The sequence below is a fragment of the Paenibacillus phytorum genome (assembly GCF_013141715.1).
In the GTDB taxonomy this organism is placed as follows: Bacteria; Bacillota; Bacilli; order Paenibacillales; family NBRC-103111; genus Paenibacillus_E; species Paenibacillus_E phytorum.
This window is the reverse complement of record NZ_WHOA01000220.1, coordinates 57672-106990: the sequence shown is the minus strand read 5'-3', so window position 1 is coordinate 106990 and position 49319 is coordinate 57672. Positions and strand designations below refer to the sequence as shown.

Below are 49319 nucleotides of genomic sequence, written 5' to 3'. Positions count from 1 at the left end.
TAGTACAACATAACTTGCCTTAAAAAGCCCGCCAATGGCGGGCTTTAACAGCTTTAACAACTTTATAAAACCACATGCTTCATCTTCATCAGCTCTGCGACCTTCTGGAACATAGAAGCATTATGACCAATGGACATCGCGCAGTGATGCGTCGGCGCCTCGGCAAACCAGCGCGTCATGTACGCATCTGGATGATCGCGGAACTTCACCGGCGTCTGCGTGTTGCCGATCTTCATGATCGGCCCGTTCGTTGACTCGCCCTCGCTGGATATCAGCTTCAGCCGTCCATCGCCAGTCTGAGTCACGTTCAGCGTCGTGATGGCCCCCGACTTCACCTTCGCCTCGACGGATACGCCAGTGCCTTGCTTCCCGTGATAAAGCCCCATGCCGCGCAGAATCGGCTTTCCTTCGGAAATCGCGATATGGAACGGTCCGTCATGACCCAGCAAGATCGTCTCATCGATATAATCCACGACTACGATTTCCGAGAAGCTGCCGCCGACGCCAAGGATGCCGCTGATTTTCATAGCCACAGCCGTCTTGAGGTCCCCTTCGCCGGAGCACGGGATACCACGTGCGGTGAGCAGCGAATGGCCGACGATGAAGCCGCCCTGCAGCTTCTCATATTCGCCGTCAGGTGCACCGTGGTAGTAGTAGGACAAGGCGTCCAGATCGTACGCTCTGACGAGCTTCTCCTGCGCTGCCGCCACTTTGCACGACCACTCCAGCTGCTCATCCGTAGGCTTCTTCGCGATCGGATCAGATGGCGAGTCGCCGCTGATCTGGAACATCTCGTGAACCTCAGCAAGCTTCACTTTCACCTCCTGCGGTGTCACTTCCCGCAGCATGCGATCCAAATCACACATTTCAAGCACTTCCACGTGCAGCCCTGTCTGCGCCGAAATCATCGTAAAATCGCTGTACATATCAAGCATCCCGCTGTACGTATTACCAAGAAAGCCGAAACGGCTATGCTGAAGCGTCCGAGATACGCCGGATGCCTTCACCCATTCCTCGATCTCCCTCCATGCTCGAACAGCTTCTGGGCGCTTATGTGTCACTTCATTCGTTAACGAAATCACTGGTGTATAATTGAGTCCCAGTACCCCATTTACGACACGGAATGGGATTCCCGCTCTGTTAAACACATTGGCGAACTCAGGCAAAGGACAAGCCCCGCAATGAGCCAACCACTCCCCTGTCGTGGATTGATCATAGTTAAGCCGTAGGGTCGGCTGCAAGTTCAGAAACACGGCCGGCACTTTGCAAATTTGGTGAATAGGCAGTACAGTCGAGCTAGTCGAGTATGTCGCTGCGTGACAGAATACGAGATCCACATCGCGTTCATTCAGCCATTCCCCCGCTTTCCGTCCTTCATTTTCCGTATCTACCAACCCATAATAATAGACGTCAGCCCATCTCGAGATTCGCTCCTTAATAAATCGACCATATTCATCAAGTCGTTCCTTTAGGCCAGGGAACTGCTCCCAATAGGCACGGAGCCCCACAGAGTAAAGCCCGATACGCGGTTTTTTGCTTGCTTTAATAGCTGGGTATACAGACATCCCTACCACTCCATTCGTTTTTAAGATAAAAATAATACCTTTATGAACTCATTGTAATGGCTTAAAATATAGATAACATCCAATAATCTTGGTTAAAAATAATAGAATCTTGTGCAGGTGATTCAGCATGACAACCCATAAAGAAAATTTCACTACAGCTTGGTCTGAAGACTCGATACGATTCATATCCAGCCCCTCTGTATTCGCCAAATCCACCCTCTATCACGTGCAAGAAATTGGCCATTTCCGTACGTTACCTGGTTATTTTACAGAACGCGAACAGCTAGACTCCTACCTTATCGTCTATACAATCAAAGGCAAAGGCCGCTTGAAATATCAAGGAAAGAGCTATATCCTTCAGCCTCAGCAGGTATTCTTTATTCATTGTGAAGATTATCATTACTATGAAACAGATCCACTCCAGCCTTGGGAAATTCTATGGGTGCATCTGCATGGCAGCTCGACATCTGGTTACTATGAACAGTTTGCTGCTAATAATGAGCCTGTCCAACAACTGAGCCCTGAATCCCCCCTCCCTGCTGTACTGCGACAAATCTTACATATCCAGCAGCAAAAAACAGCTCGCACGGAACTCATTTCATCCAAGCTTCTCGTAGAACTCCTGACTGAGCTCCTATTGTCATCACAAAATTTAATATTGTCAGATGCAGATAAACCCAGCTATATTGAAGACATTTGTCAAATGTTGGAACGCAGATTCAACGAATCGATTTCGCTTGATCAGCTTGCCCATGATCATGCCGTCAGCAAGTACCATTTGGCCAAACAGTTTAAACGTTACACAGGCTATTCGCCTCATGAATTTCTCATTTCAATCCGTATGACACACGCCAAGGAACGTTTGAAATACTCTGATATGCCCGTATCCGAAATAGCCGCCAGTGTCGGTATTGACAATGTCAGTCATTTCATCAATTTGTTCAAAGACCGCACTGGAGATACGCCTCTAGCTTATCGGAAGAAATGGCAGCGCCCCAGATGATGGGGCTATTTCAATTCACTAACTAACCAACCTAATTAGGCAGCCTCGCATTCTCCTAAACAACAAAAAAACCGCCCCCATCGATTGCGATGAGAACGGGCATCCCTGACAAGTCCTTTATTTCATTTGCTGCAATAAATTCACGCGGTAAGCTTCGCTTTCCAAGCCTTGAATTTCTTTGTACTCTTCCTCCGTCAGCCTTCTTGGTTGACCAACGGACTTCGTGATAAGGTAAATCTTCGCGCTCTCTTCCATAACTTCCGTGCGGTAGTAGGCTTCACGCAAATTTTTACCAGTCGTGACGAGTCCATGATTGTTTAGCAAAATGGAGCTATAACGATCAGCCTTCTCTGCCACTAGGTTGGCTAGTTTATCCGTTGTTGGAACGACATAGGGAACGAAAGCTACGTCGCCGACAAGCGCGGCTTGGTCTGGAAACAGCATCGGAAGCTCATCATCAACGAGTGTTAATGCGATACAGTAAGCCGGATGCGTATGCACAATCGCCTTCATGATGGGATTCACGCGATAGCAAAATAAATGCATGAGCACCTCGGAAGAAGGATGGTAGGTCGAATCCAGAATGTTCCCTGTTGGGATATCGACCGGCACCCACTGCTCAGGCTCAATATCTTCTAGTGCGAAACCGCTTGGAGAAAGGTACATCGTATCTTCAAATCTTGCGCTTATATTCCCTCCGGGACCTACGACAAGGCCTTTGGCTACACTTTTACGCGCATACTTCGTCAATTCTTCTCTTGTTTGCTGCTCGGACATCTTACCTTCAACTCCTTACTGATTTCCCCATAGATACAGAACCAATAGAGAGGTATGATTTCCCTTTCATATAAGCGACAGCAAGCCCTGCCTTAGCAAAACGAATCAGCTTCTCATGAACATCTTGCGGTATGTCTGTTGTACCTGCATCTTGTACATCTTTGCCGTAAATACCGAAGGCGGAATGCCTTTCTGTGACGGGTATGACTTTAGAGTTATCGATAATCCAAACTACTCACTAATGACACCTTTTTTCAAAATAATATTGGCGTATAAAGCTTTTTCACTCGTTGCCACGATCGCATAAGCTTTCTTCGCTCGCTCATAAAAAGCGAATCGCTCCACATGCTCAATTTGTGGCAGCATATGGGTACGTATGATATTTTCGTAAGTTGCCCAAATGGGTGTTTCCACTTTATCCCCTGGAACTTTGGCCATTAGCGCTACAGGTTGTTCGCTGTAAGTATCCAGTGGGAATAACGATAAAACCGCTTCCAACAATTCCGGCACACCATGGCCATCGCTGCGCAGCAAACGATTCGTATGACTGGCAGCAGGGAAATTGCCATCTGCTAGAATAATTTCATCCCCATGCCCCATTTCCATCAGCACCTTCAAAAGCTCCGGCGACAGGATGGAAGGAATACCTTTAAGCATATTCAAGACCTCCTCAAAAAATGAGTGTTATCGATAACTCAAAATTATCAATTTTAAGCCTTGCTGTCAATCCTTAATTTCTATACAATAGACGAATAGGATGAAATGAAAAGGTGACTCAACGTGATTACAATTTATGATATCGCTGAAAAAGCCGGTGTTTCGGCCATGACCGTTTCACGGGTTATCAATAATACAGGTCGTATCAGCGAAGCAACGCGCAAACGGATAAGGAAAGTAATGGAAGATCTCCACTATATTCCGAACTCGATGGCACGCAGTCTGGTACTTCAGAAGACGAAAATTCTTTCCCTGCTCATTACAGATATTACGAACCCGTTCTATACTACGCTTGCACGCGGCGCAGAGGATGCAGCTAAACGAGCTGGGTATCGGCTGCTTTTTGCAAATAGTGATGAAGATTATGCAAAAGAGAAAGACTACGTTGATATGATTCTTTCAACCCGTGTGGATGGCGTTCTATTCGCCCCAACGGGAGATCAATCTGCCCGGAATCTTGCGCAGCTCCAAAAGCATAATATCCCCTTCGTTGTTTTAGATCGTGAAATTCCGGGAATTGAAGCGGATGTGGTACTCGGGGACAGCAAGGAAGGCGCGAGGAAGCTTGTTGAGCATTTAATTGGTCTGGGGCATCGCCGAATCGCTTTGATTAACGGTTCACAGGATGTCTCTACAGCCCGCTTGCGTTATACAGGGTATTCCGAGGCGCATTTGCTTAGCGGATTATCCGTAAATGACTCGCTCGTCGCACATCTAAACTATCGTGATTTCCACGATGAATCCGCGTTAGACGCACTTCTCAATCTAGAAGATCCACCGACAGCTATCTTCGCGGCTAATAACATGCTCGCCGTCGGCGTCATTCAATCATTGAGACAGCGCGGCTTGCAGGTGCCAGATGATTTATCTGTCGTCTGTTTTGACGATTTCGGCCCAGCAGGTGCGATTAACCCATTTCTAACACTGGCTTCACAGCCTGCCTATCAATTCGGCTTATTAGGCATGCAGCTGTTGATCGAACGCATCGAAGGTGAAGCCGTTCATGAGAATCGGAAGATCATTCTGCCTTCGGAGATGATTATCCGAGCTTCTACGCAGGCGTTGAAGTGATGGTTGATTTTGGCTACTGATACAGGGAGATGACAATTCTATCCTTAGTCATCTGAGTCTCAACGCGCACAGTTTAAGACTGATGCAAAAGGAAAATAAGTAAGCCATTGACGCTTTTAGGAGATTATAATGAATCCAAACGTAGAGCAAGCCTTACAAACCACGCTAAAAAACTGGAATGCCATGTCAGCATCACGTGGTGATGAGCAGGAAGCTGTCGCCGATCAGTTCCAATCATCTTTTTATTTATTTATCGATGCAGTCCGTGAATGGATTTATAAGTCAGAACCGCGACCTCAAACCATTGATGAGTTATTAGACATGGACATGATGCAGGAAATCCTCGATGTACTTCCAGCACCGCTTCACTTGAACTTCGAGACAGAAGTTGAGCTTATCATGGATAATGTGGTTAGAATCGACGATGATAAATATGATTAAGATTTCCCGCAATTACGAATCATCGCTGCACTAACAAGTCTAATCTCCAGTTGGCACATCACGTCCATATAGCAAAAAAAGCCCAATGTCGCATTGGGCTTTTTTCATCGTTTATGAGCTTCATATCACACAATCCGTAATTAAACCGTTTTATCCACAAACGGAATCTGGTTCTGCTCAGCAAATTTTTTCAATCTAGCAGCCATGGCAGATACGTCGAATCGATTCAGAGATTTGTTGTAAACCCAACGAGGTGACTTCCCATTCAAGTCAATAACCACCTGACCGGGGGAGTATACGATTTCTTTAATTTTATCGGCATTAAGTATAAGCTCTCTGGCAAAACCTCTCTTCGAGATGCTCGTCTTACTAACCTTTAAATACGGACGGCGAATAAAATAAACGAACAGTCCAACCGCCATGTAACTAAGCGTCGTATACCAATACATCTTGTCCCCGTCTGTTTTGGTCAAAGTAACCAATAATAAGATGGAAATTAGAACAAAGAATAACGCTAACATAATGCTTCTACCCTTGAATACTTCCGATCGATCCGGATCCGAAGAAATCGGAGCAATGCCCTGTTTGGAGCGATTCTTGTTTACTGTTTTCGTATTTTTGCTTACCATTCTTTCCCACTTACGTGACATTCATTTCACTCCTTGGTTTATTCGTACTTACATAAGTACATCTCTCTTCATTTCAATAATCGATTCAAAATGCCTTCATACCATCTCCATGGCAAAAGACTTCTCGCCAACAGGCCCGACATCACACCACGTCCCATTGGATAACGGAGCTTTGGCCGCGGGTTGTCTACAATTCGCGCAATTTTGTCTGCTACTACCTGCGGATCCGGTGCTGTCGCTGAGGCTTTCCTAGAGTAGTCAAGCATTTTGCTAAGCCGTTTCCAATAAGGAGACGCTTCTGTGGTATGGATCGCCTCGAAACCTTTACGCCAAATCTCTGTCTTATAGGCACCTGGTTCTACAAGCATGACGCGCACACCCAGTGGCATCATCTCCAAACGAAGCGATTCACTGAAGCCCTCAATGGCAAACTTCGAAGTGCTATATGGGGCATAACCAGGAAATGCGGATAACCCGCTCACACTGCTTACATTAACAATACAACCAGATTGTTGTGCCCGCATGTGCGGCAGGACGGCCCTCGTTGCCGCAATGACGCCGAATACGTTCGTTTCCAGTTGAGATCTCCACGCTTCCATCGGTACATCTTCCACATACCCCCCGACAGCAAAGCCAGCATTGTTAAGAAGAACATCGATTCTGCCATACTTGTCCATAATATCAGAAACGACTTGCTCAATCGAGTCATGAATCGTTACGTCTAGAGCCATGGTTTCGATGGCATTTGTTACGCCAGCTTGTTCGGCATGCGCGAGCAATGCTTCGCTTTTACCAAGGTCGCGCATAGTTGCGATAACGTGGTACCCTTTTTGGGCCAGTGCTATTGACGTTAATAAGCCAAATCCACTAGATGCGCCAGTCACTAATGCTGTCGGCGTTGTGAAACTCATCCAGGCTGCCCCCTATTATCCAACTCACATTCCTTCATAATCCCATACAGAAGGCATAATGTCGATATGTAAAAGAGGACAATTGATTCGAGCGGGAGCTAACCTCCTAGTGTTTGCCCATTTATGGCTGAATTTATCCAATCACATGTAAAAAAACCTGAGGCTTTGCCTCAGGTCGAGTCTTACCAAATTAGTCTTTACACGCAGAGGTGGAATGAATCGTTGGTTTTCTTCCAACCATCCGAAAACCACGTGAGGCGGAACGTCGATACGCTATTTTGCTTGAATGTGGCTATATTACTAGCGTAGCGGAACGACGATGCGTTATTTTGCTTTGAGAGCTATATTTCAGCCCAAAACTGCGAATTAACGCATCGACGTTCCCCTCAACGCTCAAAAAGGCAGCTTTTTCGATAAATAGCGCATCGCAGTTCCTCTTGATGGGAGTGTTTGGCAGCTACATTCGTTAGCACACTTTACCACATCCTTTCATGAACTGATTGTGTAATTCCAAGGCTTTTCCAGTGTTTTTTGCACATCCAAATAAATACAAAAAACCTGTATCCTGCTGCCCCCCTCCTAGGAGAACAATCACAGATACAGGCTTTCAAACTTTCGTTTATACTTTCGCCTTCTCGAGCAGCTTATCAGCTGGCTCTACATGCTCGGGAACCTCTTTCCCCTCGGAGACGAGTTCCCGCGCTGAGTTTTTAAACTCGTGCAGTGTGCGTCCCACCGCGCGTCCAAGCTCTGGAAGCTTAGATGGACCAAATAAAACTAAGACAACAACTAAGATTAACATGAGACCAGGAAAGCCAATATTTTGCAGCATAGGATCAACAACTCCGTTTCATTAGTTTTGATTATGATGCTTCGGATATACCGCTACAGCTTCGATCTCTATAAGCCAATCAGAGCTAACGAGTCCCGCCACACCAACCGTGGAGCGAGCTGGTTTAACCGGATTCGCTTCATTGCCAAAAAATTGCGCATAAGCATCAAACCAGCCCTGATAGTCAAATTTGCCTTCTTTGGCCGCATCTGCTGTAAGATATACACGGAGATAAGCAACGTCAGCAAGGGTTAAGCCCTTGTCCTACAATTGCTTCTCGATTTCTTTCAAAATGCCGATGCCTTGCGTTTTGGTATCTCCATAGCGCTCATAAACCGTCTTCCCCTCTTTATTAAGAACAGGCGGTACTGTTCCGCTTGTGAATAAGTAGGAAGAGCCTGCAGGTACAGACACTCCGGCAGAGATAGAGGACGCTGGATTTCCATAGAATTCAACTTCATTAATTGGCTCTGATGGGTATTTACTAGATTTTTCCGTTCCGGCTGCATAGGCGCTGACACATATGAGGCATGAACCTAATGTGACGGCTGCAATAGTTTTCATTTTCTTCGTTATCATCATCGTTCATCGCTCCTCATCGTCTACTCTTTCATTACACGCTCATGAATTTCGGTAACCACTTTCCTCGCAGATTCAATCGCCCCTGCTTGCCAAGCGGTAATATAGCTGATATGTTCCCCAGCCAAATAAATGCGACCATCAGGCTTACACAGGGTAGGGTAATACGTTTTGCGATCGTCCGCCGTGTAAGAAGCCCATCCGCCAAGATTATATTTAATCTTCTTCCAATCGATGGAGAACGAGGCCTCAAACTCCTTATGGTACTGGGGATGAATTTTTGCTCCTTGGCTTAATGCGTGATCCTCCCTCTGGGCAAGCGTCATTTTGCCAATCTTGTCAGCGTTACCCCCGAAGGCATAATAACCTAAGAGGAGTCCCTTTTTGGCAAAATAATCAGTTGGCGGGTAATAAATACTGGAAATGTCCATATTCGTTAGTGAGCTTCCGCCATAAATGTACTCATCTTCCTCCCAGAACCGACGTTTGAATTGGAGGCCAATTTTACCGGCAGATGCATAGCTAATTTTAGAAATTGCGGTAGACATTTCGGCAGAGAAATCAGCCTTGATATCCTTAAGGACAGGTAATGGAATCGTACATATGCAGAAGTCTCCGGCAGCTTCCTTGCTGGCGCCACTGTTCAAGTCCTTATACAGGATACGAACACCATCGGAGGATTGCTTAATTTCCTGTACCTCTGCGTGAAATTCGATTCGGTCCCCCACTCGCTTCTCAAACGCTTTAGCAATCTGATCCATCCCGCCTACCGGATGAAACATCATCATTTGCTGATCATAACTATATTCACTGCTAAAAAATTGCCCAAAACCGGAATTTATGATCGCTTTTAAACTGAACGGATCTCTGCGCACGCCCGCGTCGAATTTACCACCTGGTTCCTCGTTATACCCTGCTCTCTCCGAACCTTTATAGAACAGATCTGCGTTCAAATCCCCTTCGGTCTTCAGATAAGTAACAAGCTTAGCTTTTTCTTCTGTTGTTAAAGGTAGATCCAATGCCTTCTGATTTACCGCTTTAGCTAGCATTTCAGCAACATAGCCCCTAACATCAGCTTTCGCTTGGCGCTTTGGAATTTTCACACCCGACAACTCGCCCACATTTTCGTTATAATAGTAGCCGCTCTCGTTCACATTGTTGAACGGCTCGATGGCGACACCAAATTTACGGGCATAATCCAACGTCACATGAAACTGGGGAATCCGCATCGGTCCCGCGTTGAAATACATCCCATTATCAAAGCGCGCAATCTGCTTGCTGCCTCCTAATTCCGTAACAGTTGTACCTCTTCGAACCGTCCATGCTCTACCTCCTGAACGAGCTCTCGCTTCTAAAATTGTGCACTGATATCCCGCCATTCCCAGCTCGTAGGCAGCCGTCATACCAGCTATCCCTGCGCCTAGAATGATCACCTTTTTCCCGTTACGGTTCGTTGAAGTGAGATCCCTACCTGAAGGCGGCGTGTAATCTGCCGCTTTCATCGTTTCTGGGGATAAGAGCCCCAGAGTCCCCATAACACTAAAGAGTGCGGCTGACCCTCCTATTTTGCCGACTGTAGTCAAAAATTGTCTACGTGTAATTTGATCTTCTTTGATCGGTGTCTTCTCCATGCTCCCATCTCCTCGTTCATGTTTGGATAAACCGCACCTTAAACGTACCAGTAGGACATGTATTCGTCACTATTATGTGTAAGATTACATTACATAAATATTACTTATACCGGGATAAAAATAGGTTATTTGATCAGATATGGGCATGATGATAGAGTTAACTTGTAAGTAATGTCATGTAAACGTTAATTTATCTAACATTATTGGGAGGTTGGATGATGTCGATGACGAAGAAGAAAGTAATTCAAATTGGTGTGGTAAGCGAATTAACCGGGTTATCGGAAAGGCAGATTCGCTATTACGAAGATCGCAAGCTGATTTTCCCAGAAAGAAGTAAAGGAGGCGTTCGAAAATATTCGTTCGAGGATATTCAGACCATCATGGAGATCCACACGAAGCTGATGGACGGCTTCCACACCGTTGAACTTAAGCGTATGCTTGCGGGATCTTAGGAAATGACAACCATACATAGCTCTGGAGGTGCCTTCCATGCCAATAAAAGAAATGATGTCTCTCGTTGAACATCTGTCCGAACTGCGAACACGCATTATTCGAGTTCTAATCGTAATTGTCCTTACAATGATAGCCGGCTTTCTCGCTGCCAAGAAACTCCTCCTCTACCTTAAGCAAACATCCCCGGCATCCGACATGACATGGCACGTATTTTCCCCCATGGATAGTATTCGCCTCTATATGATGATTGCGTTCGTGATATCCCTTACGGTTACTTTGCCTTTTATCCTCTATCAGATCTGGGGATTCGTTAAACAAGGTCTGACGAAGGAGGAGCAGTCAGCTACACTGCGTTATATCCCTTATACTGTCCTGTGTTTCATCATCGGTTTAATTTTTGCCTACTTCGTTGTTTTCCCTATGTGTATGGCGTTCACTACCCAAATTTCCGATAACCTTGGATTAACCCCGACGTACGGCGTTGCTCAATATTTTAGTTTCATGCTGAACATTGTGCTCCCTTTGTCGATTGCCTTCGAACTCCCCATCGTCGTCATGTTTCTAACTAGACTAAAAATGCTAAATCCAAAGCTCCTGAACAAATTTCGCAGATATGCCTACATCGTGCTAGTCATCGCAGCTAGCCTTATTTCACCGCCAGATCTCATCTCACATCTCATGGTGGCCATCCCTTTATTTGCCTTATATGAAATCAGTGTCGTGCTATCACGCTTCGTCTTAAATGGACAAATGAAAGAGCTAAGCAAACTGAATGTTGAGTACGGAGCCTCTTAAAATAGGGCTTCCCTATCATTGCCTATGGTCCGCTTTTGGGATATATTTACGACATAAATCGCTTCCCAACAAAGGAGAACTATGCGGATTGAACAACTTCTCTATATCATTGAAATCAATCAAACCGGTTCGATTTCCCTAGCAGCCGAAAAGCTTCACGTCTCCCAACCGAATATCAGCCAGGCCATTGTGAGTCTGGAAGAAGAGCTTGGGGTGAAGCTATTTAAGCGTTCGCGCTTCGGAGCCGTTCCTACGGAAGATGGGAAATTAATTATAAGTAAGGCAGAAGAGATTATTATCAAAGTAGAGGAACTCCGAGAGACGGCAGATTTTCAGTCCAATCAGCTCTCCGGGTTCCTTTCCATTGCTTCCGTGCCTAGCCTATGCTTGAGTGTATTACCCTCAACCTTGGCGATTTTCAAAGCAAAACATGCTGGCGTAGAGCTTGAAATGTTGGAACTTGACTATCCGCAAATTAAACAAGAAGTCCAAAGCGGTAAAGTAGATATTGGTCTAATAGCTGTATCCCGGAATTATGAAGAACCGAATAAACAATTGATCACAGAGACGTTAATGGATAGCAGAGTGATGGCATGTGTGGGGAAAAACTCCCCACTGGCTCATCGAAAAAGCATCTCCTTAGAAGAACTTGTACATCAACCGATCCTTCTGAATTCCGATTATCTTATTAGTAAATTAAAAAAGTATGGAGAGCCGAATATTTTATTTAAGCTAGGGAATTCAGAGGCTGCCAAACGAGTGATTGCGGAAGGTATTGCCATTGGATTTTATACGGAAATTGGCTTAAAGTTCGACCCTTATGTCCAAACAGGCAGCATTGTTGCATTGGAAATCACCAGAGAGGATATGGATATTTCCTTCTGCTCCTTACGTCTAAAGAATCGCCATCAGTCCCTGCCCTGCAAAGAGTTTACGAAAGAACTGAAAACAATTATTGCAACAATTTGATATCGCGACTAACGCTTGCAGCTGCATTAGAAGCATGTTTATTTATTCGGCGTTTGCCGACAATCATCACATAAACGATGGATACAGCGACAAGCACTATGTTACCTACAATTAATGGAGCCGACAATCGGCTGAGGAGTAAATAGCCTTGAAAGGTCAGTAAACCAACGGCTACGATGACAATGGTGTAAAGCAGGCTTGGCTTCATAGTGAAAGGTGCTTTGCGATAAAGCTCAGGGTACTTGCGTGGAAGCTGAATGGCAGAAAGTACGGGGAAAATACTGGAAAGAAGTAAGATGCCAACCCCTAACTGGGAAATCGTAGTCAAAGATACTCCTGTCACAATGGGGATGACCCCAAGCAGATAGTAAAACGTGAGCAGCCAATGCGGTGTACCATACCTTCGATTAACTGCGCCGAACGATGCTGGGAGCCAACCATCGCGACATGCCACCAGCAACCCCCTCGTCACCCAGGAAAACGTCACATTGAGTGTAGAAGCCAGTGCAAACATGGCCCCGCCTATGATAAAAAATAGGAACAATGGATTGGGCAATATCGTTCTCGCCACATCTGAAAGCGACTCTCCTGCAACTTCGGAAATCGGCAGAACTCCGGTTGCCACGATGCCAATGCCTATATAAAGCAAGGCAACTATACCACTACTGATGAAAATGGTAAGCGGAATATCCCTTTGCGGCCGCTTCATTTCGCCTCCGAGCTCAACTACGGCATAAGCGCCTCCAGACGCAAAGGATGTGATTCCAACCGCCGTAAGAAAGCTCCCTATGCCCTGTGGAAAAATCTCTGCGGGATGAAACACCGAATAGTCGACCTCCGAAATTCCCCACACGATGAAAACAAGAAGTGACAACAACTTAATCGCTACGAGCACCTTTCCTAATGATGACATGAACATGATGCCAAACAGATTAATGAGATAGAAGAAAGTCAGCACAATGAAGGCCACAAGCATGATCGGCGTACCAGGCATGATTCCCTGTAAATATTGAGCGAATGAAATGGCATAAACAGCGATGGTCAAATGACCGAATGTAAAAAGGATTAAATAGACAAATCCTGCATTCGGAGAGAGTAAACGACTCGTGTAGGTATACATGCCTCCCGTCGTAGGAAGAACTGAGCCTAATACGGCAAGAGGAATCGTGATGATAAGCATAAAAACAGAGGAGAGCACGAAAGCAAGCGGTACTCCAGTCCCCGTTAAGGAAATGGCGATGCCAGTGATTGACATGATTCCCGCCCCAATAATTTGTCCGAGAGCAATACCAATCGAATCTCGTAAGCCTAACACCTTCTTCAATTTCCCATCTTCATTCACCATATTCAGCAGCCCTCCCTCTAAACTCCACTCATAAATATATACACTCATCTTCTTCATAAGCCAAGTATTCCCTGCTTCTTCATGAAAATAGAGGTAATAAATATTTATTGTAAATAGTCATAATCGATCATTTTCTCGCATAGGATATATAGTTGCTTATTACTGAAAGCCGAATGAAAGTTTACTGAAATCCAATTTACACATTTGAAGGGATGCTGATTTCGTATTATTACATTAGAACAAATTCAATTTATCGAGACTCGCTGTATCAATCCGCAAGATGCCATCATCGTTCGTTTACTTACAGAGGGTATTGCCTCTCACGAAATTGTTTATTTGAAAAAGAACTCATTAGATGCCAAAAATCAAATGCTTACAGTCACTGACTCCATGGGAGCAAAGAGGCAAGTACAAATTACGCGAAAATGTGCTGAACTGTATCATAGTGCTCTGGGACAAACGAAATACATAGTCAACTACGGAGACCTTCCCAATAAACAACTGATAACCGATCTACGAGATAGCGATTATCTCATCAAGGTGAGCATGCGTGATTTTATTGCAAATCGCAGTATGATCACAGAGATGGATTCCGTTATTTTGCGAACGATATATATGAGACTTCGGCGATTAGCTGACTTTTTCTCAACACCGGAACTCACGTATTTAACGACTGGAAAACTTGAACTTAAACAATTAGCACATGCCTAATGGATGGATGTAGAGGCCTTTAAGGCCTCTTTTTATGGAAACTAAAGTTGAATTGAAAAGAGGCTGTCCCTCCGGTAATCAAATCCTACCGTTGGTGACAACCTCTTTTTATGTATTACTCCAGCAACTCGTCAAAGATCCCCCTGAACTGATCCGCTACTGAGGAAGAACCTTCTTCCAGCTCTTCTATATTGAAAAAGTAGCGATGATGGGACTCATCCGTATCCAACATATCCGATAGAAATCCGCTGAAACCACGCGTTTTGCGATCAAACTCTAGAAGGATCTCAACGCCGTCTTCATTCGGATAGAAGATGAGTTCAAGTTCATCCACCGAACTGCGGTACTCGCCATTTTGATAGGGGACAAATTCAAACTTTTGAATAAACGGTAAATGATAATCTCGTTGTAAATAATACTCATTCTCCGCTTGATGCAAATGAAATCCGAGTTCTTCCAGAGCTTCAAAAACAACCGCTGTATGTGGATGTGCCTGAACTTCAATATCATCACGATCCGAAGGATCGACCGCATTATCAATGTCTAAACCTGTGCGCACCCAGATCGGGCTGACACCGATTGAGATTGGCGTTTCATGCGGCAAAACAAATTGAAAAGGAATTTCAATCGTTTCATCTGGTGCAATCACGAGATTTTCACCAAGCAGCATGTTGGCAATAACGACGGTTTCCTTTTGCATGCGAGTTTCAGTTCGCCCATCGCGATTAGCATCTGTCTCCACAGGCTTTTTATATTCCGTCATGATTTGAAAATAGATTTTATCTACTTTCTGCTCCACTTTTCCGCCTTTGGCAATAACGACGCCCTCAACCAGCTCTCCCGGAATAAAATCCTCCGTATGAAACTGTGTGTCTATCTTGATGTTCCCAATCCCTACGCTTGCTAACATTTTCTTGAAAAATGACATTTCTACTTCCTCCAATTGCTTTATTGTTAATTTTCTACCTCAAATGCTCAGTATCTTCATACGCGATAGGTCAATCGTCGTTTCAGAAATTCCTGTTGAATCCAATCAACAATGATTTGTCTCCCCTTATTCTCACTACTAGTTCCATTAATAATAAGATCGGCATACCATTTTGTTGGTTCCACGTACTTATCATGACTGTGTCTAACAAGGTCTAGGTATTCAGCAACGATTTCGGTAACGTTATTTCCATCCTTCGAATCTCGCGCAATCCTTCTAACTAATCTCTCATCAGATTCACAGTCTATATAAAACTTGTATTCTAAACGCACTCTTAAAACTTCAAAGTGAAATATCAGAAATCCCTCAACGATTAAAAGATCTAATTCATCATTACAGATAGCTGTATCAATATCACTTATTAATCTTTCAATATCAACAGACTCCGGTTGATTAAAATCATCGTATTCTTTATTTGAGAAAGGCGCTCTGGTAATGGGCCTCATTTTCTTAAAGTATCTATCACTATGTATAATTCGGACTTTGTAATGATTAAAATGTTCAAACAAGTAATGACTCCAAGTCGTTTTTCCACTTCCAGAGCCTCCAGAAATGCCTAATACAAGAGGTTTTTTCATGCTTGTTGTCCTTCTCTGTTTTTCTTAATTGATAATATGCACCCGAGCACCCCCGAAAGGGCTATCCCAAAAACAAAGCTGTTTACATTGAAAAAAATAGTGTTCGTATACTGATTGAACCATCCCCACCCATAAATAATTGACTTCGGATTGTTGGGTCCTCCATTCAGTATGTCAAGATGCCATTTGACTTCGTTGATCTCTCCTACAACACAAAATATTAGTAGTAAGCTTATAAAAAAGATGATCAAACCTTTTTTTATTTTAGATACTTTCTTAACATGATAAAAAAGCTTCGAAGTCAAAACTAGTAACGCTGCATATATGGGAATTGCAACAAACATTACGATGATCGCGGGATTACCATTCCCTGAGATTGCGCCATTTGGCCTTGGTTTAAATGTCATCAGATCTATCAAATAAAAACCTGAAGCACTAATGATCAATAAAGTAAGTAACCAAAAATAAAAAGATCTATGTCTCATCTTACCTCTTGTAGATATCTCAGAATCTCTTGATTATCTTTCATAATAATCCTTTTCGCCGCATATTTACTTTACACGATTATCGACCATATCTCTACGAGTTTGTGCAATTTTAATGTTTGCAAAAAAACAAAAGCTACCCCGCGTAGATCAAACTACGGGATAGCTTATTTCTTATCTACTCAACTTTGTATTTTACGCTAAAGATCGAATCAAAATATCTCTGACTGTTTCCCGCGTCATCATTTTGTATTGCCCCACTTTGTCTTTCATGAATGATTTATGGACTAATTCCTCTATCCTAGAATCATCGATCCCATAATCCCCTAACCGATTCGGCGCACCAAGGGAATTCCAGAAGCTTCGCAGCGCGTCAATCCCTTCGAGTGCAATTTCATGATCCGTTTTATCCGAAGGATCGATACCAAAAACAGCTATCGCCAGTTTCTTCATCCGCGAAGGATCTTCCTCCGCACAATGCTTCATCCAGTTCGGAAATACAATCCCAAGCCCTCCGCCATGCGGAATATCATAAACGGCGGATAGGCCATGTTCGATCTGATGCGATGCCCAATCTCCACCATCTGTGCCGCTGGACAGCAGCCCGTTAAAGGCAGTCGTCCCCGCATACATGATCGTTGCTCTATGCTCATAGCTGTTCAGATCGGCAAGCAGCTTTGGTGCGGCTTCTATGACTGTCAAGAGGACTGACTCCATGAAACGATCAATCATAGGTGTGTTTTCCGTCCGATGGAAGTACTGCTCCAGCACATGCGACATCATATCCACGATGCCATAAATGGTCTGATCCATAGGCACAGAATATGTATACGTCGGATCTAAAATAGAAAAAGCCGGATAAGCGAAAGAACTGCTCCAACCACGCTTTTCATTTTTCTCCCAATGAGTGATGACGGAAATATTATTCATCTCAGAACCTGTAGCCGCAAGTGTTAATACCGTTCCGAAAGGAAGTGCTTTGTGAGGCACAGCTTTCCGAGTAACGATGTCCCAAACATCCCCGTCATAATAAACGCCCACGGAAATCGCTTTGACACAATCAATCACACTGCCCCCGCCAACGGCCAGAATGAGCTCGATTTGTTTATCGCGGCAAATATCTATGCCCTTCCGTACTGTATTGAGTCGTGGATTAGGCTCCACTCCGGACATTTCAAACACTTCCGCTTGCATATGTGTAAGCTGTTCCATAACAGCATCGTATACACCATTTTTCTTAATGCTTCCGCCGCCGTACACGAGCAATACTCGTTTGCCATTAGTACCAAGCTCCTGCTGCAGCTGCTCAATTTGATCTTGCCCAAACCATAATCTTGTTGGATTAAACTGTAAAAATGATTGCATGTCTTTTTCTCCTTCGGTGACTGATATCTACAGCAGTATATCACATGTAAGTTTCAATATCGAAAACGCGCCTATTTACATAGAATAAATTGAGGTGACGATCCTATGCCCAATTACCGAATTATTGTTGATCTTTCTGACTTTCAATTATATCTTTTGGATGTAAACATCGTTGTACGTGGATTCCCAGTTGGTATTGGTAAAATACTAACTAACACACCTACGGGTGAATTTTTCATTATCAATAAACAACCCAATCCTGGCGGCCCTTTCGGCGTCTTGTGGATGGGTTTAAGCAAACCTCATTATGGTATCCACGGCACGAATGATCCTTCTTCCGTAGGCAAGAGGACATCGCACGGCTGTATCCGCATGTATAACGATGATGTGCTTGAGTTATCCGCACTTGTGCCCATCCACACTAGAGTTACCATTCGACCTTAGCCAAAAGACCGTACACCGCACACAGGATCATGTGAGGTATACGGTTCTCGCGGCTTAAATCCGATGCACAGGTAATGAGAACGAGATGCTGCAGCCTTTGCCGAGGCGGCTTTCCGCCCAAATCTGGCCTCCGTGATACTGCACGATCTCCTTAGCAATCGCGAGTCCAAGGCCACTGCCGCCAGACGTGCTGCGTGATTTGGACACTTTGTAGAACCTTTCAAAAATATGTGGAAGATCCTCTTCGCTAATCCCCACGCCGATATCGGTAACCCGAATCACTAACTCGCTCGGCTCATCCTTGATTGCCACGTGAACATCAATGAATCCGCCTCTAGTAGAAAATTTAATTGCATTGTACAAAATATTCGCATACACCTGTTCAATACGATCTGTATCTACTGTTAAAAGCAATTCTTCTCCTTCCGAATGTGCCATGTTGAGCGTATAGGTAATTCCAGCATTCGCTGCATCCAGCTCATACTTCGCAAAAAGCTGGCGAACCATCGTTCCGCACGAAGTTGGGGCTAGTTGAAAATGGAACTGCTTAGTCTCAAGTCGACTTAACTGATAGAGATCCGTAATGAGTCGTTGAATGCCGACAATCCGCATGTGAACGACCGAAAGGTACTTTCTCTGTTCCTCAGGCTCTTGAATAACTCCATCCAGAATAGCCTCTACATAACCCTGAATGGACGTGAGTGGCGTGCCCAAATCATGGGAAATATTAGACAATAGGTCTCGACGCGACGTCTCCATCAAGATCAATTCGTTCGTCCGTTCTTTGACTTTGGACTCCAAATCATTATAGAGTCTCGCATTCTCGATCGAAATTGCCGCCTGAGCAGACAACAGCTTGATAATATCAAGACGGTCTGATGTAAAGGCATTGCGAATCAAATTATTTTCAAGATAAAAGACGCCGACTAGATTGCCCTGATGGAGGATCGGCTCACAGAATATCGATTTACTCTCCGTTGCCCGAATGTACGGATCATGTGTAAAGAATCCCTTATTCTCGGCATCATCGAGAACTACACCTTCCTTGGTTCGAGCAACGAATTGAATCACAGCCGTCGGGAGATCTTCTCTTGTTTCTAGCAGAACAGAGCTTACTGTACAGGAATCCTTGCCGTCGATGGCAAGCATCTCAGCCTCCACGAATAAGCTGTCACGTTCCTTCAAGACCAGGATGCTTCTCTCCGCGCCAGACGAATAGGTTACAATTTCCATTAGCCGCTTGATCAATTGCTCCAAGTTAACTTCACTTGACAACGATCTAGACGTGTTCATAATCGTCATAAAATCAAGCGCCTGCAGGGAATAGTCACTTATTTTGGTTGTGCTCCAATCCTTCGACTCCTTAAGTGATGTTAAGTAGCCCGGATAACGCATCATTAACTCCTCAGCCTTGGCCTTCGCACCCCAGCTTAGATAACCGTAATACGCATCGACGAAATAGGTTTTAGCAACCTTTTCACGCCCAGCTTCCTTATACATCTTCCCTGCTAGCTCACAGGCAATCGCCTCATGCTGGATGAAACCTTGCTCCCTAGCTTGCCGGATTGACGTTTCGTATTCTTGCTCCGCTTTCTGAAAATGGCCTGTTACACGGTTCCACTCCGCATGCATTAATAGACTTATATGCAAAAAGTTTTCTGGACAATGGGCAGCCCATTTATCCATCTTGCGAAGCATCTTTCTCATCTGTTTGGCCATCATCTTCTGCTCTAACATTGCAGCCTCTCTATATTTAGCAGCTATCGATAAGGCATAGTAGAAATAGTTCTCAGGAATATGAAACAGCCCGAAAGAAACAGACTGCATAGGTTCTGCATCTTTACCAAACTTTAGAGCTTCCTCATATTGACCAAACAAATAATATAGCATCATTTTTTTTACCGTATACTCATGAATAATGACTTGGTTCGGGTGAATCTCCAGCTTACGGACAAACTGTTCTTCCTCTTCCTCATCCTTACCGATAATCAGGGGATTCTCAGACTTCCCCTCCAAATTATGAATGACCTTACGGAGCATTTCTAACATGAGAAGGGTGTCATGATGATTGGTCTGTTCCAATATCCGATAGTTCTTAGCTAGATCTTCTTGTACTTCCGAAAGTACAACACCTTGAAAATCCTTCACCAAAACCTGATAAGTAAGGGCATAACCTACAAAAACCAAGTCACCATCTTCGATCCCGCTTCGGAAAGACTCCTTCAAATGCTCCAAACACACCTGCAAAGGCTTTACCCAAGGAGTGACGAACAAACCGAATGAGAAATGGCTTTTACTGCGGAATTGATGGGATTGAAATCTAGCATTCATGCGATCGCCAAGCTGCCCATATTGGTAGCCAAGCTGATAATCACCGAAGCCCGAGCCCAGAATCAAACCATAGGATCCGTACACATAGGCCATTACCGAGGAGTTACCATATTTCAACGCATGCTTCGTCATGATAAACATGAACAAAACAAATAAATTCGTATTCACGAAGTACGCGGAGACAGCAATACTCATCATTAAATTCATTAATTTAGTTATGTATTCATCTTCCATTATCGGTAAATCGTACAGCTGAAGCGTATTCTTCCGTCCAATCATTGCTTTCAGCTTCATGTATTCATAAAAAATGTTTACGCCCGTCGGTTCTTTAGAAACACGGATGCCTTGCTCAGCTAGGGCTTTCAATCCGACTTCCACACTTTTATGCTGCTTTCCAACGTTCGTGTACAGAATCACTTGTAAGTTATACACTTCCAACTTAAGTTCGTTCGTACGGGCATCTACAAGCAGTTCTTCGTACGATATTTCAGCTTCATCCGCCTGACCATTCAGATAGAGCACTTCTGACTTCTCCAGTCGAATGGAAAAGCTTAGGTCTTTTAACTCCACACCCTCTACCAGCTTCAACAAAGCTAATGCTTTATTGTAATACTGAAGTGCTGAACGATAGGCATTCGAAGATTTAGCTTTGCGGCCTGCACTGAGATTAAATTCTAGAAGCTGGATAAGCTCCTGCCGCTCCGTTAACAAGTTAGAGCCCATATTCATATGGTTGACGATATCGAATAACCGTGGCTGAGCCTGATCATCGGGTAAATGCTCCAGAAGCTGATGCGCGATGTTCAAATGCATTTCTGGCAGATCTGATTCTTCAATGGATCCATAAACGGCTTCTTGAATAGAATCATGCACAAACATAAAACGTATGTCTCGTGCAGTTGAATTCCCTTGCATCTCGATAAAAAATTTATAATCCGTGCCAACAGGAATCATCAAACCGTTTTGGATCGCAATTTCCAACTCATGCAGAACATCAGTAAAGGACATCTTAGCAATGATACCAAGTGCCTCCAGGTCATAAGAGGCTCCTAAACAAGCAGCTAGCCGCAATAAGTATTGTGTTTTTGGCGGCATACGCTGCAGTTTCTCAGCTAGGAGGAACATAAGATTATCGGTAATTCTAAGCTTCTGAATTTCATCAATATCCCATATCCAACGATTAACTTCATAATTAAAGGTGAGTAAATTTTGCTCGTGTAAGGCAGTTAAAAATTGTTTGACGAAAAAAGGATTTCCTCCAGTTTTTTGAAGAACGAGTTGAGCCAACTCAACGACCTGCTGCTGCTCGGTTTTCAACGACTCCGCAATCAACTGCTGGACATCTGCAATTTCCATAGGCTGCAAAATAATCCGTTCAGTAACAAGGCGCTCTGGGAGCTTGTCTAGCAATTGAACACGGGTAGATGATAACCAATTAGTGTCATACTCGCTTCGATAGGAGCCTATGAATAGGAAATACTTCATTTGGGAATCGTTCAAAAGCAGATCAAGAAACTGCAAGGAGGCCGCATCTGCCCACTGCAAATCATCCAGAAATAACACGATAGGCCGGTCTTTCACACAGAAGATTAATAGAAATTGCTGCAACAAGAAGTGTAATCGATTCTGTGTTTCTTGCGGAGGAAGCTGCTTCGCAATGGGCTGCTCACCGATTAGGAGCTCAAGGTCCGGAATGAGATCCGTCAATACTTTTCCGCTCGTTCCCAGTATTTTCAGCAAACGTCCGCGATACTCTTCGATTTGATGATCTTTCTCCGTTAGAAGCTGACGGACTAACTGACGAAGTGCCCTAGACAACGCATGGTACGAGATATGCTGTTTGTTTGGCTCGAATCTGCCGGATAAGAACCAGCCATTGTCCTTCATGATCGTCTTCATCGTCTCGGCGATGAGAAACGATTTGCCATAACCAGATTCCCCGGTTACCCAAACCGCCTCCAGCGATCCATGCACAGCACGTCCATAAACATGCAGCAGATTTTCGATTTCCTGAGCACGTCCGTACAACCCTTGAGGTATCTGGAACATGTCCGTCATGTCATAGAGCCCAACAGTAAATTCCGTCATTTCTTCTCCAGAATTGCTCAGCATCAAGATGTGCTCGAGATCCTGAATAATGCCATAGGCGCTCTGATATCGATCTTCCGCATTTTTAGCAAGAAGCTTCATAACAATATCCGATAGAGGCTTCGGTATGCCCATCCGTAAGCTTTCAGGAGGAGTCGGCGTCACGGCAAAATGACAGTGAATCAGCTCCACCGGATCTTCCGTTTGAAACGGAAGACGCCCGGTGAGCATTTCATAGAATGTGACCCCTAAGGAATAGTAGTCCGTTCGGTAATCGATAATACGATTCATTCGACCTGTCTGCTCAGGCGACATATAGCTTAGCGTTCCTTCTAGCATCATGGGGTCTAGCATTTCTTGGCGCTCTCTCGTAAACGAGGAAATGCTGAAATCAGCCAGCTTCATGATCTGCTTTTCAGGATTAATAATTATGTTGCTAGGTTTAATATCTTTATGTATGACGTACCGCTGATGAATATCCCCAACAATTTTGACTAATTGAATAGCAGCTGTGAGAAAGGCTTGTATGGACTGACGAAACATAGGGAAATAAGCCGATAAGGTCTCACCGTCAAAGTCTTCCAAGATGAGCGCTAAGCTGTTTTGATGCTTGGGAAGCGCCAATGGCTTAACAATGCCGGGAAAGTCCAGCATTTTGCCTATCTCATACTCTCGTTTCAATCTAGCGATATCTGCTGATACAGGAAAGTCAGAACGCAGGGTTTTGATAATTACTTTTTCCATAGTTGGCTTATGAACAGCACGATAGAGTACAGTCCGTTCGCCTTGATAGATTTGTCTGATCAACTCGTATTCCGGCAAAATTAGCATAAAATCCTCCTAGTAAAACTTGCTGCTAGGTATTCCTAAAAAAGTTTCCCATCCCAAGGAAGCCCCTTTTCAAACCGTTGTTTATCATGATGATGAAAAGGTTTCAATAAATCGATATGCCCCAGCTCAAAGGTGTACATCTCCCATATTTCGCAAGGCTCTTCCGTCGAACCATCTTGTTTCAGTATGGCATTAACTGCGCGTCGTGCCGCTTCATTAGCGCCTTCCATCGTCGCAAGGTTTGTATTCGTACGTACGTAATCAGCAGCAAGGAACAGATTCGGAATTGCGGTATACGCTTCTGGACGGTCATCCCAAGTGCCCACGCGATTAATAAGCAGCGGCTCCATATTCGTGCACGCCTGATCTGGATTCTCAAATTGAATATCCGTATCCAAGAACCAAGAATGCAGAACATCGTCTTCTAGGATAACGGCTCCATCTACGTTCAAGCTTAACTTCATCTGTGCCCATACTTCTGCTTTAATCTCTTCAGCCGTGCAAAGTGTAGCCGATTTACCGAATAATACCCCTGGTGTGTCCCAATCCGAAATATCGACAGATAGAACGCCCTTGACTGTACCATCACCATACTGGCTAAGGTCGATATCAGGCCAAAATTGCTTCTGGGATACTGAAGTCAGCGACCAAGGTGCATCTAAGTATATAACATGTCCATGTGTGATAGGCAGTTCTTCCTTCAAATAATACTGAATGCCATTCATCCATGCGACGGAATCAACTAGCTTCTGCACACCAACAAGTGATGGGTCGGCTTGTACCATAGCTTCGGTAATGAATTTACCCATCACTTCAACCGGGAATGCAGCTATGTAATAATCAGCTTCTACATCGAAGGTTTTACCGTTCTCCGTCACCTTCGCACCGCGAATAACGCCATCTACGCAATCGATGCTTTCAACTTTCGCCTCTAAATGGTAATCAACTCCCTGATCTCGCAAAAAGGTTAGCCAAGGGTTCACCCATTTGTCATTCGTAGGACCGTTCAAGAGACGAACGAAGCTTGTCCCTGGTGTTGTAATATCCAGAGTCATTTGAACAGCTACAGGGCCGACTGTTTGTGTGTTAGCAATTTTGGATTGACAAGCAACGAGGGTTTTGGTGAATCCAGCGAATATTTTTTGAAATGCAGGGGATTGTTGATCCGCCTCAATGAAATTCCACCAATCGATGAGGTTATATTCCTCGCGAATGCGTTCATCACAGCTCGTCATTACTTGCCATAGCTTGCGTCCGTATTGCTCTAGATCATCCATACTTAGACCTAAGCCATTATCGAATAAATCTCTGATGACAACCATAAAATTGTCTAAACTGAATTCAATTTTGGCCAGCAGCGGCAATAGCGGTGCTGTATAGGTGGCAATATCTAACCGTGTCACTTCTGTTAAGTTATCATATACGGTTCCATTCTCATAGGGAATTCGTTTCAAAGTATCTATGACATGTCTGTAAAAGCGAGGGAATAACCGGAAGCCATGCTCACCCGGAAGATCTTTCCTCCCGCCAGTTCCGCTGCCTACGAATGGCATACTTCTCGCTTTCCCGCCTGGAATACTTTTAAATTCGTAGACTGACACCTCGTAGCCTCTTACAACCAATTCATGCGCGGCACTCATCCCGGCAACACCGCCGCCCAAAATAACGACTTTTTTCAACACAGTTCCCCCTCATATTGGATCAAATTGTAAAAAAATCTGTAAAACTATCATATCATCTAGGTCATTTGAATCATAGACTTTTAGTTTCCCGGAGATAGAAAAAAAAGCCTAGATCAGCTGAATCTTATCAGCTAGATATGGCTTCATAGAAAATTGGGCTTCTTTATATTGGCGCGCAGCAAATTCTATACCTTTCAACTCAATTTTCTCAAGCTTGTTCCAAAACCGATGAAAAAGGTGTACAGTAAAATTAATGAAATTACTGCTATCTGCCTCAGGATCCAAACTCAACTTTGAGATTTCCTCGACTTCTTCGATAAGCTTTACAACAAGCTATTCAACTGCTCATGTTGAAGCTCATAATACGCTTGACTCAAATAGGAATGACGAACACGATACCGATTAATAATCATTATTCCCCCTCAAAATACCTAAATTCCTATATCCCGCCGAATCATATATAATAAAGGCAACTCCTAATGATGCCATCAAGAGAGAGGATGGATATTCCATGCATAAAAAAATTGGTACACGATATGTGCTAGATACACAAATCGTCGCATTACCTCATGGCACTCTGCATTACGGTGATGATTTATTTCTAACTCGAAAGGTTCTCCTTTATCAAATAGAGCTTCAACCTGGACAGATCGGCGAAGATTACATTCGAACCCTTCATCATAAAGCAGCTTTCATACATGACGGTTTTCAACATATCCTGGATACATCTGTTGAGGAAGATTCGGTTACGATCATTCTGCAAGCAAAACCAGGCTCATTATTCTCCAACCATGTTAACAAGAAAGAAATGTCTTTCCATACCATAATTGCAATGATTGCTGATCTAGGAGTTTCCTTGCTTGACGCGATGGAAGAACGTATTACAGGATTTACAGTAGGTGCTGAAAACCTATGGTTAGATGATCACGGCAAACTTTCCGTCATAAACTATTGGGACAAAGGCGATCCTCAGGCACAAGGGGCAATCGGGCTTTGTCGGTTGATGATTCAGCTATTTACTGGCGCGGAGACGATTACCGGTGCTTTTGAAGTGATGCATACACATCTGGAGCGCACGACTATTCCATCTGCGTCATATGAGCAGAAATTGGCTTTAATTAAGCTGATTAAGCTTGTCTGCCAAGGTCACGCATCTCTTTCTTCGCTGATTTTTGGATTGCGGAGTTTGCCATCTTCCGGTCAAAAGCAGGATGAAGGACCTATCCACAAACAAATTCATTATCAAAACCCAAGTAAAATTCAAAACCGCAGGGTAGATAAGGATGAGGATGAGGTAGATGAAGTTGCACCCGCAGCTGAAAAGCGATCACAATCACTGAGCGCTTTAAGTAAGGCAGGGATAGGAGCAATTGCTATTTTGGTCGTCGTCTTGGTCGCGGTTTGGGCGCTTTGGCCATCTTCCAAAGTGGAGCCAGTTGTTGTGGTACCTATACCCACCGCAACACCTCTAGCGCCGACAAATACACCTACCCCATCTACAACGAAGCCTCTCGGTGATTCGAACAAACAAACCGAGGAAGTGGCAATACCGAACCTGGTAGGTCTATCTCAAGCTGATGCCGAGGCGCAGGCTTTGGCTGCCGGTCTGCATTACAATTTTTTGATTGAAGCAAATGATAAGCCAAATGGAACCGTCATTAAACAAGACCCAAAGTCAGGCACAAAAGGCTTACAGGGCGACAATGTTACGTTTTGGGTTAGTAAAGGGAGTCAGTGACAAGCAAACCAACCCTTTTCCATCGAATGTTGCAAAAAATACAACAAATTAGCTTGAAAATGTCCTTTTAGGACTAATACTGACTAAATTATTGTACGAAATGCAACATATTCCACTTTTATGATAAAAAGCAAGGAAATTGTTGTACACAGTACAACTCGCAAAAAATGAAATTAATTATATTATCCAATGCGCTCGAATACTGGGAGCTCGTCGTAGCGCCGCCGCAAGCTGTTGTCTATACACACTTGTCCAGGGGCAGCAAACTCCATAGTTTCCAAAGTTGGGAATCCGAATAATCGCCACCAAATCAAGATTGAGTCATCTACCGCTTGGATAATTGTGAGAAACTTACTAGCTTTAAGTTGAAGGATCCGATGGAGAGCACACGATTCCCCAATGCTTTCGCGATTGAGCCGTTTCTTAAATGTCAAAAGGGGCTTTCCTCAAGTAGATAAATCTACTTGAGGAAAGCCCCTTAATGCCTATTGACTTCTCTGACATTCGAATCGGTATTCAGAACAAAATGCATACTTCCATTGGATTTTTCCAATGGAATCTACTCTTAGGTCTCGAAATTCGTGATTCTATTGGAATAAATCCAATGGAATTGACTTTTAGGCCGCCAAATCCCTATTTCCACTGGATTAATCCAATGGAAGCAGCAGGCAGACTGTGAAATTAACCTTTTACAGCACGATCTAAAAGCTTTGCAAATACTCAGCAGTCTTAGCCTTTCACAGCAGACCCTACAGTCAACGCTTTCTCCACTTGCTCACTAAAGAGTACATACACAAGCACGGTTGGCAGGCTCGCGATCGTCATCGCCGCGCCCATTGCCCCCCAATTGGTGGTGAACTGACCTTGGAAGAAGAGCAGTCCGAGCGGCAAGGTTTTCAGGGATTCTTTAGTAATCAAAATTAACGCCATCGTAAATTCATTCCATGCCGACAAGAAGACGAAGATCACCATCGTTGCAATCGCAGGTTTAATAATCGGCAATATGATCGTATAGAAGGCCCGGTAAATGCTGGCCCCATCCATACAAGCTGATTCTTCCAGTTCGACCGGAATACTGCGGAAAAAACCATAGAAAACCATGCTGGAAAATGAAATATTGAAAGCAATATAAGGCACGATCAGCGCCCAATACGTATTCGCCAAATGGAACTCACGTACGAGAATTGCCAGTGGAATCATGATAACTTGCACGGGAATGAACATCCCAATCACGACATAAATACGAGCGGCTTCCTTCCATCGCCATTGCATTCTGGCAACAGCATAGGAGAACGTAACCGAAAGTACAATCGTACCTACAACTGTCGCCGCAGCTACTAACAAGCTGTTGCTGAAGTAGACGGGAACATTGAACCTTGACCAAGCATCCACATAGTTCTCAAATCGTAGATGCGTCGGGAAACCGAATGGATTCGATACAAAGATTTCATTGTTATTTTTAAGCGAATAAAAGACCATCCACAGCAGTGGATACACCGACAACCCCGCATAGACCCACAAGAAGATGCCCAGGAGCGGATTCTTTTTACGCAATTTGAGTATTCCGTTCATCTGTCATCCCCCTTAAAATGTAATCCGTTCTCTTGCGATCAGTCGATTAATAGCCAAAGTCACAATCAAGCATTCGATGACCAGGAAAGCAGCCGCGGCGCTTCCATAACCGAATTCACCAACGCGGAACGCTGAGCGGTACATCAGATAGGTCAATGTGTACGTAGAATTCCCTGGTCCCCCACCGGTCATAATGAACATGTTGGCGAAAGCATTCAATCCGCCAGTAATCGCAAGGACCAAACAAAACTTATATGTTTCAGCCAGCATTGGTATCGTTATAGCCATGTGCGCCTTGAACTTCGATGCTCCATCTATACGTGCCGCCTCTAGGTATTGCTCCGGAACGGACTTTACAGCCGCCAGCAGCAATGCGAACTGGTAACCCATGTACTGCCAAGCATTCACGAACGCAATGGCGAAAATCGCTGTTTTGTTGTTCGTCAACCAATCCTGACGATACGAGATGCCGAGTGCTTCAAATATTTTATTAATCAAGCCATACTCACTGTTATACATCGCCAGCCACAGCTGACACACCACCGTAATGGAAAGAACCACAGGAATGAAGTAGCTAATTCTTAGAAACTTGCTTCCTCTGAACCCTTCTGCGACGGCAAAAGCAAGTATGGTACCAATCCCGATTTGCACGAAAGCCAGAATACCGGCAAAAACGAAACCGTTGTATAGCGATGTGTAGAAAATACTATCTTGAAACAATCGAATGTAGTTATCCAGAAAAATAAAAGTGCCTTCGCTTAATCCATCCCATTCGAATGTACTGCGATAGAAAGTTTGCAAAATCGGATAAAACACAATCACTGTATACAAAAGGAGTGCCGGCAGTGTGAAAAGCATAATAGCCGCCTTATTTCCCATGAATTTGCGCATGTCATCACTTCCCTTTTTTAGTAGAAAACTCACACCGGCGCAGAGCGATCCAGTGTGAGTCTCCTTTTCCATAGAAACTTCGGTTATTTCGCTGTTACTGCCGCTTTATTCAAATCTTTCACGAATTGATCCGCTGTATAATTACCTGTCATCAGGTTTTGCGTGGCATCTTCAAGCGCTGCTTTGAACTTAGGATTGGACAATCCCCATGAGAAAGCTGTTGTGCTTGTCATTTTCGGAATATCTTTGGAAAGCTGTTCCATCATCGGAGGGAACTGTTTCACAATCGGCTTATCCACTTTGGTAGCTACAATTGGATTGCTGCGGTTTGTGAACTTGTACTCCGCATATTTCAAGGAAATGAAGGATGCCACTTTTGCCGCAAGCTCTTTATCCTTGGTGTTTGCAGATACGGCATATCCACCAGGACCGCCGCTGCCGCTGAATGCTGTTTTACCTTTTTCATAAGCTGCTGCATCAGCAGCTGGAATGTACATGTAACCAGCTTTGTCACCAAGAGCTTTCGTAGCCGCCTCGATTTCCCACTGTCCGTTAATGAACATCGCTGCTTTACCTTCATGAAAGAGAGCTGCTGCTTGATCGTAGTTCAAGTTCGTAGCGCCTTTTGGCAGCATGCCTGCTTTAACCAGCTCGATGAGTTTCTCAGCAGCTGTTTTGTAAGCAGCATCATCTGCTTTGGCAAGACCTTTATCAAGTTTCGTCACACCAGCTGGTTCAGCGCGTGAAACGAACATGTCATAGAGGGCTACGCAGGGCCATTTTTCTTTCGCAAAAATGGATAGTGGCGTAATCCCTTTCCCGTTGAACGCTTTAACAGCCGTCATCATTTCATCATAGGTAGTCGGCACTTTCACACCATTTTGTTGGAACAAATCTTTGTTGTAGTAAAGCAGAGCTACTTCATTACCCGCATAAGGGAATGCGTAAGTGTGACCATCATCAGTTGCAAGTGTATTCAATGCGCTTGGTTGCATTTTGTCTTTGAAGCCAAATTTAGTTACGTACTCATCCAGAACTAGAATATTATTGGATTTCTTAAACGTATCGATAATGTCTAATCCTGCTCCGAAAATGTCAGGCAGATTGCCTGTAGCTGCATAAGTCTTCAGCTTCTGGCCATCATCTTGCGCTTGAATATCGAGCTCTAGCTCAACATTCGGCATTTCCTTTTTCAATTCGGCAACCGCGTAGTCATAAGGTGTTTTCGTATCTTCATCTGCGTACTGGGCATAAATTCTAAGCTTGACCGGCTTTGCATCCGTCTTCACGGGTGCTGCAGTTGCTGCAGCCGTTGGCGCGCTAGTTGCACCAGCATCTTTTGTTGTGTTTGTGGTTCCGCAAGCTGCAAGGCTAGTAGCCGCGAGCAAGCTTACGAGAGTGACTCCCATTTTTTTCATTTGTTGGACCTCCCAGGCATCATGTGCTTTCTCTTCTTTACAACCTGAGTATAAAAGGAAAAACCCCTTATGATAATGGAATAATCGAGGGGTTCTTGTAAAATCCGCACATTTAGGAATTTTCGTTATAAGCGGTTATTCTCATACTCACTAGGGGAATAACCAAAAAATTTCTTGAAGCTTTTACTAAAGTAGCTTGGATCGTTAAAGCCGATTTGTTCGGCAATATCCGCAAGGCGTATGTTCCCTTTACCGAGCAAATCCTTTGCTTTATGCATACGAACATGTGTGACATAATCGGTTACCGTCATGCCGATTTCTTTCTTGAAAACAGCCCGAAGATAACTGGGATTGATAAACACCTGTTGGGCAATTTGATCCAATTGCAGCTCAGGGTCTCCGTAAAGAAGCTCAATATATTCTTTCGCGGATTGGGCAATTTTCGACGATCGAGTCTTTCGGTGCTTACCCGTATAAAGTATCGCTTGATTGAACAACTCCTTGATCCATGCGGATGTCGCGTCAATGGATTCCAACCGTTTGATTTCACTATAGGGAAAAAAAGCTTCACCGAAGCAATCTTCAATCGGATGCCCCGTTTCCGTTACGTAAGACAAACAAACAGAAATAAGTCCCATACTAATGACATAGGTGTAGTCTAAGGATAGCCGCTGATCACGAATCGATTGGAAAATTTCTTCCAACTTAGCATCTACCTTTTCCCCGTTTTGCATGCGCAATTGAACGAGCAGCTCTTCATTCACTTCTGTGGGATAGAAGGCTTGAGTCCCTGACTCCAAAGCTCCTGATCCGTAAGCAATCACACGATCATTCCCCAGTACAAACTTATTTTGCAAGGCTTCAAGCGCCTCCAAATAAGAAGTACGGATCCCCTGATAGCCGGTTTGACTTCGACCAACACCGACCGTGATTGTAAATTTCAAATATTTCTTGATCAGGAAACATAATTTCTCATAACCGCCTAACGCAGGAATTTCCAGTTCTCCATTCCCTTGGTGCTCCACCAAGCAAATAATGCGCCCCTCAGGCCCATTGAAAATCAAATGATTTTCCGTTTCCTCCAGCGCCTCGTTCAGAATGTTCGTCACCGCATATTTCCAAAGTAATCTTTCACTCACTTTGTTCCATTTGAGATCCATGTTATCAATCTCAATACACGCCACCACAAAACATAGGGAGTCGAAGGATTCCCCAAATTGCTGGAGTCTTGAACTCGTCTCCTCATTGGAATGGTTATAATCACCGCTAAGCAAATGATTAAGAAAGCTCTCCTTCATCAACAGCTGATTTTCCTTCAATGTGGACTTCTCTTCCTGAACCCGCTGATGCTCCTTCTGAAGCTTAAGCAGTGTCAGTACCAATTCATCCTTCGAAAACGGCTTCAGAATGTAATCTTCAACGCCAAGCTTTAGCGCCTTTCGAGCGTAATCAAATTCGTTATGGCCTGTAATCAACACCACACTTGTAGCTGGATATCGCTGCTTCAATTGCTCCGTTAGCGTGAGTCCATCCATAAACGGCATGGTAATATCCACAAGGGCTATATCGGGACGATGCACATCGACTTGTTCCAACGCCTCCACCCCATTTTTGGCTTCTGCGCATATTTCAAATCCATAGGCTTCCCAATCTAATGCCGTGCGCAAGTATTCTCGGAAAATGGACTCATCATCAACAATTAATATTTTCTGCATATCTTAACCTTCCTCACTTTGAAAAGGGAGCCATAGTGTGACTTCTGTGCCCTGCCCCAGTTGACTTTCAATTTGTAGGCCATATTCATCGCCAAAATAAAGCTGTATTCGATCATTCACGTTCCTTAACCCATAGCCGACAGCTTGCTCCGGAGATTCCGGCTTCTTCACAAGAGCCTCAAGCCGTTCCGGCTGCATGCCAACCCCGTCATCGCTGACGATAATCTTGATTTTACCCTCCACAATTTCACCGGTTACTTTCAGAATACCCAGGCTGCCCTTCGTTTTGAGACCATGGTAGATGGCATTTTCAACGAGCGGTTGAATGGTTAATTTCGGTATAAGACCGCCGAGTACCTCTCCACGGATATCAAATTCAAAGGTAAACACATCGGAATAACGGATTCGCTGGATGGATAAATAATCCTTCACATTGCGGACTTCTTCCTCAATCGTTATCGTCTCTCTTCCTTTACTCAGAGCTGCGCGATAGAAATCGGCCAACGCTTTGGTTGTTCGCTGTACATCCCGTGCTCGTCCCATTTCTGACAAGGTGTAAATAACATCTAAGGTGTTATACAGAAAATGCGGTTTAATTTGCGCCTGAATTAGCGCTAGCTCGTATTCACGCTTCTTCTTTTGCTCGAAATTAATATTCGTCAGAAGCTCTTGAACTCGCCTTATCATGGCATTGAAGCCAGAGGCTAATAAACCAATCTCATCCTCTGAATTCACCTGGAATTCAATGTCCAGATTGCCTTCTTTGATCCTCTTCATATGTTTCGTTAGCCCCATAATGGGTTTAGCAATGAGTTGAGAAAGCATTCCCGCTCCAAGCAAAGCAAAAAATAAACAGATCAACCCAATAAGAACAATAAGAACAGTGATTTTACGCGTATCCGCGGTTAAGGATACCAGTGGAGCCATCGAGATGAGCTTCCACCCAAAGCTAGGAACGTCGGAGCTTACAACAAGCGTTTTCTCATGTTGAAAAGAGGTTAGATCCGACGTATCCCTACTAGAAGTAATCCAGTTTTTCAGCGTTGGATCGGCTACTTCTTGAAGTAAATTCTCAGGATGCTGCGATGAAATAACGACGCCTCCCTCATTTACGATAAAATAGCTGCCATCCTGGATCGAGCCGATTTTCTGATAAATCGCAGATAAGGAGCTTTCTTTGATATTCAGTACGAGCATGCCGAGCTTTTGCCCCGTATAAATATTTACAATCCGCTTACCTAGCGTCATGACAATTTCTTGCGAATCAGGGGTCAAGTAATTACGCTGCTGCATGGGAAACCAAATATTATTGCCACTGGAGGCATCAACCTGTTCAAGCATTTCACTGCCCGCGATCAACTCCCGATTCCGTTCCATAAGGAGATTAGATCCAAATACTCGACCATTCGCATCTATAAATGCAGCCGATTGGACATCGGGAAATACAAGCAGGGCAAAGCTCAACTGATTCGTAATCTGTGTGTACATCTGTAAGCTCGTTTCCGCTGCCCCCTGGGATTGCGGGTCTTCCACGATCAATTTGTTGAGATTGATCGTCAGCATATTGGCGCAGCTTTCTACATTCGTTAACATGCCTGTGATGCGCGTAATAATAAGGGACGAGTTATCCGAAACATTTTTAATCGTCTTTTTGACAATCGCATTCGTGTACACCTGATTCGAGACAAAACCTAGTACAAATAAAGGCACGAAGATAAGTGGAAAATATATCATGATGATTTTATAGCGAATGCGTTGATTACGAAACCAAGGCATGGTTATATATTTTTGTAGAAACTGCATGATTTGCCCCCTACTTATCAAAACTGAAAAAATCCTATACAATCTACCGTCAGCCAATACCTGTCGGTTATATTGTATAGGATTCGTCTAATCATTGAAACTAGCCAATTCTTTATCCATTTTTACACATTAATTCGTTGAATAGATAAGCGCATTTCATCCGTTAATCCGCTCAATGCAGTTGCAGAGTCGGCTATATGTTGAGCAATCTTAAGTTGATCCTGTGTCAACTTGTGAATGTTCAGCGTCCCGTCAGATGAAGATTTTGCAATATTCGCTATGTCTATAACAGATGCTGTCACCTCTTCTGCCCCAGCCGACATCTGCTCTGTTGCTGATGAGATATCATGAATTTGCTCAGACACATAACGGAACTGTTCTACAATATGGCCAAAGAACGCTTCCGCTTTCATCGTGAGACCAGCCCCGGTCCGGATCTCCTTCATGCCTTCTTCCATGGCCTCGCCCATAAGCTGAGTTTCCCTCTGAATATTTTGCAGCAGTCCAGCAATTAAATGAGCTGAGCCTGCCGCATTGTCCGCAAGCTTGCGCACTTCACCCGCGACCACAGCGAAGCCTGCACCGTGTTCACCCGCCCTCGCTGCTTCAATTGAGGCATTGAGTGCAAGCAGCTTCGTTTGTTCGGCGATATCCGAAATAGCCGATAAGGCTACCCCAATTTCCTGTGAATGGCCGCGTAGTAAGGCAGCTCGATTAAGCGCCTCTTCCGTTGCAGAAGTAATGGTAACGAATTGACCGTTCATATTCTTTACGATAGTTTGTCCGGATTCCGCGCTCTCCAGCGCATTCATGGATGCGTCAGAGGCCGTTAAAGAAGCCTCTGAAATACGTTGGATGGCCGTGGCCATCTCCTCCATCGAATGTGCACTCTCATTGGTGCTTGACTGCTGGGTATTGGCTCCTTCAGCGAGCATTTGTATCGAGACATTTACTTTTGTGTTCATCTCCAACAGATGATGAGCTTCCGTGTTGAAACGTTCTGTCGTCGCTACAAATTGATCCGAGGTGTGCGATACATTAGATACAATCGTTTTTAAAATGTCATTGATGTTGCCTGACATCTTATTCATCGCCTGATAAACGGCACCAATTTCATCAATAGAATGAACAGGATTTTCAGCTAATTGCTGCTTTGCAAGGAGCAGGTCTCCCTTCGCTATGCTTTCCGCACCTGCAACAATCCGTTGTAATGGACGCAGCGAACGGGATATTAGCAGCATAACCACCCCAAGTCCAAGTAAGGTGAAGAAGAGCATAAGCAGATAAACTGATATATTCCCCATGATCAAGCTGTTAGAAATACGTTCGATGACCCCCGCCTCCGTATCGATGCCTAGGACACCGATAGTTTTACCATCAGCGTTTTTCAAAGGTGCATAAGTGGAGACATATTTACCGTATTGCGGGTTTACGATCAAGGGTGAACTCGCCGAATTTCCCTTGAGTAAAGCCTGAACAGCTTCTTCTGGAATATCTGTCACTTCATTGATTGGTGAAGCCGGACTATCTCCTTTTGGTTGTCCGTCAATCATAAGGAGAGGCTGATTCTTTTCATCAATTCGAACAAGATACACATATAGCGCTCCTATTTGCGTACGGTATTGGTCTAGTTCCTGCCTGATATTCCAATACAGCTCGTTCTCCTTTGGATCTTTTAAAAATTGTTCCCATCTATTTGCATCGATTCCTTGGACATAGCTCTCTGCCAATCGAATGCCATAGCTGGATATGGCTTCCATACTCGCTTTCTTGGCATTTCTGATTTCAATGAAAATATTGCCTGCAGACAATGCCAAAATGACTATCATCACGGCCGCAATGATGCGTACGACCAATCGTTTTCTAATCCACATAACGAAACGAAACATAATAATTCCCCTCTTCTATCAACATTATTCGATTATTTTCGACATTAAATTGGTAAATCCTTCTTCATTCATTGAACTTATTTCTTTTTAAGGTATTCTTCAGATTACTATGATAATTTACTAGATAAGTTTGCACAATTCGAAGAAAAGACAGGTGACATGATTGACAACGACCGGTTTATTCGACTCCTTTCCCCTACTTACTACAAACCGTTTATGTTTGCGTCAAATGAACACTGAGGATGCTGAAGATCTATACCTCTTCTATTCCGACTCCAAGGTCACCCAATATCTAGACTGGCATGGCCCTGCATCTGTCCAAGATTCCAGAGATTTAATTCACTCATGGAATCAATATTTTCAAGATAAACGGCTATTCCCTTGGGGGATATCCATGAAGACCGATCCTACCTTAATTGGCACCGTCATGTTCATGCCGATTCGAGATACGTTTGAAAAAAAGCCCCTTCTTCCTCTCAACGTAGGTTTCGAATTAAACCGCCATTATTGGAATAAGGGCATCATGTCAGAAGCTCTGGAAGCTGTTCTTGCCTTTAGTCGGGAACATATTGGGGCACATCGTATTCAAGCGGAAGTATTCCCTGAAAATAAAGCCTCTTTGAAGGTTTTGGAGAAGCTGGGCTTTAAGCAAGAAGGACTGATGCATCAATATTTGATGCATGAAGTCACGCGGACATTTCTGGATGTGATCATGCTTGCTTTTATTAATAATACATAAAGTCCGAGGAGTCTTAACCCTCGGACTTCGCATTACTTCTATCCTACTGTTTAACCAACTGCCACTGCTTGCTGAGTCAGCGCGCTTCTTCCTCATTATGTACTCTGCCTTACAATGAGCTTAGGCTCCAGAACCGTCAGCTTCTTCACCTTTTCCTTCTGAATCAATCTCGATAATAATGCCATCGCTTGGCTCCCAAGCTCTTCACTATGCTGCGAAACGGTTGTCAGTTCGGGGTTCATCGCAGCAGCTAATTGGGTGTCATCAAACCCTGCAATGGCGATATCCTCCGGAATACGCAGTCCATGAGAAATAGCCGCTTTCATAGCACCAATGGCCACGTAATCGTTAATACAAAGAAAGGCCGTTGGGCAATTTGGCATGGAAAGGAGCTGGTCCATCAGCTTGCGGCCACATTCCATAGAGAAGTCTCCCAAGCGTACGATTTGTTTGCGAAAAGGGAGATCATTCGCTCCTAGCGTACTTTTGTAGGCTTGCAGCTTTTCCATCGTTGTTGTCGTTTCAGCGCTTCCCCCCAAGAAGCCGATGCTTCGATGCCCGCGATCAATAAGGTGCTGCATAATGAGCTGGGTACCCGCATATTCGTCCGTTTTTACCCGATGACAGGGATGACCCGGAAGACTGCCGTTAATCAAGACAATTGGAATTCTCTTCTGGATATCCACGACTTCCTGTACGAGCAGCTCGGGGCAATGACGTGAATTAATTCGTCCACCCATGAAAATGAGTCCTTCCACCTGCCTTTCGCAAAGCAGATTTAAATATTCAGATTCTCTGCTGAAGTTGCTGAATGTATTACATAGAAAGAGTGTGAATCCGAGCTTCATCGCAGCTCTCTCTGCGCCTCCGAACACCTCAGGGAAAAACATATTACTGCTATCTGGGAATAACACGCCAATCATGCCCGTTTTCTTATTCACCAGACTGCGTGCCAACGCATTGGGCTGAAACTTATGTTTTTCAATAATCGCCATAATCTTCTGCCTAGTCGATGTTCGAACGGGTGCGGTATCATTGAGAACTCGGGAAACCGTCGCGACGGAAACGTTCGCTTCTCGGGCAATATCATAGACGGTTATAGATTCCAAGATACACTCTCCGTTACGTCAAAATGTAAAGATCGAAGGCCTGTTCAGAAACAGACCTTCGATATCTTAATCCTTATTTGCTGCTTTCTACTGCGACTTTGAAGGCATCCAATTGTTTTTGGACTTCAGCCATCAGCTTATCAAAACCTGCTGTTTTCAACTTCGCGCGGAAATCATCAACCGCTTTGACAGGGTCACCCGCTTTGCCATAAAGAATCGCAGGTCCCATTTGTCCAACAACTTGGGTAACGGCTGTCAACTCATTTGATACAGGTCCCTTATCGAAAACGAATCGGCCATATGGGAATGGCTTTTTGATTTTGTCATAGGACGCATAAAGCGCGCCTTTTCCAGACCAATCATTACCATCTGGAATTTCATTCTTATCGATGCGTCCACCCCAGAAGTTGGAATAGAATTCGTCTCTTTGCACATCATAGCCATCTGGACGGAAACGTTTGCCATCTTTGATGACGTACTGCACGCCTTCCAAGCCGTAATTCATCAAACGATACACTTCCGGGTCTTGACGAATCAGCTCGTAGACCATCAGAGCGCGCTCTGGATGCTTGCTTTTCGCACCAAGAGAAGTCCCGCCGTGCGTGATCGACATGGATACGAGATTGTTGCGTGTGGCCGAGAATGGGAAGAACTGGAGCTCTGAACCTGGCTGCAGCTTATCCATTTTGATACGTTCGCCAAGGAATGTTTGCGTGTGATGCTGATCAACGCTTGTCTTACCAGCCTCAAGCTCTGAACGGTTATCTCCCTTATAGTTCAGCACGTCCTCACGCCAGAAGCCTTTGTCGCCCCAACTCTTCATCAATTTAGCAAAATCAACAAAAGTATTATCAAGAAAAGGGCTGTAAGCTTTATACTTCTCATCATACGATTTGCCATAGATTAGACTGAATAAACCTGTGCTGATCGGAAGTTCAATCGCATCTGTGTAGGAATTGATGTAACCGGCAATATTACCACCGGCGGTACCATTCGTATCCCAAGGAACAACGCCTGGCTTCTTATCCTTGACACCTTGGAAATAGGTCTCCAGCGTCTTCCAATCTGTAATCGGCGCCGTGATCCCGAACTCCTTCGCCCAATCGCCACGATACAAGAAGCCGTGATTGACCCACTGTGTGTAATGATCTTCAGGAATCAGCATGATCTGATTCTTGTACTTCGTCTCAGCCCAGTTCTCTGGCGGTACTTCCTTCCAAGTTAACGGCGCATACACAGGAAGCAGCTTATCCAGCGGCTGGAAAGCACCTTTTTGTGCATTCTGCCACGTATCCAACCAATCGGTCGCAACCGTGATCAAATCAACAGGTTCTCCCGATGCTAGTAATAGATTATATTTGGTTTGCCAATCAGCCCATTCAACCCATTTAATTTCCAGTTTCGCATTTACTTTTTGTTTTAAAAGAGCGTTGACCTTCTCCATCACCTTTTCAAATTGACCATTCTTTGGCTTATCCCCCAACATCACGTAGGAAATCGTTTGGAACTCGGAGGTGTCAATTTTGCCGGATGGTGCTGATGTCCCTGTTGCCGCAGTAGTCGCTGTCGCTTTATCCGTGGAGCTAGTTCCTGTACTGCTAGGTGTGGTGCACGCCGTCAAGCTTACAGCAAGCGTTGCTGCCAGAGCTACACTAAGCGCTTTCTTTTTTCTCTTGAACATACGGATTTGCCTCCCCATAATCATTTTGGTATATGCTTTGCGTTAGCCTTTTACAGCACCAACGGTAATACCTTGGATAAAATATTTCTGTACCATCGGATAAAATAGAATGACCGGTCCTGTTGCGACAACAGCGGTAGCCATTTTCATGGACTCCAGCGGCATATCCCTAGGCTGTACATTGGAGGAGACCGATGAGTTTTTGATAAAATCGGCACTTGTTACAACGTTGTACAGGAACAATTGAAGCGGTCTATACTTCAAATCGGGTGATAGGAACAGCATCGCATTGTACCATTCGTTCCAATAACCCAAAGCAATAAACAATCCAATGGTAGCAAGCGCCGGTGTTGTCATAGGCAGGATGAGCTTGGTGAAAATCTTGAAATCACCAGCCCCGTCCATTTTGGCCGATTCTGTAATCGCATGCGGGATGGACCTAACGAAGCTTTTCATCATAATAATGAGAAAAGGGCTCATCAATCCGGGCAGCAGGACAGCCAAATAGTTATCCTTCAGATGCAGCCACTGCGTCATAATTAAGTAAAAGGGGACAACCCCGCCTTGAAACAACGTTGTAAAGTAAATGAAGAAGGAGATCCGATTTCGATAAGGGAAATCAGGACGCTGCAAGGAATAACCCGTCATGGCTACGATAAATAGTCCAATGGTTGTTCCAATCAGCGTAATGCCGAGCGTGACCCCATAAGAGCCGATGATGACGCCAGGGTTCTCGAAGACAATTTTATAAGCAAACGTACTGAACTCTTTGGGCCATAAATTGTAGCCGTGTAAAGTGATCGACTTCTCTGCTGTGAACGAAGTCCCAAGGACAAGAAGAAAAGGTACTAAACAGAAGATTGCAAATAGACCAATAAAGCAATAGCCGAATAACCGAATGGCCACCGAGGAGAAATCAGTTCCCCTTTGACGTGCGATGACTTGTTCCACATATGTCCCTCCTAACCGATCTAAAGTGACGAACACTAACATGTTGAATTAGAACAGCGTGTTTTCAGGCGAAACTTTCTTAACCAGCCAATTGGCTGTGATGACAATAAAGAAGCCAAACACGGACTGATAAAGACTGACAGCGCTTCCTAGCGAAAAGTTAAAATTGTTCATCAAAGAGCGGAACACGAACGTTTCAATAATATCTGTCGCATTAAAAAGGGCTGTATTGTTGGCTCCGACTAAGTTATAGAACAATCCAAAGTTCCCTCGGAGAATACCGCCTAGTGAGAACAGCAGCAAAATAATGAAAGTTGGCTTCAGCCAAGGAAGCACGATATAGCGAATTCGCTGCAGGGCATTCGCCCCATCAATTTCTGCGGCTTCTACAATCTCCGAGTCCAATCCCATTATCGCTGCGAAATAGACAATGGAGCCGTACCCTGTCGACTGCCAAAGAAATGTAATGACGATGATAAAAGGCCAGATCGTTGGATTCGAGTACGTCTTAAGCGGCTCCCAATCGAACGATTTGAGAATCCCATTGAGCAGTCCAAAGTCATAACTGAGAATGTTATAGGCAATAAGCCCAACAAGCACGAAGGAGATGAAAAAAGGCAGGAACATCAGTGATTGTGAAAGCTTCTTAAACCACTTTTTACGAAGCTCGTTCAGCAAAATGGCAATTCCAATCTGCAAAATATTCCCAAATATAATAAAAGCTAAATTATAAGCAATCGTATTAAACGTTAATTTCCAAAGTGCCCCTGAGGTCACTAGAAATTTGAAGTTGTCAAACCCAACGAACTGACTGCCGAAGATCCCCGCCGTATAGTTATAATTAATGAATGCGAGATAAAGCCCTGGCATTGGAAGGTACGACATGACTAGGAAAAATAAAATCGCAGGAACACACATGAGGACTAATGTTCGATACGACCAAAATCTGCGCAATGGGGTTACACGCTTTTTGACAACAATAGGCGCCCCTTCTAATGAGCTTGCTGAGATGGCAGTTTTCATGCGTACTCTCCTTCCAAATTAATCTGCGGCTACGGGTACAAAGCGAAGAGGCTCTAACAAGGCATCCTCAGAGTCCGATACCGCTTCCAGTAAGATGGCTATTTCATTGCCCGATTCGCCACCCTGAAACCACGGTCCAGGTAAATAAAAGGATTCATCGCTGCCGCCACGGAATATCGGTCTGTTGGCACCGCCTTGCGTCCACAGGCGGCCAACTAGGTGTCCGTTGAAGAACACGGTCAGCTTCATGTTGCTGCCTTTGACATAAACCCTCCAGCCTAATCCTTGGTTATCATGATGGAGGTCACCATATAGCCATGACAGAGTACCCGGTATCAAGGAGATAGCTCCTTCTACGGGGAGAGCCTTAAGCGCCGACGCTTTGGCATGCTGCAGTAAGCCATTCTCCTGACAAGAGGATAATGTCCACTGTTTAGCGGCGGTTCCTTCGTATAGACGTATATTGCCGCTAAGGGAACCATATGTTTTATCCAGAAATAGCGTTAACGTTGCCGTAACTCCTGCCTTTACATAAGGCGTAATATCGAGATACGGATTGAGCGGATTCAATTGTCCGAGTGCGTGCCCATTCACGTAAGCGTAGGCGTGTGAGAAATTACCAGGCGTGTGGAGAATCCAGGTATCCGCTTCTTTCGACAGCTTTACTTGTTTACGGTAGCATTGATGGGCGGGCTGTTCTGCGGAGAGCCACCCTCCAACACTTACAATCGGCCATTGTTGATCGTCATAGTCTGATGCTGCGTAATCGTCCTTGTCTTCTCCATATTGCATAAGCTTGAATCGCCAGTTTTGGTTTATTTCCCTAACCGACGTTACTCCAACTATGCCCGTTAGCCCTTTCAGTGCGTTTAAGTGCAGACCCGGCAAATTCGTATCATGGAAATTGGTATGTCCCCAAATCTCAACACGAGCAACCAGATTTGGCTCTACGCGCGAACCGGAAGGAATCGGAAGGAAGTGACTTCCTCCTCCCGGTGTTGCTGTACCAAGGTACGTTTCACCGGTATAGACGGAAACGACATCACTTGCCTGTTGAACAATAAGGCCAAGACGGCTTTTCTCAAGCGGCAGTGATAATTGCGAGGTGTACCAGGCGAAACCTCGGTAAACACCATGCTTCTCCAGATAATCGGCAGTATCACCGATCGATATACTTTCATCAGCTAGTGTATCCAAGGGATTCACTAAGCTTTGTGACCAGCTGAGTTCAACTTCGCGGCTTTCCGAGACTCGTTCAACCCATTCGCCAACGTGCAGCTCGCCTGCATCATCCACATTTTCTAACAGCAAAGCACGTGAACGACTCATTCCGATCAATTCGATAACGTGACCGTTTAGTAAGCGAATCCGTGCTGATCTCTCTTGCTCGCCTGATTGAAAGGATACCGTTACCTGATCTCCTGCTTCGGCATCGTGTACTGTCATCGTGCCAGCCTCCGTCTGCACCTCCGTGTTAAAGCAGAGATGAATTTCGCCTTCGCCATCCGTATGAAACACGAACAGTGTGCGCTGCTCAAGCTGCTTCACCAACAGCAGTTCTGCAGTAGCGTAGGCCAGTGTCCCTTCAGCGATCCCCCAAGTCTGCAAGGGCACTTGCACGGGAAGAATTGGACAGCGGCTTGCTTTGGCGACAAGTGTGGTATATCGGGGTATGACATCTTCCGCCACGTGAAAGTAAGCGTCTTCATCTTGTTCGTTTACTTGGCATAAGAAGAGCAGCTCGCCGCCTTGCTTTAACGCTAACCGATAAGGGGTTGAGGCACTACTCGTAAGCTCAGGTTTCGCCTCCGCCAAGGAAGCGCCATACGTTTGAATCACACGATGCAGCATTCTTCCTTCATAAGCTTCCTCTCGAATGTGTCCTTCAGGTGTTATCATCCCATGGAAATCATAGTCCGAGGTAAGAAAAGAAAGAGGATTTCCCCAATTGTTAGCTGCATTGGTAAAGCCAAAATTCGTTCCTGAAGCCTGTAAGTAGGGACCGAGCAGCTTCGCTCCTGCCGATAACAATCTGCGAAGCAGGAAGTGCGAACGATTCGTCTCCGTGACGAGTAAGGGCAGCCCCCGACGAGCCAACTCCTCTCTGTAGAAGAGCACCTTTTCTTCGAAAGCAGGGTCTTGGTCATTTGGATAGAAGTTACATGTTGGCACCACGCCTTCAGCAAAACCAGAAGCCTCATACAAGCCGCCTTGTCCGGCGCAAGCAATGAGCGGCACTGTTATCCCATGCTGCAAAGCTAAATCTCTTAGCGCCGAGATATACCCTTTGGGATCAGAGCAAGGATAGAAATCAAGCTCGTTGTCTAATTGGACAGCAATGATGGTGCCTCCCTGACCCGTTTCATATTTCTTCAGGATGGGAAGAATTTGTTCATACCACCTGGCCACATGCCGCAAGAAGGCAGGATCGTTATCCCTCAAGCGAAGACTTTCTTTCACGAAAAGATAAGCGGGGAGTGCTCCCCCATCCCATTCCGAGCAAATATACGGCCCTGGTCGTGCAATCACCCACAGTCCTGCATCCGCAGCATCCTGTAGAAACTGAGCCGCATCCTTCTCTCCGGTAAAATCCCAAACCCCCTCCACCGTCTCATGATGATTCCACGGAAAGTACACATCAATAGCGTTATATCCAAAGGCTTTAACTTTATTTAGTCTCTCTTTCCATAAACCCCGTGGTAATCGAAAATAAAATAAGGAGGCACAAAGTATAATTTCTGACTTTCCATCTATACGCAGTGCTTCTGACGATAATTGAATCACTGCTTCTTCACTTTTTGATAAATACAATGGCTAACCTCCTTGATCTACCCTCATTCATTTATGAAACCCGTTTCATCCGCGAGGGGTGTCTAGCTGCTGTTCTTTATGAAGTTAGTATAAGTTGTTTTAAAAGCGCTTACATTGAAAGAAACATCAAGTTATATAACAAAACTACGAAGATATAGCCCCACTCAAAACAAAAAAAGCTCCGAATTTTATCCGAATTCGCAGCCCCTTGCATTCTATATAACACTGATTTCTTATATAATTCACAGAATTTATAATCATTCATCTTGAACAATTAACCATTGCGCCTAAATTCCTTAACCGTTTTCCCTTCAAGCTCTTTAAATACTTTGCAAAAGTAGGAAGTTTCTTGAAATCCCGTTTTCTCAGCGACTTCATATACTTTCCATGCAGGGTCTTGAAGCAGCTGTTTCGCCTTCTGTATCCGACATCGATTCATATATTCGACGATCCGCATCCCCGTCTCGCTTTTAAATAGATTGGATAAGTAATTCGCGCTCAAATGGAGAACATCCGCCAGTCTTGCCACCGTGATGTCTTCGGCATAGTGCTCTTCCATATAGGCGATTGCTCCTTGGATTTCCTTCCGCATCATCGTGTGCTCAGCCTTATTCCCAGCAATTTGCTTATTCAAGTTCAGAAATAACGGCTTCACTTGCTGCAGAGGCTGAAGGGCTTCTATCGCCTGGCTAACCAGTTTATAATCATGTTCAAACTGATCTGAGAACCTGTTCCTCTCCATTGCCAATGTTCTCAGCTGCATCATTAACTCTGCTAGCAGGTTGCGCAGCTCGGATATAGGCGGCTTCCTCTGAATGAGGCTTTGAAACAAAAGCTCAGATTGCGTTTCAACATCAGTGAATAGACCACTTTTCATCGCTGCAACCAGAGGCTGAATCGTGATTCCGGCCAGCGTTTCAACCTTGTCATTTATCTGTAAGGACGTATAGGCGTAGAGTTGACCCGTTCCTTCATAAACATATTGATCTAAGGCTGTTTCCGCTTGCTTATATAGCACTGCCCAATCCTTCAATCCGTAGCCGATCGAGCTAATTCCCACTGTAGCAGAGCCGAGCTTCTTCATCCTGGTATATAGCTGCGATGCTTGCCGTAGAGCCTCCTCCATACATTTGTGTTCACTCTTCTCTTGCGGAAAATAGATAATGACCGCAGTTCTCCGCTCTGAAATCGGTATAACCATGTTTGTGTGCGCTGACTGTTCTTCCTTAGAACCATCCGCAAGGACTTTAAAGCTAGCATCAATGACAACGACTGCCGTAGGACCTCCATGAATTGGAAAATGAACGGCGCTCGCTTGATCTTCGATGTCCTCTGCTCGCTTCAACTCGCCAAAGAGAAGCTTACGCCCCAACAGGCAGCGCACCTCTTGAAAGCTGGCATCACGAATACTAGCTTGTTTTCTCCGCCTATGATCTTCCATAATCTTGCTGCTCATTTGTTCTAATAGCTGTTGCAGCGCATCAGGTTCAAGGTCATGTTTTAACAAATAATCCTCTGCCCCAAGCTTGAGGGCTTCCTTCACGAATCGGAAATCATCAAAAGAACTGAGTGCCACAATTTTGATGGAAGCATCCTTTTGCTTTACTTGCTGGATAAGATCAATGCCGTTCATTTCGGGCATCGAAATGTCCGTCACAATAAGATCAACCTGCTGATGCTGCAGAAGATCCAGTGCATGCACGCCATTGAGTGCTTCGCACACTATTTGGAAACCGTAATCTTCCCAACGAATGATCGTTTTAATCGCATACCGATAAATCGCATTATCTTCAACGATCATGGCGTTCAACATGCTCATTCCTCCTTTGACGATGCGTTCTATGCGGAATTCGAACAATAGCTTTCGTACCTAATCCGGGTGCACTTTCGTAGCTAAGGCCATATTTCTCCCCATAATACAGCTGAATGCGTTCATTCACATTGTGAATGCCGATACTCGTCACTCCTGGAACCGATTCTTTACATGTTGCTTCGTTCAATAGATTAAGCGCTTGTTCAGCTTCCATCCCTATTCCATTATCTTCGACAATGAGCAGGAGCTGCTTCTCTTCTATGCGTGCATAAAGTACAATACGTCCACTCCCCTTGGACATTTCGATGCCGTGAAGAATCGCATTTTCGACAAGCGGCTGAAGAATGAAATAAGGCACCTCGCTTTCCATCAACTGTTCATTCACTTCATAGTCCATGTGAAAGGCATCGCCATAACCAATTTTCTGAATATAAATATAGTTTTTTAATTGGTTAATCTCCTGCTCCAAGCTGTGAAATTCGCCAACACGTCGTACCGAGGATTTCAATAATTCAATAACGGATGTGACCATTCGCTCAATCTCGGCTTGATGGTTCATGCGAGCGTACCATTTCACAGTGCCTAACGTGTTATAAAGGAAATGAGGATTAATCTGACTCATGAGGACGGTAAATTCAGCCTGTTGTTTGGCAATTTGCTCTTTATACACCGTGTTTATTAAATCGTTAATCCGAGACAGCATAAAATTGAACCGTATAGACAAACTCCCAATCTCATCTCGCCCCAGCGGAATAATTCGAACATCGAAATTGCCATCTTCGACTCGGCGCATCGTTTGCTCCAAGATTTTGATATTTCGCGTCGTAGAATTGGAAAGTAATACGGCAATTCCGGTAGATATCAGAACGGCAAGCAGTGAAACAAGAGCGATCACAAAAACTAACACGCGTGTACTGGACAGAAGCTCAGACATCGGAATAAAACAAAGCACCCGCCAGCCCAGCGTAGATGTTCGTTCTTGAACGAATAAATGACTCCCTCCCGCAGCATTATCGACAATTGCCATAGAGTCATCATTCTCCTTAAGCGTATAACTAAAGCTCCTTGAGATGAGATTGTCCATTTGAGGGGTTCCGCCACCAGCTAGCAGTTCGTTCAAAGGATTAAGAATCGCAACATTATTTTGCTTAATGATAGAGCTATTGCTCCCCAGGGACAAGAAATAATCCGAATCGATACTAATTACAATCGTGCCTAGACTACGATCTATTTGACTCAGATCAATGAAATCTCTGATAAGGAACACTTCTTTTTGTTTTCTCAGAGAAGGCGACCAGCTGATGCTTTGCGCATGATTTTTCAAATAATCGGAAGCATCGTTCGTCATCACGGTTACATCTTCATGATTTAGTGTACGATCCACACCTTTTTTATTTTCCCACCAGTACACCTGTCCCTTATGAGTTTGAATCATAATGGCATTCATATAGGGATTCCCATTCCCGTACTGAGCTAGCAAGAACTCCATACGGCTGCGGAACGCCGGATAGTTGTCAACTGTAACTTGTTCACCTTGTTCAGCAGCAATTTGCCGAATATTACTGTCACTCAGAACGTAAACGGAGGAAGTGAATGCTTCCTTCGCTCTAATTTCAATATTGTCGGAAACTTGATGAATGACCTGCATCGAGAGGTCTCTTGTATTTGATTCAATGAATTTCGTAGAGGCATAGATGGCAACTCCGCCAATCGCCGATGAAATGAACAAAATAATAATCATGTTAGATAGAAATATTTTCGTTCGGATGCGAAAGTCCTTGACCCGATTTATGTTCCACGGGGCGGCTGTCATACGCAGATCTCCTTGCTGTCATTTGGATGGTTTGCGAATCCGATCGAATGCTTGATCCAACTCTTGAATACAGATCTCCACATTATGGCTTCGATCAATAACGAATTTCGTGAGTGCATTTACAAACACTTTTTGCAGATCCTGATTCACAAAATCTGTTGGCAAACTCGACCAATCATACATTTGGCCTGTTTGGATATAATTTTCATCCAGCTCCACATACGTGGGATCAAAGTCATTCGGCAAGCCCTTAATCACAGACAAAGCCTTCTTTTTCGTCTGAAAAATGGTCCCCATTTCCTTCGAAGCAAACAGTTCTAGTGTTTGAAGCGCCGCTTCCTTATGAGGTGATTTGGGATTGATCACAATCCCTCCTGTTGATTTTAGTCCAAACTTGGCATCTTGGGGATCATTTGAATAAGGGAAAGCGAACAGTCCTAAATTACTCGCAGGATTCTTGGATTTAACACCGTCAACCGTCCACGTGCCATTAATAATCATGCCGGCTTTCCCCTCAGCAAGGAGCCCTTGGGCTTGATTCCAATCGGTTTCGAACGGCTTGATGTTCACATAACGCAAACGTTCTCCATAGCGTTTCAAAATGTCTTTGAAGTGAATTTGATCCTCAGCGAACGAAGTTCGACCTGCTTCAATATCAGCAATCCAGTTGTGCCCGGCAGCGTACTGATTAGCCAAAAGATCCGCTGCTATGTCCCAAGTCAGGGTCCAACTATCCTTGTAGCCTGCTGCAATAGGAATAATTCCTGCCTTCTGCAGCGCCTCACAAGCAGCTAAGAATTGCGGCCATGTTGTTGGCGGACTTTGAATGCCTGCTTGAGTGAAAGCTTCTTTATTGTAAATGACACCAGCCCCATTCAAGTCTATCGGAAGCGCCCATATTTTCCCGTCGGCTGTCTTCACACCATTCAGGAACCTCTCTTTGATTTGCGACAAAAACGGTTGCCCCGTTAAGTCCATCGCATATCCTTTATGAATAAGATCCTGAGCGGACTCCATATTATCCAACATATAGATATCAGGCATGTTATTCGAAATCACACGCGTGCGAAGCAAGCTCATATAATTGCCACCATCCACGCCCGTCAGCGTAAACACATAAGAAGGATGTTGT

The 49319-nt window shown here is 44.5% G+C and carries 41 protein-coding genes and 3 pseudogenes (1 of these 44 only partly in view); 12 read left to right on the top strand and 32 right to left on the bottom strand.

The window, feature by feature from the left end; all coding sequences use genetic code 11:
- Positions 1-62 precede the first annotated feature (62 nt).
- The gene (locus GC098_RS40455) at positions 63-1565 is read right to left on the bottom strand and encodes an L-fucose/L-arabinose isomerase family protein (RefSeq protein WP_171647578.1); all 1503 of its coding nucleotides are present in this window, start codon (positions 1563-1565) and stop codon (positions 63-65) included.
- 127 nt (positions 1566-1692) lie between these two features.
- Between GC098_RS40455 and GC098_RS31255 the strand changes: the two genes are divergently transcribed.
- Complete coding sequence (locus GC098_RS31255) at positions 1693-2568, top strand: AraC family transcriptional regulator (RefSeq protein WP_171647576.1); 876 nt, start codon at positions 1693-1695, stop codon at positions 2566-2568.
- A 117-nt stretch (positions 2569-2685) separates the two neighbouring features.
- Here GC098_RS31255 and GC098_RS31250 read toward each other — a convergent pair whose 3' ends face one another.
- The 3 genes and pseudogenes from GC098_RS31250 to fucU form a co-directional block, all read right to left on the bottom strand.
- Positions 2686-3345: a class II aldolase/adducin family protein gene (locus tag GC098_RS31250; protein WP_171647574.1), complete on the bottom strand. Its 660-nt coding sequence runs from the start codon at positions 3343-3345 to the stop codon at positions 2686-2688.
- Between the two features lie 25 nt (positions 3346-3370).
- Positions 3371-3526: pseudogene (locus GC098_RS41345) on the bottom strand (hypothetical protein); the annotation flags it as partial.
- 50 nt (positions 3527-3576) lie between these two features.
- Positions 3577-4002, bottom strand: coding sequence for an L-fucose mutarotase (gene fucU / locus GC098_RS31240; RefSeq protein WP_171647572.1), 426 nt, complete (start codon positions 4000-4002; stop codon positions 3577-3579).
- Positions 4003-4125: 123 nt separating this feature from the next.
- Between fucU and GC098_RS31235 the strand changes: the two genes are divergently transcribed.
- Together GC098_RS31235 and GC098_RS31230 are read left to right on the top strand one after the other, a co-directional pair.
- The gene (locus GC098_RS31235) at positions 4126-5133 is read left to right on the top strand and encodes a LacI family DNA-binding transcriptional regulator (RefSeq protein ID WP_171647570.1); all 1008 of its coding nucleotides are present in this window, start codon (positions 4126-4128) and stop codon (positions 5131-5133) included.
- A 129-nt stretch (positions 5134-5262) separates the two neighbouring features.
- A complete protein-coding gene (locus tag GC098_RS31230; RefSeq protein WP_171647568.1) occupies positions 5263-5574 on the top strand; it encodes a hypothetical protein in 312 nt (103 codons plus the stop codon).
- A gap of 140 nt (positions 5575-5714) precedes the next feature.
- Here the strand turns inward: GC098_RS31230 and GC098_RS31225 are convergent, their stop codons facing one another.
- From GC098_RS31225 to GC098_RS31205, 6 genes and pseudogenes are all read right to left on the bottom strand, one after another.
- The gene (locus tag GC098_RS31225; protein ID WP_171647566.1) at positions 5715-6224 is read right to left on the bottom strand and encodes a hypothetical protein; all 510 of its coding nucleotides are present in this window, start codon (positions 6222-6224) and stop codon (positions 5715-5717) included.
- Between the two features lie 47 nt (positions 6225-6271).
- Complete coding sequence (locus GC098_RS31220; protein ID WP_171647564.1) at positions 6272-7114, bottom strand: SDR family oxidoreductase; 843 nt, start codon at positions 7112-7114, stop codon at positions 6272-6274.
- A 619-nt stretch (positions 7115-7733) separates the two neighbouring features.
- Entirely contained in the window at positions 7734-7946 is a 213-nt protein-coding gene (gene tatA, locus GC098_RS31215; RefSeq protein ID WP_029193639.1) for a twin-arginine translocase TatA/TatE family subunit, read from the bottom strand.
- Positions 7947-7967: 21 nt separating this feature from the next.
- Positions 7968-8192: pseudogene (locus tag GC098_RS40445) on the bottom strand (Rid family hydrolase); the annotation flags it as partial.
- A gap of 18 nt (positions 8193-8210) precedes the next feature.
- Positions 8211-8528, bottom strand: coding sequence for a RidA family protein (locus GC098_RS40440; protein ID WP_246359072.1), 318 nt, complete (start codon positions 8526-8528; stop codon positions 8211-8213).
- Between the two features lie 20 nt (positions 8529-8548).
- A complete protein-coding gene (locus tag GC098_RS31205; RefSeq protein ID WP_171647562.1) occupies positions 8549-10156 on the bottom strand; it encodes a flavin monoamine oxidase family protein in 1608 nt (535 codons plus the stop codon).
- Positions 10157-10374: 218 nt separating this feature from the next.
- Here GC098_RS31205 and GC098_RS31200 point away from each other — a divergent pair, with 218 nt between their 5' ends.
- From GC098_RS31200 to GC098_RS31190, 3 genes are all read left to right on the top strand, one after another.
- Positions 10375-10608: a MerR family transcriptional regulator gene (locus GC098_RS31200; protein WP_029193642.1), complete on the top strand. Its 234-nt coding sequence runs from the start codon at positions 10375-10377 to the stop codon at positions 10606-10608.
- Between the two features lie 37 nt (positions 10609-10645).
- Positions 10646-11404: a twin-arginine translocase subunit TatC gene (gene tatC / locus GC098_RS31195; protein ID WP_171647560.1), complete on the top strand. Its 759-nt coding sequence runs from the start codon at positions 10646-10648 to the stop codon at positions 11402-11404.
- A gap of 81 nt (positions 11405-11485) precedes the next feature.
- Positions 11486-12373: a LysR family transcriptional regulator gene (locus GC098_RS31190; RefSeq protein ID WP_171647558.1), complete on the top strand. Its 888-nt coding sequence runs from the start codon at positions 11486-11488 to the stop codon at positions 12371-12373.
- Here the strand turns inward: GC098_RS31190 and GC098_RS31185 are convergent.
- Entirely contained in the window at positions 12357-13766 is a 1410-nt protein-coding gene (locus tag GC098_RS31185) for an APC family permease (RefSeq protein WP_171647556.1), read from the bottom strand. The genes GC098_RS31190 and GC098_RS31185 overlap by 17 nt on opposite strands.
- Positions 13767-13943: 177 nt before the next feature.
- Between GC098_RS31185 and GC098_RS31180 the strand changes: the two genes are divergently transcribed.
- Positions 13944-14429 carry a phage lytic cycle repressor MrpR family protein gene (locus GC098_RS31180; RefSeq protein ID WP_512699032.1) on the top strand — a complete coding sequence of 162 codons (486 nt, stop codon included), beginning with the start codon at positions 13944-13946 and terminating at the stop codon, positions 14427-14429.
- Between the two features lie 115 nt (positions 14430-14544).
- Here GC098_RS31180 and GC098_RS31175 read toward each other — a convergent pair whose 3' ends face one another.
- The 3 genes from GC098_RS31175 to GC098_RS31165 form a co-directional block, all read right to left on the bottom strand.
- Positions 14545-15357, bottom strand: a complete 813-nt coding sequence (locus GC098_RS31175; protein WP_171647552.1) for a sporulation protein — start codon at positions 15355-15357, stop codon at positions 14545-14547.
- Between the two features lie 56 nt (positions 15358-15413).
- Positions 15414-15995 carry a uridine kinase family protein gene (locus tag GC098_RS31170; RefSeq protein WP_171647550.1) on the bottom strand — a complete coding sequence of 194 codons (582 nt, stop codon included), beginning with the start codon at positions 15993-15995 and terminating at the stop codon, positions 15414-15416.
- 680 nt (positions 15996-16675) lie between these two features.
- Positions 16676-17845 (bottom strand): iron-containing alcohol dehydrogenase, encoded by a 1170-nt coding sequence (locus GC098_RS31165; RefSeq protein ID WP_171647548.1) that lies wholly within the window; start codon positions 17843-17845, stop codon positions 16676-16678.
- Positions 17846-17950: 105 nt separating this feature from the next.
- On the opposite strand from GC098_RS31165, the gene GC098_RS31160 reads away from it, so the two are divergent.
- Entirely contained in the window at positions 17951-18289 is a 339-nt protein-coding gene (locus tag GC098_RS31160; protein WP_171647546.1) for a L,D-transpeptidase, read from the top strand.
- Between the two features lie 54 nt (positions 18290-18343).
- On the opposite strand, the gene GC098_RS41835 is transcribed toward GC098_RS31160, so the two are convergent.
- From GC098_RS41835 to GC098_RS39650, 4 genes and pseudogenes are all read right to left on the bottom strand, one after another.
- On the bottom strand, positions 18344-18874 hold the full coding sequence (locus tag GC098_RS41835) for a sensor histidine kinase (RefSeq protein ID WP_376774008.1): 531 nt from the start codon (positions 18872-18874) through the stop codon (positions 18344-18346).
- Positions 18851-23539 (bottom strand): annotated as a pseudogene (locus GC098_RS31155) (AAA family ATPase); the annotation flags it as partial. The pseudogene GC098_RS31155 and the gene GC098_RS41835, both read right to left, overlap by 24 nt.
- Positions 23540-23574: 35 nt before the next feature.
- Positions 23575-25221: a hydroxysqualene dehydroxylase gene (locus tag GC098_RS31150; protein WP_171647541.1), complete on the bottom strand. Its 1647-nt coding sequence runs from the start codon at positions 25219-25221 to the stop codon at positions 23575-23577.
- A gap of 108 nt (positions 25222-25329) precedes the next feature.
- Positions 25330-25506 carry a hypothetical protein gene (locus GC098_RS39650; RefSeq protein ID WP_216625483.1) on the bottom strand — a complete coding sequence of 59 codons (177 nt, stop codon included), beginning with the start codon at positions 25504-25506 and terminating at the stop codon, positions 25330-25332.
- 226 nt (positions 25507-25732) lie between these two features.
- On the opposite strand from GC098_RS39650, the gene GC098_RS31145 reads away from it, so the two are divergent.
- The 3 genes from GC098_RS31145 (at position 25733) to GC098_RS31140 (ending at position 27638) form a co-directional block, all read left to right on the top strand.
- The gene (locus tag GC098_RS31145) at positions 25733-26959 is read left to right on the top strand and encodes a PASTA domain-containing protein (RefSeq protein ID WP_171647539.1); all 1227 of its coding nucleotides are present in this window, start codon (positions 25733-25735) and stop codon (positions 26957-26959) included.
- Between the two features lie 167 nt (positions 26960-27126).
- Positions 27127-27258: a hypothetical protein gene (locus tag GC098_RS41020; RefSeq protein ID WP_281367155.1), complete on the top strand. Its 132-nt coding sequence runs from the start codon at positions 27127-27129 to the stop codon at positions 27256-27258.
- Between the two features lie 182 nt (positions 27259-27440).
- Positions 27441-27638 (top strand): hypothetical protein, encoded by a 198-nt coding sequence (locus GC098_RS31140; protein ID WP_171647537.1) that lies wholly within the window; start codon positions 27441-27443, stop codon positions 27636-27638.
- 50 nt (positions 27639-27688) lie between these two features.
- Here GC098_RS31140 and GC098_RS31135 read toward each other — a convergent pair whose 3' ends face one another.
- The 6 genes from GC098_RS31135 to GC098_RS31110 all read right to left on the bottom strand — a co-directional run bounded on the left by GC098_RS31135 (position 27689) and on the right by GC098_RS31110 (position 36232).
- Positions 27689-28531 (bottom strand): carbohydrate ABC transporter permease, encoded by an 843-nt coding sequence (locus tag GC098_RS31135; protein WP_171647535.1) that lies wholly within the window; start codon positions 28529-28531, stop codon positions 27689-27691.
- 12 nt (positions 28532-28543) lie between these two features.
- On the bottom strand, positions 28544-29422 hold the full coding sequence (locus GC098_RS31130) for a carbohydrate ABC transporter permease (protein WP_171647533.1): 879 nt from the start codon (positions 29420-29422) through the stop codon (positions 28544-28546).
- An 83-nt stretch (positions 29423-29505) separates the two neighbouring features.
- Positions 29506-30840, bottom strand: coding sequence for an ABC transporter substrate-binding protein (locus tag GC098_RS31125; protein ID WP_171647531.1), 1335 nt, complete (start codon positions 30838-30840; stop codon positions 29506-29508).
- 125 nt (positions 30841-30965) lie between these two features.
- Positions 30966-32555 (bottom strand): response regulator, encoded by a 1590-nt coding sequence (locus tag GC098_RS31120; RefSeq protein WP_171647530.1) that lies wholly within the window; start codon positions 32553-32555, stop codon positions 30966-30968.
- Between the two features lie 3 nt (positions 32556-32558).
- Complete coding sequence (locus tag GC098_RS31115) at positions 32559-34358, bottom strand: sensor histidine kinase (protein WP_171647528.1); 1800 nt, start codon at positions 34356-34358, stop codon at positions 32559-32561.
- A 122-nt stretch (positions 34359-34480) separates the two neighbouring features.
- Entirely contained in the window at positions 34481-36232 is a 1752-nt protein-coding gene (locus GC098_RS31110; RefSeq protein ID WP_171647526.1) for a methyl-accepting chemotaxis protein, read from the bottom strand.
- Between the two features lie 178 nt (positions 36233-36410).
- On the opposite strand from GC098_RS31110, the gene GC098_RS31105 reads away from it, so the two are divergent.
- Positions 36411-36986 carry a GNAT family N-acetyltransferase gene (locus GC098_RS31105; protein ID WP_312880451.1) on the top strand — a complete coding sequence of 192 codons (576 nt, stop codon included), beginning with the start codon at positions 36411-36413 and terminating at the stop codon, positions 36984-36986.
- A 95-nt stretch (positions 36987-37081) separates the two neighbouring features.
- On the opposite strand, the gene GC098_RS31100 is transcribed toward GC098_RS31105, so the two are convergent.
- The 8 genes from GC098_RS31100 to GC098_RS31065 form a co-directional block, all read right to left on the bottom strand.
- Positions 37082-38095 carry a LacI family DNA-binding transcriptional regulator gene (locus tag GC098_RS31100; protein ID WP_171647522.1) on the bottom strand — a complete coding sequence of 338 codons (1014 nt, stop codon included), beginning with the start codon at positions 38093-38095 and terminating at the stop codon, positions 37082-37084.
- A 73-nt stretch (positions 38096-38168) separates the two neighbouring features.
- On the bottom strand, positions 38169-39776 hold the full coding sequence (locus GC098_RS31095; RefSeq protein WP_171647520.1) for an ABC transporter substrate-binding protein: 1608 nt from the start codon (positions 39774-39776) through the stop codon (positions 38169-38171).
- A 42-nt stretch (positions 39777-39818) separates the two neighbouring features.
- The gene (locus GC098_RS31090; RefSeq protein WP_312880450.1) at positions 39819-40727 is read right to left on the bottom strand and encodes a carbohydrate ABC transporter permease; all 909 of its coding nucleotides are present in this window, start codon (positions 40725-40727) and stop codon (positions 39819-39821) included.
- Positions 40728-40775: 48 nt separating this feature from the next.
- Positions 40776-41645, bottom strand: a complete 870-nt coding sequence (locus GC098_RS31085) for an ABC transporter permease (protein ID WP_246359078.1) — start codon at positions 41643-41645, stop codon at positions 40776-40778.
- Positions 41646-41768: 123 nt separating this feature from the next.
- Positions 41769-44561, bottom strand: coding sequence for a beta-galactosidase (locus GC098_RS31080; protein ID WP_171647514.1), 2793 nt, complete (start codon positions 44559-44561; stop codon positions 41769-41771).
- Between the two features lie 274 nt (positions 44562-44835).
- The gene (locus tag GC098_RS31075) at positions 44836-46374 is read right to left on the bottom strand and encodes a response regulator (RefSeq protein WP_171647512.1); all 1539 of its coding nucleotides are present in this window, start codon (positions 46372-46374) and stop codon (positions 44836-44838) included.
- On the bottom strand, positions 46352-48187 hold the full coding sequence (locus GC098_RS31070) for a sensor histidine kinase (protein ID WP_171647510.1): 1836 nt from the start codon (positions 48185-48187) through the stop codon (positions 46352-46354). The genes GC098_RS31075 and GC098_RS31070 overlap by 23 nt, the downstream gene beginning before the upstream one ends.
- An 18-nt stretch (positions 48188-48205) precedes the next feature.
- Positions 48206-49319, bottom strand: partial view of an ABC transporter substrate-binding protein gene (locus GC098_RS31065; protein ID WP_171647508.1) — the 3' portion only. Its footprint extends 182 nt past the window's final position; only the last 1114 of its 1296 coding nucleotides appear in the window; its start codon lies off the right edge, out of view — the gene reads right to left on this strand; it ends in the stop codon at positions 48206-48208.

Coding starts and splice junctions, on each gene's coding strand:
- GC098_RS31085 (WP_246359078.1), bottom strand. CDS start 41,645: ATGTGTGTTCCTGCGATTTTATTTTTCCTAGTCATGTCGTACCTTCCA.
- GC098_RS31125 (WP_171647531.1), bottom strand. CDS start 30,840: ATGAAAAAAATGGGAGTCACTCTCGTAAGCTTGCTCGCGGCTACTAGC.
- GC098_RS31165 (WP_171647548.1), bottom strand. CDS start 17,845: ATGCAATCATTTTTACAGTTTAATCCAACAAGATTATGGTTTGGGCAA.
- GC098_RS31135 (WP_171647535.1), bottom strand. CDS start 28,531: ATGAACGGAATACTCAAATTGCGTAAAAAGAATCCGCTCCTGGGCATC.
- GC098_RS31185 (WP_171647556.1), bottom strand. CDS start 13,766: ATGAGTGTATATATTTATGAGTGGAGTTTAGAGGGAGGGCTGCTGAAT.
- GC098_RS31115 (WP_171647528.1), bottom strand. CDS start 34,358: ATGCAGTTTCTACAAAAATATATAACCATGCCTTGGTTTCGTAATCAA.
- GC098_RS31175 (WP_171647552.1), bottom strand. CDS start 15,357: ATGTCATTTTTCAAGAAAATGTTAGCAAGCGTAGGGATTGGGAACATC.
- GC098_RS40455 (WP_171647578.1), bottom strand. CDS start 1,565: ATGTCTGTATACCCAGCTATTAAAGCAAGCAAAAAACCGCGTATCGGG.
- GC098_RS41020 (WP_281367155.1), top strand. CDS start 27,127: ATGAAATTAATTATATTATCCAATGCGCTCGAATACTGGGAGCTCGTC.
- GC098_RS31230 (WP_171647568.1), top strand. CDS start 5,263: ATGAATCCAAACGTAGAGCAAGCCTTACAAACCACGCTAAAAAACTGG.
- tatA (WP_029193639.1), bottom strand. CDS start 7,946: ATGCTGCAAAATATTGGCTTTCCTGGTCTCATGTTAATCTTAGTTGTT.
- GC098_RS31070 (WP_171647510.1), bottom strand. CDS start 48,187: ATGACAGCCGCCCCGTGGAACATAAATCGGGTCAAGGACTTTCGCATC.
- GC098_RS31140 (WP_171647537.1), top strand. CDS start 27,441: ATGCCTATTGACTTCTCTGACATTCGAATCGGTATTCAGAACAAAATG.
- GC098_RS31095 (WP_171647520.1), bottom strand. CDS start 39,776: ATGTTCAAGAGAAAAAAGAAAGCGCTTAGTGTAGCTCTGGCAGCAACG.
- GC098_RS31110 (WP_171647526.1), bottom strand. CDS start 36,232: ATGTGGATTAGAAAACGATTGGTCGTACGCATCATTGCGGCCGTGATG.
- GC098_RS31200 (WP_029193642.1), top strand. CDS start 10,375: ATGTCGATGACGAAGAAGAAAGTAATTCAAATTGGTGTGGTAAGCGAA.
- GC098_RS31225 (WP_171647566.1), bottom strand. CDS start 6,224: ATGTCACGTAAGTGGGAAAGAATGGTAAGCAAAAATACGAAAACAGTA.
- GC098_RS31255 (WP_171647576.1), top strand. CDS start 1,693: ATGACAACCCATAAAGAAAATTTCACTACAGCTTGGTCTGAAGACTCG.
- GC098_RS31160 (WP_171647546.1), top strand. CDS start 17,951: ATGCCCAATTACCGAATTATTGTTGATCTTTCTGACTTTCAATTATAT.
- GC098_RS31190 (WP_171647558.1), top strand. CDS start 11,486: ATGCGGATTGAACAACTTCTCTATATCATTGAAATCAATCAAACCGGT.
- GC098_RS31170 (WP_171647550.1), bottom strand. CDS start 15,995: ATGAAAAAACCTCTTGTATTAGGCATTTCTGGAGGCTCTGGAAGTGGA.
- GC098_RS31250 (WP_171647574.1), bottom strand. CDS start 3,345: ATGTCCGAGCAGCAAACAAGAGAAGAATTGACGAAGTATGCGCGTAAA.
- GC098_RS31075 (WP_171647512.1), bottom strand. CDS start 46,374: ATGTTGAACGCCATGATCGTTGAAGATAATGCGATTTATCGGTATGCG.
- tatC (WP_171647560.1), top strand. CDS start 10,646: ATGCCAATAAAAGAAATGATGTCTCTCGTTGAACATCTGTCCGAACTG.
- fucU (WP_171647572.1), bottom strand. CDS start 4,002: ATGCTTAAAGGTATTCCTTCCATCCTGTCGCCGGAGCTTTTGAAGGTG.
- GC098_RS31120 (WP_171647530.1), bottom strand. CDS start 32,555: ATGCAGAAAATATTAATTGTTGATGATGAGTCCATTTTCCGAGAATAC.
- GC098_RS40440 (WP_246359072.1), bottom strand. CDS start 8,528: ATGATGATAACGAAGAAAATGAAAACTATTGCAGCCGTCACATTAGGT.
- GC098_RS31220 (WP_171647564.1), bottom strand. CDS start 7,114: ATGAGTTTCACAACGCCGACAGCATTAGTGACTGGCGCATCTAGTGGA.
- GC098_RS31130 (WP_171647533.1), bottom strand. CDS start 29,422: ATGCGCAAATTCATGGGAAATAAGGCGGCTATTATGCTTTTCACACTG.
- GC098_RS31205 (WP_171647562.1), bottom strand. CDS start 10,156: ATGGAGAAGACACCGATCAAAGAAGATCAAATTACACGTAGACAATTT.
- GC098_RS31145 (WP_171647539.1), top strand. CDS start 25,733: ATGCATAAAAAAATTGGTACACGATATGTGCTAGATACACAAATCGTC.